Below are 56,586 nucleotides of genomic sequence, written 5' to 3'. Positions count from 1 at the left end.
GCCGAGGACCGCAATGAAAAACCGGCGCGGCACTGGCGAATCGTCAACGAGATCCCCACATTGCTGATGATCGCCATCGTCATCCTGGTTGTCGTCAAGCCGTTCTAGGCCCATTTCGGTCGACAAAACGCAGCTTGCTCTTTCCCCCGACCGACGATAAAAGACGGGTCTTCCTTCCCGTCATGCGCCGCCCTTGATTGCTTTCGGCCGCGCCCGGCATTTATCGCATCCAGCCGATATATTTTCCCCAAAGCAGATTCAGAGTCCGTCTATGCAAGAAATGAAACTCGCAGAGTTCAAGAACAAGAAGCCGCCAGAGCTGATCGCCTATGCCGAATCGCTCGAAGTGGAAAACGCCAGCGTCATGCGCAAGCAGGAACTGATGTTTGCCATCCTGAAGAAACTGGCCGCCCAGGACGTCGAGATCATCGGCGATGGTGTGGTCGAGTTGTTGCAGGACGGTTTCGGCTTCCTGCGCTCAGCCAACGCCAATTATCTCCCGGGTCCCGACGATATCTACATCTCGCCCTCGCAGATCCGCCGCTTCTCCTTGAAGACCGGCGATACCGTCGAAGGGCCGATCCGCAGCCCAAAAGAGGGCGAGCGCTATTTCGCCCTTCTCAAGGTCAACACGATCAATTTCGACGATCCCGAAAAGATCCGTCACAAGATCCATTTCGACAATCTGACGCCGCTCTATCCGACCAAGCGGCTGAAGATGGAGATCGACAATCCGACCGGCAAGGACATCTCGTCGCGGGTGATCGACCTGGTGGCGCCGATCGGCAAGGGACAGCGCGCGCTCATCAACGCGCAGCCGCGTACCGGTAAAACGGTGCTGATGCAGAATATCGCCCACTCGATCACGGCCAATCATCCGGAATGCTATCTGATCGTACTTCTGATCGACGAACGGCCAGAAGAAGTGACCGACATGCAGCGTTCGGTGAAGGGCGAGGTCGTGTCCTCGACCTTTGACGAACCGGCGGTGCGCCACGTCCAGGTCGCCGAAATGGTCATCGAAAAGGCCAAGCGCCTGGTCGAGCATGGCCGCGACGTCGTTATTCTGCTCGATTCGATCACCCGCCTCGGCCGTGCCTACAACACCGTTGTGCCGTCCTCCGGCAAGGTGCTGACCGGCGGTGTCGACGCCAACGCGCTGCAGCGGCCGAAGCGCTTCTTCGGCGCGGCCCGCAACATCGAGGAAGGCGGCTCGCTGACGATCATCGCCACCGCGCTGATCGACACCGGCAGCCGCATGGACGAAGTCATCTTCGAAGAGTTCAAGGGCACCGGCAACTGCGAAATCCAGCTCGACCGCAAGGTCGCCGACAAGCGCATCTACCCGGCCATGGACATCTTGAAGTCAGGCACCCGCAAGGAGGACCTGCTGGTCTCCAAGCAGGATCTGCAGAAGATCTTCGTCCTGCGCCGCATCCTGGCGCCGATGGGAACCACCGACGCGATCGAGTTCCTGATAGACAAGCTGAAGCAGACCAAGACCAACGCCGATTTCTTCGATTCAATGAACACGTAAGCAGTTTCACCGGATCATCGGTCATGCATGAAACCCCGTTCCGGGAAACCGGGACGGGGTTTTTCATTGCGGGGGCAAACAGGTCGCATTTCCGACAGGGCGTGGCCTTGGGCGGCAATTTCCATCGCCGTCGTCATGCGAGTAATCCCGTCTCGAAGATCGGAGGCCGCATGAAGAAAACAATCCCGACCCTGATCGGCTTCTCGGCCATTCTGACATGGTCGTTCCTGGCGCTGCTTTCGACTGCGGCTGGACCGATTCCGCCCTTTCAGCTGGCGGCGATGACGTTTCTGCTTGGCGGGTTGGCCGGCGCGTCGAGCTGGCTTGTCCGTCCGGCGGCGACCAAGTCGCTGCGCCAGCCGTGGCAGGTCTGGGCGCTCGGCACAGCGGGGCTGTGCATCTATCACTGCGCCTATTTCTTCGCCATCCAGTCGGCGCCGCCGGTCGAGGTCAGCCTGATCGCCTATCTCTGGCCGTTGCTGATCGTCGTCTTTGCCGCCTTCCTGCCTGGAGAAAAGCTTAGGGCCCATCACATCGCCGGCGTCGTGCTCGGCCTTGCCGGCGCCATTGTGGTGATCACCAAGGGCGGCACGATCGGACTGGCCAATGGTGTGATGAAGGGGCATGTCATCGCGCTGTTCTGCGCTTTCATCTGGGCCGGCTATTCGGTTTTATCGCGCCGCTTTGGCAAGGTGCCGACCGATGTCGTCGCCGGTTACTGCTTCATCACGGCTGCGGTCGCCTTGGTGCTGCACCTGACGCTTGAGGCTACCGTCTGGCCACAGACGGCGACGCAGTGGAGCGCCATCGTCATCTTGGGCGTAATACCGCTAGGCGCCGGCTTTTACGCCTGGGACTATGGCTGCAAGCACGGCGACATCATGATCCTCGGCGCCCTCTCCTACGCGGCTCCCCTCTTCTCGGTCATCGTGCTTCTGCTGGCAGGCTTTGGTGTGTTTCACTGGTCGGTGGCTGTTGCTTGCATCCTGATCACGGTCGGAGCGGTGGTCGCGGCCAAGGATTTGCTGTTCGCGCCGCGGCCGCTATCCATTGATGTGACGCGGCTTCCTTCGGCCTTGGACGGAAACACGGGTTGAGCTACCGGCGTCGCAGCAGCGGCTCGGTTCCTACGGATCCGGCCCCACGGGCAGGATAGCCGGTACATCCCGCCCAGAACTGCTTGGCGTCGGGATTAGGACCCGCCTGCTCGCACATGGATGACGAGGCGGCTATACAGATTTGGTAATGTCCGGCCGCTCCTCGCGATCGACCTTGATATTGACGAACAGCCGGTTCATGACGGCCGCGACACTGTGGGATTGTCGACCGGACAGCTAGGCGACCGGTGAGAAGGGCAAATGATTTCAGGCGATTCCATTGTAGCACTGTCCAGCGGCCGCCTGCCCGCCGGCATCGCTGTCATCCGCATTTCCGGGCCAAAGACTCGATTCGTTGTCGAAACGATCGCCGGTGGCATGGTTAAGGACCGTGTCGCCGCCTTGCGCAAGCTCCGGGCGGCCGACGGATCGCTGATCGACAACGGCCTGGTGCTGTTTTTTCGGGGGCCGAACAGTTTTACCGGTGAGGACGTGGCGGAATTCCATACCCATGGCGGCCGCGCCGTTGCCGGCAAGATGCTGGAGACGATCGCCGGCTTTGACGGTGTGCGCCATGCCGAGCCGGGCGAATTCACGCGCCGCGCCTTTCTCAACGGCAAGCTCGATCTGGTCGAGACCGAGGCGCTGGCCGATCTGGTCAACGCCGAAACCGAGGCGCAGCGCCGCTTTGCCGTGCAGAATGCCGACGGTGCGCAAAGTGCACTCTATCTCGGCTGGCGCCGGCGATTGATCCATGCGCGCGCCATGATCGAAGCGGAAATCGACTTTGCCGACGAGGACGATGTGCCGGGTTCCGTTTCGGATACGGTCTGGTCCGATGTCAGAGCGATGGTTGGTGAGATCGAGCGGCACGTCGATGGCTTCCGCGCCGCGGAGATCATTCGCGATGGTTTCGAGGTCGTCATCCTCGGTGCGCCGAATGCCGGCAAATCCAGCCTGTTCAATGCACTGGCACGACGCGAGGCGGCGATTGTGACCGACGAACCCGGCACGACGCGCGATTTGCTCGAAGTGGTGCTGGACCTCAACGGAGTGCGGGTCAGGGTCACCGACACTGCGGGGCTGCGCGAGGCACCCGGCAAGGTCGAAGCGATCGGCATCGAGAAGGCGCGCGCCAAGGCGCACACAGCCGATTTGGTGTTGCTGCTGGAAGACATGGTCGATCCTGTCGACGCCGGCGCGGCGCGTTTCGATGCGCCGCTCCTGCGAATTGGAACCAAAGCCGATCTAGTAGCCGGGGAGCCGCTGCCCATGAGCTACGATGCGGTCATCTCGACCGCAGACGGCACCGGGCTGGGCGGGTTGCTAGCCGAGATCGGAGACCGCGCCGCCGCTGCGATTGGCGATGCCGGCGATATCCTGCCGTCGCGGCTGCGTCACGTGGAGCTGCTGAACGAGACGAAGCGGTTCCTGACTTCGGCCTCGGCGGGAGAGGCATGCGGCCAGGAGCTCCGGGCTGAAGAGTTGCGCCTTGCTGCGGACCGGCTTGGCCGGATCGTAGGCGCGGTCGATGTCGAGGATCTGCTCGACGTGATCTTCTCGCAGTTTTGCATCGGGAAGTGACTCACGTGAAACGACAGGACGTGGCCGACCGTGACTCACGTGAAACACGGAGCGACCGTGTAGGCGCGTGTTGTTTCACGTGAAACGAGCAAGTTGGCAGAATGCCGAGCAGGCAGAAGTCAGCGCTGCCCCTCATTGTCCTGCCGGACATTTCTCCCCGTATAGTGACGGGGAGAAAGATGCTGTCATCCGGGATTTCGCCAACCGCCGAGAATGGCGCGCCAGCGCCTGAGCTGCACCTTCTCCCCGTTCACGGGGAGAAGGTGCCGGCAGGCAGATGAGGGGCGGCGCTGCCGGTGAGTGAGTTTTGCTGCCTGCTCCCATGACTCACGTGAAACATCGCCACGGCTTCCACACTTCGTTCCGCGTGAAACGAATCCACCCTCCCATCCTTGACAGCGCCGGCTCCCAGGGACATGTGTCGGCAACTTCTGAATTTGGAAAATGAAATGATCGATCACTATGATGTGGTTGTGGTGGGTGGTGGCCATGCCGGGTGCGAGGCGGCCAGTGCGTCCGCGCGTGCCGGCGCCAGGACGGCGCTGGTGACGCTGCGCTTCGACACGATCGGCGTCATGTCTTGCAATCCGGCAATCGGCGGGCTCGGCAAGGGCCATCTGGTGCGCGAGATCGACGCCATGGACGGGCTGATGGGTCGGGTTGCCGATGCTGCCGGCATTCAGTTCCGCTTGCTCAACCGCCGCAAGGGGCCAGCCGTGCGCGGGCCGCGCACCCAGGCGGACCGCAAACTGTACCGGCTGGCGATGCAGGAAGCGATTCGGCAGCAGAACGATCTCGATGTCGTCGAAGGCGAGGTTCTGGACTTCGAAATCGACGAAGGGCGGATCGCCGCCGTGCTCCTGGCCGACGGCCGGCGGGTGAAGTGCGGCGCCGTCGTTTTGACCACCGGCACCTTTCTGCGTGGCCTTATCCATATCGGCGAGAGGAAGATCGTCGCCGGGCGGATGAACGAGCAGGCAAGCCTTGGCCTGTCGGCAACGATGAACCGCGCCGGCTTTGCGCTTGGACGGCTGAAGACCGGTACGCCGCCACGGCTCGATGGCCGCACCATCGACTGGGCGTCGCTGGAAAGCCAGGCGGCGGACGCGGATCCGGTGCCGTTTTCGCTGATGACCGACGCCATCCAGAACCCGCAGATCCATTGCGGCATCACCCGTACGACAACCGCGACGCACGATCTGATCCGCGCCAATCTCGGGCGCTCGGCGATGTATTCGGGCTCGATCGAGGGCGTCGGGCCACGCTATTGCCCGTCGATCGAGGACAAGATCGTCAAGTTCGGCGATCGCGAGGGCCATCAGATCTTCCTGGAGCCGGAAGGGCTCGACGACGACACGGTCTACCCCAACGGCATTTCGACCTCCCTGCCCGAGGATGTTCAGCTCGATATTCTGAGGACGATACCGGGCCTTGAGCGGGCGACCATGCTGCAGCCGGGCTACGCCATCGAATACGATCATGTCGACCCGCGCGAACTCGAGCCGACGCTTGAGACCAAGCGTATTGCGGGACTTTTCCTCGCTGGGCAGATCAACGGCACCACCGGCTATGAAGAGGCCGGCGCGCAAGGCCTGCTTGCCGGGTTGAACGCGGCGCGCAAGGCAGCTGCTGCGGACCAGATCGTGCTCAGCCGCACGGAAGCTTATATCGGCGTGATGGTGGATGACCTCACCAGCCGCGGCATTGCCGAGCCCTATCGCATGTTCACTTCGCGGGCGGAGTTCCGCCTGTCACTTCGTGCCGACAATGCCGATGAGAGGCTGACGCCGCTGGCAATGCGGTTGAGAATCGCGTCAGCGCAGCGGACGCAGCGGTTCAATCAGGTCACTGAGGACCTTGAGAAGGCGCGCGAATTGGCGCGGGCCACGACGATGACGCCCAATGAAGCGGCGCGGCACGGACTTGAGGTCAACAGGGACGGCGTGCGCCGCTCCGCCTATGAGTTGCTCGCCTATCCCGGCGTTGATATCGCCTGGCTGACCCGTGTCGCGCCGGCCTTTGGCGCCATCGACGCCAAAACCGCCGAGCGGCTCGAAACGGAAGCGAAATATTCGGTTTACCTTGATCGCCAGCAGGCGGATGTCGCACAGATCCGCCACGAGGAAAGCCGGCTGATTCCGGTTTCGGTCGATTTCGCCGATGTCCCCGGCCTGTCCAATGAGCTGAAGCAGAAGATGCTAACGCGCCAGCCGCGCTCGATCGCCGACGCCCAGCGTATGGAAGGCATGACACCGGCGGCGTTGGCGATCATTGTGGCGCATGTCCGCAATGCCGAATCGGCAGCGCAAAGGGCCGTTGCGTGAGCGCTGCCACATGGACGAGCCTGCAGGAGGCCGCGGGACCGGTTTCACGTGAAACATTCGAGCGCCTGATGGTGTTCGAGCAGCTGTTCCTGAAATGGAACCGCAGCATCAATCTGGCCGCGCCGTCGACGCTGGACGATGTCTGGGGCCGCCATATCCTTGACAGTGCGCAGCTGGCGCGAATCGCACCGCAGGCCAAACGCTGGGCCGATCTCGGTTCAGGTGGTGGTTTTCCGGGCCTGGTGCTGGCTTTCCTGCTGGTCGAGCGCGAAGGCGCGTCGATTGATCTGGTGGAGAGCAACCGCAAGAAAGCGTCCTTCTTGCAAGCGGTTATCGGCCAGTTCGGTTTGCCGGCGCGGGTTGTCGCGCGGCGCATCGACGACAGCTATGCACTTGTTTCCACACCGGAAATCGTGACTGCAAGGGCGCTCGCCGCACTTCCGGCGCTGCTCGATCTGTCGGCGCCCTGGCTGACCAAGGGGTCGCGTGCGCTGTTCCACAAAGGCCGGGATTACCGCGCTGAGGTGGAAGAAAGCACTCACCGCTGGGCCTTCGATCTGGTAGAACATCCGAGCATGACCGACGCCCATGGCGTCATCCTCGAAGTGACCGATCTGCGGACTGCGTAAGCTTCTCTCGCAACCGCTTTGATGACCCTTGTGGCGACCCGCAAAATGAATACCTGGCATAGACCCATGAAGACTGGCCCCCGCATCATCACCGTCGCCAACCAGAAGGGCGGCGTCGGCAAGACCACGACGGCCATCAATCTGGCGACGGCGCTGGCCGCCATCGGCGAAAAGGTGCTGATCGTCGATCTCGATCCGCAAGGCAATGCCTCGACCGGTCTCGGCATTGACCGCAAGGACCGCACCGTTTCCTCTTATGACGTGCTGACCGGCGAGTTGGGCCTGGAAGAAGCCGCCATTCCGACGGCAGTTCCGGGCCTGTCAATCGTGCCGTCGACGCTCGACCTGCTCGGCATCGAGATGGAAATCGCCTCGGCGCCGGACCGAGTGCTCAAGCTGCGCAATGCGCTGCGCGCGGCGACCGAGCGCGGTGCGCCGTTCGGCTACGTGCTGATCGACTGCCCGCCATCGCTTAACCTTTTGACTTTGAATTCAATGGCGGCAGCCGATTCTGTTCTTGTGCCGCTGCAATGCGAATTCTTCGCCCTGGAAGGGCTAAGCCAACTCCTGGAGACGGTCGAGCAGGTACGCCGTTCGATCAATCCGGACCTGATCATCCAAGGCATCGTGCTGACCATGTATGACGGCCGCAACAACCTCGCCAACCAGGTAGTGCAGGACGTGCGGGCGCATATGGGCGACAAGGTCTACGAGACCATCATTCCTAGGAATGTGCGGGTGTCCGAGGCGCCATCCTACGGCAAGCCGGCGATCCTTTACGATCTCAAATGCTCGGGCAGCCAGGCCTATCTGCAGCTGGCATCCGAAGTGATCCGCCGCGAGCGCAAATTGCGCGCTGCTTGATTAGGCAGGGTTGATAAATCAAGCCGATTCGATACCGAAACGATTAAGAATCTGGAATTGAAATGAGCGAAGACCTTTCGAGAAAGAGACTGGGGCGCGGATTGGCGGCACTGATCGGCGAGATCGATCGCCCGGCTGTGGCCGAAAAGCCGAGCCTGAATGCCGACGGCAAGGTGCCGATCGAATTCCTGAGCCCCAACCCGAAAAACCCGCGCCGGCATTTTGGCGACGCCGACCTGACCGATCTTGCCCAGTCGATCCGCGAGCATGGCGTGGTGCAGCCGGTGGTGGCGCGGCCGTCGCCGACCCAGGCCGGGCGCTATGAGATCATCGCCGGCGAGCGACGCTGGCGCGCCGCGCAGCGCGCCGGGCTGACCGAGATCCCAATCATTGTGCGCGACGTCAACGACCGCACGGCGCTCGAACTGGCGATCATCGAGAACGTCCAGCGCACCGACCTCAATCCGGTCGAGGAAGCGATGGGCTACCAGCAGTTGATCGATGATCATGGCTACACCCAGGCCGATCTCGGCAATGTCATCGGCAAGAGCCGCAGCCATGTCGCCAACACGCTCAGGCTGCTGAAGCTGCCCGACGTGATCCGCGACATGCTGGTCGACGGCGCGCTGTCGGCCGGCCATGCCCGCACGCTGGTGACAGCGCAGGATCCGGCAGGGCTGGCCAAGCAGATCGTCGAGGAAGGGCTTTCGGTGCGCCAAGCCGAGGCGCTGGCGCAGATGCCGGCGGGCGGCACGCCACCCAAGGCAAAGCCCGCAGGCGGATCGGGCAAGGATGCCGACACGCTGGCGCTGGAAAAGCTGATGACCAACACGATCGGCATGATCGTGACCATCGAACACAAGGGCAAGGGCGGCGCGATCCGCGTGGACTACCGCACCCTGGAGCAGCTGGATGAGTTGTGCCGGCGGTTGAAGGACGAGCGCTAGGCGATTGCGGCGCAAGGTTATTTAGCCGGCGAATGAAGTTCTGGCTTAAGATGAAGAAAAAGGGCTGGCGGCTACCGGCCCTTTTTTGTGGCTGGTGGTTGGCGAAAACACCGAAGCTGCGTATCTCCCCCCTCGAGGGGGAGATGGCCGGCAGGCCAGAAGGGGTCGCCCGATACAATCGCCAACGCCATCTTCATGCGGAGGATGCCAGCGCTCTACGCGCGACGACCCCCTCTGTCGCCTTCGGCGACATCTCTCCCTCGAGGGGGGAGATTACCGCTGCCCTAGCCTCGCGCTCTCCACCGCAATGCCGAGCAGCGCCTGTCGCGCCAGCGCTTCGGACAAATCCGGCCTGCGCCGCGTCTGCAGAACCGCCGCTTGCAGCCGGTTCAGCGCGCGGGTGAGCGCCTCGACGTTCCAGCGCTCCAGCGCCTTTTCCACCAGCTTGCGCCGTGAGAAAAACACCGGGGGACGGGCGCCGGCCACGGCCGAGGCGGCGTTGCGGCCGGCGGTGTCCATCTGGCCGCGCATGATTTGAAGCTGCTGCAGCTGGCGCATTGCCGAGGACAGCACCAGGAAGGGATGGCCGCCGGACAGGCAGTGGCGGGTGAAGGCGATGTCGAAGTCACTGACTTTGCCTTCCAGCACCGCGTCGACGGCATCGTCGAAGGAAGCGCCGGAGACGTCGCCGGACATCGCCCTGACGTCGTCGAGGCCGATGTCCTTCTGGCCATGCGCATAAAGCACCAGCTTTTCGATCTCGCCGCGCGAGGCCAACCGGTCGCCGCCGAGATTGCGGCGCAGCGCCTGGCGCGCATCGAGCGCCATCGACATGCCGGCCTTGCGCAATTCGTCGTCGATGACGCTGTCGATGTCGCGGGCCTCATCGGCGTAGCAAGGCAGCGCCATGGCGGTGTCGGCGGCCTCGACGATTGCGCGCAAGCCGACGCCCTTTTTGAGATCGCCGGCCTCGATCAGGATGATGGCGTCGCGGGCGGGCTCCGCCGTCAGCGCCTTGACGTCCTCGGCCAGCGGCTTCTGGCCGCTGGCATTGCGCACCCATAGCAGCCGCCGGTCGGAAAACATCGGCACGGTGCGGGCTTCGTCGAGCAGCCGGCCCTGGTCGCGATCGACCTCCGCGCCATCGAGGCGGACGACGGAGAAGGGGTCGTCGAGCGGCAGGCCGGTCTTTTCGGCAAAGGCCTTTGCGCGCTCGGCGACCAGGCCGCGATCGGGACCGTAAAGCAGGACGATCGAGATGCGCGCGTCCGGCTTCGCCAGCCACGAATCGACCTCGTATCCCTTTTTCTGTGCCATGAGGGGGTGGTTAGCATGGGGAGAGGGCGGAGTGAACGGGATAGGCAAAGGCGCCGACCGTTCTTCCCTTCTCCCCCTGTGGGAGAAGGTGTCGCCGAAGGCGACGGATGAGGGGTGTTCCAGCGGAGTGAGACGTTGGTGTTCCCTGGAACACCCCTCATCCGTCTCGGCGCTAACGCGCCGATCCACCTTCTCCCACAAGGGGAGAAGGGAGCACGCGCTCGTATCTGGCGGCGATCCCCTCGCAAGCTTGCGCCAAATTGCGTTCCGCCCCCCAACATCGACAAGAAATTTCGCCGACATATCTGCATCTTGCGGTCGCTTGCCGGCCGAGACGTCCGGTCAGGTTCGGCGCCCGATGAATTCGCACTGCGCCCGCCGCGCGGATGTGCAAATATCACCGCGGCAAATGGGAGGACCATGGTCATGACCGATGCTGGGATGTTGCGGTTTCATGTGCCGGAGCCGGAGGTGCGGCCGGGCGGAACGCCCGACTTTTCCAACGTGCCGATCCCCAATGCGGGCTCGGTGCCGCGGCCGGAAATCGATGTCGATCCGCGCACCATCCGCGACATGGCGTTTTCGATCATCCGGGTGCTCAACCGCGACGGCGAAGCGGTCGGACCGTGGGCCGGGCTGCTCACCGACGACGAGCTGCTCGAAGGCCTGCGCCACATGATGACGCTGCGCAGTTTCGACGCCCGCATGCAGATGGCGCAGCGCCAGGGCAAGACCTCGTTCTACATGCAGCATCTCGGTGAAGAGGCGGTGAGCTGCGCCTTCCGCAAGGCGCTGGCGCCGGGCGACATGAATTTCCCGACCTACCGGCAAGCTGGCCTGCTCATCGCCGACGGCTACCCGATGGTGACGATGATGAACCAGATCTATTCCAACGAAGCCGACCCGCTCAAAGGGCGGCAGCTGCCGATCATGTACTCGTCGAAGGAGCACGGCTTCTTCTCGATCTCCGGCAATCTGGCGACGCAGTACATCCAGGCGGTCGGCTGGGCGATGGCCTCGGCAATCTCCAACGATTCGAAAATCGCGGCGGCGTGGATCGGCGACGGCTCGACGGCCGAATCCGATTTCCATTCGGCACTGGTGTTCGCCTCGACCTACAAGGCGCCGGTCATCCTCAACGTCGTCAACAACCAGTGGGCGATCTCGACGTTTCAGGGCATCGCCCGCGGCGGCTCCGGCACGTTTGCCGCGCGGGGGTTGGGCTTTGGCATTCCGGCGCTGCGCGTCGACGGCAACGACTATCTCGCCGTGCATGCGGTGGCCAAATGGGCGGCGGACAGGGCGCGGAATAATCTCGGGCCGACGCTGATCGAATATGTCACCTACCGCGCCGGCGCGCATTCGAGCTCGGACGATCCGTCGGCCTACCGGCCGAAGACCGAATCCGACGCCTGGCCGCTCGGCGATCCGGTCATGCGGCTGAAGAACCACCTGATCCAGCGCGGCGTCTGGTCGGACGAGCGCCACGCCCAGGCGGAAGCGGAGATCCTGGAGACGGTGATCGCGGCGCAGAAGGAGGCCGAAAGCAACGGCACGCTGCATGCCGGCGGCAAGCCGTCGACGCGCGAAATGTTCGAGGGCGTGTTTGCCGAGATGCCGCCGCATCTCAGACGCCAGCGCCAGCAGGCGGGAGTCTGAACCATGCCGAGACGGACCATGATCGAGGCGATCCGCGACGCTATGGATGTGTCGATGGCGCGCGACGAACGCGTCATCGTCTATGGCGAGGATGTCGGCTTCTTCGGCGGCGTTTTTCGTGTCACCCATGGCCTGCAGGCCAAATACGGCAAGAGCCGCTGCTTCGACGCGCCGATCAACGAATCCGGCATTGTCGGTTCGGCCATCGGCATGGCGGCCTACGGGCTGAAGCCGTGCGTGGAAATTCAGTTTGCCGACTACATGTATCCGGCCTACGACCAGCTGACGCAGGAAGCAGCAAGGCTGCGCTACCGCTCGAATGGCGATTTTACCTGCCCGATCGTTGTCCGCATGCCGACCGGCGGCGGCATCTTTGGCGGCCAAACGCACAGCCAGAGCCCGGAAGCGCTGTTCACCCATGTATCGGGCTTGAAGACGGTGGTGCCGTCCAACCCGCATGATGCCAAGGGCCTGCTGATCGCGGCGATCGAGGACCCCGATCCGGTGATCTTCCTCGAACCGAAGCGGCTCTATAACGGCCCGTTCGACGGCCATCACGACCGGCCGGTGACGCCATGGTCGAAGCATGAACTCGGCGAAGTCGCCGATGGCCATTACACCGTGCCGCTCGGCAAGGCGGCGATCCGCCGGCAGGGCTCCGCCGTCACCGTGCTTGCCTACGGCACCATGGTCTATGTCGCGCAGGCCGCCGTGGAAGAAACCGGTATCGACGCCGAGATCATCGATCTCAGGACGTTGCTGCCGCTCGACCTCGACACAATAGTCGCTTCGGTGAAGAAGACCGGACGCTGCGTCGTCGTGCATGAAGCGACGCTGACCTCCGGCTTCGGCGCCGAGCTGTCGGCGCTGGTGCAGGAGAATTGTTTCTACCATCTGGAAGCGCCGGTGGCGCGCGTCACCGGTTGGGACACGCCCTATCCGCATGCGCAGGAATGGGAGTATTTTCCGGGGCCGGCGCGGGTCGGCCGCGCCTTGATCGAAACCATGGGAGCCTAGGGATGGGCGAACACATCATCAAGCTGCCCGATGTCGGCGAAGGTGTCGCCGAGGCTGAATTGGTCGAATGGCATGTCAAGGTCGGCGATCTCGTGCGCGAGGACAGCGTGCTTGCTGCCGTGATGACCGACAAGGCGACGGTGGAAATCCCTTCACCGGTCGATGGCGAAATTCTGTGGTTGGGCGCGGAGATCGGCGACACGGTGGCGATCGGTTCGCCGATCGTGCGGCTGAAAGTGGCGGGGGAGGGCAATGTCGCCGAAGGCTCGAAATCGTCAGAGGTCACGGCGGCACCGACCCCCACCCCTGCCGGGGCGAGCCACGGGTTTCGCCCGTCCTCCGGACCCCCACAAGAGGGAGGCGTCTCGGCCACGAAATCCGACGCCAAGTCGCCACCACCTGCACCAGCAGCCAAAAGCGCACGGGCAGCTGAGACAGAATCCCCCTCCCCCTTGTGGGGAGGGGCTAAGGGTGGGGGTGCTGCGCCGACATCTAAAGGTGCGGCACCCTCCGGCGCGCCGCGCCCGGAGGGCGAAAAGCCCCTGGCGTCGCCCGCCATCCGGCTCAGGGCGAAGGAGGCGGGGATCGATCTGCGCCAGGTGTCGGGTACCGGCCCTGCCGGCCGCATCAGCCACGAAGATATCGAGGCATTCCTGGCACGCGGACCGCAGGTAGCGAAGGCGTCGGGTCTGGCGCGCAATGACAGCGTCGAGGATATCAAGGTCATCGGACTGCGGCGCAAGATCGCCGAAAAAATGTCGCTGGCGAAGTCACGCATCCCGCACATCACCTATGTCGAGGAGATCGACGTCACAGCACTTGAGGAGTTGCGCGCGGCGCTCAACAAGGAAAAGCGCAAGGGTGTGGAGAGGCCGAAGCTGACGCTGCTGCCGTTCCTGATGCGGGCGATGGTCAAGGCGATTGCCGACCAGCCCAACATCAACGCGCTGTTCGACGACGAGGCCGGCATCATCCATCAGCATGGCGGCGTCCATATCGGCATTGCCGCGCAGACGCCGTCGGGCCTGGTGGTGCCGGTGGTCAAGCACGCCGAGGCGCGCGACCTCTGGGATTGCGCGGCCGAGCTCAACCGCCTGGCCGAAGCGGCGAAGTCCGGCACGGCCAGCCGCGACGAGCTGTCGGGATCGACCATCACCATCACCTCGCTCGGCGCCATGGGCGGCGTGGCGACGACGCCGGTCATCAATCATCCTGAGGTGGCGATCGTCGGCGTCAACAAGATGATGGTGCGGCCGGTCTGGGACGGCACCCAGTTCATCCCGCGCAAGATGATGAACCTGTCATCGAGCTTCGATCACCGGGTGGTCGACGGCTGGGATGCGGCGGTGTTTGTGCAGCGGATCAAGGCGCTGATTGAGACGCCGGCGCTGATATTTGTGGATTGAGGGTGATGAGCGAGATGCGCGAGGCGTTGGGATCCAGGCTCCACCTTCTCCCCTTGTGGGAGAAGGTGTCGCCGAAGGCGACGGATGAGGGGTGTTCCAGGGAACGCCAACGTCTCACTTCGCTGGAACACCCCTCATCCGTCTCGGCGCTATCGCGCCGATCCACCTTCTCCCACAAGGGGAGAAGGAAAGGCGCGCGGCGGCCTTCGCCGAAAGGACAGCCAAGATGAAAGAAATCTCCTGCAAGCTGCTGGTCATCGGCGCCGGGCCTGGCGGTTATGTCTGCGCCATTCGCGCCGGACAGCTTGGCATCGATACGGTGATCGTCGAAGCCGGCAAACCGGGCGGCACCTGCCTCAATGTTGGCTGCATCCCGTCCAAGGCAATGATCCATGCGGCGGAAGAGTTCGAGAAGGTCGCGCAAATGGCCGGCGGCAGCAGCCCCCTCGGCATTTCGGCTACGGCTCCTTTGCTCGATCTCGGCAAGACGGTAGCCTGGAAGGACGGGATTGTTAGCCGGCTGACCAGTGGCGTTGCCGGGCTGCTGAAGAAGGCGAAGGTCAAGACCGTCTATGGCTGGGCGACTTTTCGCGACGGCAAGACCGTCGCGGTCGAGACCGAGACCGGCACGCAGATCATCCGCGCCGAGACCGTGGTGATCGCCACCGGCTCGGCGGCGGTCGAACTGCCGTTCCTGCCGTTCGGCGGGCCGGTGATCTCGTCGACGGAGGCTCTGGCTCTCAGCGAAGTGCCGAAGAGGCTCGCGGTGGTCGGCGGTGGCTATATCGGGCTGGAACTCGGCATGGCGTTCGCCAAAATGGGCGCCGCGGTGACCGTGGTCGAGGCGCTGCCGCGCGTGCTGGCGCAGTATGATGCGGAACTGACCCGGCCGGTGGTGAAACGGCTGGCCCAGCTCGGCGTCGAGGTGATGCTTGGCGCCAAGGCCAAGGGGGACAAGGGCGACGCGCTGCTGGTCGAGACCGCGGACGGCAAGAGCACCAAAATCGCGGCAGACAAGATCCTGGTCACGGTCGGCCGCAAGCCGGTGACGGAGGGCTGGGGCCTCGATCAGATCGATCTCGACATGGCCGGCAAGTTCATCAAGATCGACGACCAGTGCCGCACCTCGATGCGCGGCGTCTATGCCATTGGCGACGTCACCGGCGAGCCGATGCTGGCGCACCGGGCGATGGCGCAAGGCGAAATGGTGGCCGAGATCGTCGCCGGCCACAAGCGCAGCTGGGACAAGCGCTCGATCCCGGCCGTCTGCTTCACCGATCCGGAGCTGGTGACGGCAGGGCTAACGCCGGAGGAGGCGAAGGCTTCAGGCGAAATCAAGATCGGCCAGTTCCCCTTCGCCGCCAACGGCCGGGCGATGACGAAACTCGGCGAGGACGGGTTTGTTCGTGTTGTCGCCCGCGCGGACAACCATCTGGTGCTGGGCATCCAGGCGGTCGGGCAAGGCGTGTCGGAACTGGCGGCGGCGTTCGGCCTGGCGCTGGAAATGGGCGCGCGGCTGGAGGATATCGCCGGGACCATCCATGCGCATCCGACGCAAGGCGAAGGCTTCCAGGAAGCGGCGCTGAAGGCGCTGGGCCACGCGCTGCATATTTGAAGTGCGCTTACCCTCCCCCTTGTGGGGAGGGTCGATCCGCGTAGCGGAGCGGGGTGGGGGTCCTCGCCGACCGTCAGCGCTCACCCCCACCCCGTCTCGCCATCTCCGCTTCGCTCCGACCGCGAGCCGACCCTCCCCACAAGGGGGAGGGTGGCCGCTCAGCCGTTGGTTGTCGCAGATCAGCGGAATGTACTAAGTGTCGGTCCATGGACACCGGCCTGAAGAAATACATCGCCATACGCTACAACATCGCCGCTGGCTTCAAGCCAAGCCAGTGGGACGGAAAGGGCCGCGCCAATCTCGACCCGGTCTGGCTGGTCGAGCGCCTGGCGTTGTTCGACACCTATTGCGCGTCGTCGCTCGAAGGCCAGTCGCTGAAGGATTTTACCGTCCTTCTGGCGTTCGATGCCGATACGCACGAGAACTATATTCGCACCGTGTGCAGCTGCGTGGCCGGTGTCGACGTCAGGCCGATCCTTGTCGAGGCGGGCGAGGATTACAATGATCGCTTCAATGCCTTCGTCCAGGCCGATACCGATGCCGACTATGTTTCGCTCACGCGGCTCGACAGCGACGACGCGCTGGCGCCGACCTTCATGGAGCGCGTCGAGCACTACGCGCGCCGGGAGATCGAAAAGCGTGTGGTGGACCTGCAGCCGCTCTACATTGCCTTTCCGGACGGCCAGAATTTCGACACGGCAAGCGGACGCTACACGCACCACGACTATGTCACGTCGGCGTTCGGCACGCTGGTCGAAAGGAGATCGCCGGCGATGAGCGGCGTCTACAGCGAGCACCACGCAAAAATGGCGACGCGCTTCAACACCGTCGTGGCGGCATCGAAGGGCGCGCAATGGTGCATCGTCATCCATGACAACAACGCCGCCAACGTGTTGAGGGGGAAGCCGGTCTCGGGGCCCTCCTTCACGGTGGGCCGACCGGGTGTCGAACCCAAGGTGCCAGCGCGAAGGCAAAGCGCGCCACGACAGGCGACGCAGCCCCGCATGGCGCCGCGGACCGCAGGCAACTTCATCCGGTTTCTGCTCGGACGACCGATGGCTCTGCGGAAGTAGCGGGCGCTTCACCCTCCCCCTTGTGGGGAGGGTCGATCGCGAAGCGGGGCGGGGTGGGGGTCCTCGCGCCGACCGTTGGCGCTCACCCCCACCCCGTCTCGCAATCTCCGCTTCGCTTCGACCGCGAGCCGACCCTCCCCACAAGGGGGAGGGTGAAGTAGCTCAGCTTGCCAGCCGGCTTACCATCTCGTGCTGCGCATAAGCGCGCCCAAAACGATTGGCGAGAAACGCATCCAGCGCGATGTTTTCCTGCTTGACGAAGCCGGTCGCCGGCAAGGTGCCGTCGGCCAGCATGTCGAGCACGGCGCAGATGCCGGAGGCGGTGGTGATCTGGATTGCGCTGCGCACCTGGTTGCCGATGCGCTGCGAATAGATCTTGTTGGCGTAGGTTTCCTGCAGCAGGCGGCCATTGCGGCGGCCCGAGACGGTGACGAAGACGATGACCACATCCTGCAGCGTTGCCGGCAGGGCGCTCTCGAAGATATCCTTCAGCACGTCGCGGCGGTGGCGCAGGCCGAGGTCGTTGAGCAGCGCCTTCATGATCGCCGCGTGGCCGGGATAGCGGATGGTGCGGTAGTTCAGCGTGCGCACCTTGCCCTTCAGCGTCTCGGCCAGCGTGCCGAGCCCACCGGAGGTGTTGAAGGCCTCATAGGTGACGCCGTCGAGCGAGAACTCTTCGCGCTCCTCCAGCGGCGGCACTTCGATCAGCTCGCCCTCGACGATCGCCTCGCAGGGTTCGCAATATTCGTTGATGACGCCGTCGGTGCTCCATGTCAGATTGTAGTTCAGCGCATTGGACGGGTATTGCGGCAGCGCGCCGACGCGCATGCGAACGCTTTCCAGCGTGTCGAAGCGGCTGGCGAGATCATTGGCGACGATCGAGATGAAGCCCGGCGCAAGGCCGCATTGCGGAATGAACGCGCCCTTGCCCGAACGCGCCAGTTCCTTGACGCGGCGGGTGGAGATGACGTCCTCGGTCAAATCGAGATAGTGGACGCCGGTTGCGGCGGCCGCTTCGGCGATGCGTGTGGTCAAATGGAAGGGCGCGGCGCTCAGCACGGCGAAGGCGCCGGCAAGGGTGGCCTCGAGTGCGCCGGGAGTAGCGATGTCTAGCTCCAGCGACTCGACGCCGGTGGGGAGTTCGGCTGCTGCCAGCTGGGCGGCGGCGCGGTCGACGACAGTGACGTGGTAATCGGCGGTGTCGGCGAGCATGCCTGCAATGGTCGAGCCGATCTTGCCGGCGCCGACGACGATGATTTTCTTCATGACCTTGCCCCTCGTGAAAACTCTTTGGCCCAGACCGCGCGCGGTGGACGCGATGCCTTCAAGAATCGCAGCTTGCCTGCCGAAAGGAAGCGTGAAACTGTTCGAAACGAACCCCACAATTGATCAATACGCCGATAAAGTTCGTCGAAATGCTCACTGACGCCGAACAAAAACTGCTTTCCTTGCTGCGCGCCAATGCCCGCGCATCGACCACTGAGCTGGCGCGCCAGCTCGGCGTTTCGCGCACGACGGTGCAGAGCCGGATCGAGCGGCTGGAACAGCGCGGCATCATCACCGGCTATGGCGTGCGGATGGCGCCGGACTACGAGCAGGGGCTGGTGCGGGCGCATGTGCTGCTCACCGTCACGCCCAAGCTCGCCGACAAGGTGGTGCGGGCGCTGCAGGCGCTGCCGCCGGTACGGACGCTGCACTCGGTGAGCGGCAATTTCGACATGATCGTCATCGTCGACGCGCCGTCGATCAGGGATCTGGATGCGTTGCTGGACGAGATCGGGGCGATGGACGGGGTCGAGCGGACGTCGTCGTCGATTATTTTGTCGACACGGATCGATCGGTAGGTGGAACGCATGAGCCGCTAATCTCCCCCGTGCGGGGGAGATGGCCGGCAGGCCAGAGGGGGTCAGTTCGACTGGGCTCGGCCTACCTGCCGCTGCAGAAGGAGGTTAGCGCTCCACGCGAGGCGACCCCCTCTGTCGCCTTCGGCGACATCTCCCCCTCAAGGGGGGAGATTAGCTGCTAAGCCCGCCGCCTTTCCGGCCCGCTATCCAGCCACGCCACATCCTCCGCCGACAGCTTGATATCCAGCGCCTTCAAGCTGTCCTCCAACTCGTCCAGCGTGCGCGGGCCGATCAACGGCACCGACGGAAAAGGCTGCGCCAGCACATAGGCGAGCGCGATGTGGATCGGACTTTTGCCCAGGCGCTGCGCCAGCTCGATGGCGCGGTCGCGGCGGCCGAAATTTTTCTCGGAATACCAGACCCGCACCAGCTCCTCATTGTCCTGCTTGTCGCGGCCGGCGCGGTCGGTGAAGAAGCCGCGGCCCTGGCTCGACCAGGCGAAGTTGGGCATCTGCCTTTTCGTCAACCAGGATTTCCAGTCGTCGGTGGACGAGGTGATGCAGCCGGCCCAGATCGGTTCCAGCATCTCGGCCAGCGAGAAATTGTTGGAGAGCACGCCGGGCTTCTGCTTGCCGGTGCGCTCGGCATAGGCAATCGCCTCGTCCATGCGCGCCATCGTCCAGTTCGAGCCGCCGAACGGGCCACGGATGCGGCCGGCCTTGACCTCGGCGTCCATCGCATCGACGAATTCGCCGACCGGCACATCCGGGTTGTCGCGGTGCATGAAATAGAGGTCGACATGGTCGGTCTGCAGCCGGTCCAACGACTGGGCGAGCTGCTTGCCGATGACATCGGGATAGCAGAGCGGCGAGTGGGCGCCCTTGGCGATGATCACCGACTGCTCGCGCACGCCGCGATTCCTGAGCCACTGGCCAAGCAGCGTTTCGGTGTAGCCGGCGCCGTAGACATAGCCGGTATCGAACAGATTGCCGCCGGTCTCGAAGAAGGCGTCGAGCAGGATTGCGCCCGACGAGAAGGTGCGGAAATCCTCGAAGCCGAGCGCCACCACGGAGGCCGGCTTCGACAGGCCCGGAATCTTGCGCTTGCCAATGGCCGTGCCGCCGGTGCGCAGCGGCCGGCCCGAAATGGTGTTGGTTCGCTTAGCCGGCTTTTCGATCTCATATTCGAGCCCGACGGCGGCGCGCCATCTGTCGAGGACGCGCAGCGTGCTGAGGCTGTCGGCCCAGCTCATGCCCGGCCAGGCGAACTCCTGTTTGCCGGCCAGGATCGCCTCGCCGGCGGCGTCGACCTCGAAGGAATAGAGATGGCGGGTTTCGTTGACGCTGATGGTATCGCGCGTGTCGTCGGCGAGAATTACATCGATCCGGCCAGGGCCGCCATCGCGGTTGCCGCCGCCGGCGAACCAGAAATCCGGCACCTCGATGCGGCCCTTGGTGCCGAGGATGCGCAGGACATTGTCCTGTTTCAGCGAGATGCTGCAGGACACCTCGGCGACGACGCCACCGGGGAAATGCAGCAGCGCCGAGGCCCATTCGTCGACGCCGGACTTGCCGAGATGGGCGGTGCCGACAACCTTGTCCGGCTCGGCGAAGGGTTTTCCAGTCGCAGCCCCGGCAATCAGCCGCACCATCGAGACGGGATAGCCGCCGACATCGAGGATGCCGCCGCCGGCGAGATCGTTGGCGTAGAGCCGGTGCTCGGGCATGAAGCCCGGCATGGCGAAGCCGAAGCTCGACTTCATCAGCCTGACATCGCCGATGACGCCCGACTTGATGAGTTCCACCAGCTTCGCCGTCTGCGGGTGCAGCCGGTACATGAACGCTTCGCCGAGGAAGGTGCCGGCCTTGCGCGCAGCATGGATCATGGCGTCGGCCTCGAAGGCGGTCAGCGCCAGCGGCTTTTCGCACAGCACATGCTTGCCGGCTTCCGCCGCCTTGATTGCCCATTCGGCATGGCCGGGATGCGGGATGGCGATATAGACGGCGTCGACCTCGGGGTCAGCGAGCAGCGCGTCGTAACCGTCGAGGATGCGGGCGCCGGGAAACGTCTCGGCCAGGCCTGCCTTGCCGGGATTGCGGGCGCCGAGCGCCACGATCGTGCCGGTGCGCGAGCCTGCCACGCCGCGGGCGAACGCTTTGGCGATGTCGCCGGGCCCGAGTACCCCCCAGCGGATGGGCGCGGTTGCAGTCATGGTCATTCTCCTTGCATAGCTGGAAGGTCAGCGCAGCCGCTGGCCGTTTTCATCGAACAGATAGGATTTGCGGATGGACACGGTGATCGCCTGGGTGTCGGGGACCTTTGCCGCGTCGCGCTGGATCACCAGGTCTTCGCCATGGGCGGTCCTGGCATAGATGAAGCTGGTGCCGCCGAGATGCTCGACCACGTCGATGCCGACGGTGAGGTCGGCGTCGCCTTCGCCGCCATTGCCGAAATGTTCGGGCCGCACGCCGACAATGACCTTGGCTCCTGTTTGCGGCACGGCGCCGGTCAACGGTTGCATAATGCGGGTCATTTCCTCGCCCACCAGCTCGACGGTGACGCTGCTCATGTTGCGCCCGACGACGCGGCCCTTGATGAAATTCATCTTCGGCGAGCCTACAAAGCCGGCGACGAACTGGTTGTCGGGATTGTCGTAGAGATCGAGCGGCCTGCCGATCTGCTCGACATGGCCACCGCGCAGCACGACGATCCGGTCGGCCAGCGTCATCGCCTCGGTCTGGTCGTGGGTGACATAGATCATCGTTGTGCCGAGTTCCTTGTGCAGGCGCGAGATCTCGACCCGCATCTGGACGCGCAGCTCGGCGTCGAGATTGCTCAACGGCTCGTCGAACAGGAAGACTTGCGGTTCGCGCACGATGGCGCGGCCAATGGCGACGCGTTGGCGCTGGCCGCCGGACAATTGCCTCGGCCGCCGCGCCATCAACTCTGTGATGCGCAGGATTTCGGAGGCCCGCTTCACCCGCCGCTCGGTGTCCTCCTTGGGGTTGCCGGTCATCCTGAGACCAAAGCTCAGATTCTGCTCCACGCTCATGTGCGGGTAGAGCGCGTAGGACTGGAACACCATGGCGATGCCGCGCTCGGCCGGCTCGACATCGTTCATCACCTTGCCGCCAATGGCGATCTCGCCGCCGCTGATATCCTCCAGCCCGGCGATCATCCTGAGCAGCGTCGATTTTCCACAACCCGACGGGCCGACAAAGACGACGAACTCGCCATCGGCGATATCGATGTTGGCGCCATGGATGATCTCATAGACGCCGAAGCGTTTTACGACATTGGTGAGGGTGACTGCCGCCATATCGCTGTTGTCCCTACTTGACGGCACCGGCGGCGATGCCGGCGATGAAATGGCGCTGCAGCAGCACGAAGACGACCAGCATCGGTACGGTCAGCATGACGGCGCCGGCCATGATGCCGCCCCATGAGACCTTGGTCAGGCCGATCAGCGTGCCGAGCGCCACAGGGGCCGTCATCGCGCCGGGCTGGCTGTTGATCAAAAGCGGCCAGAGATAATTGTTCCACGAGGCGAGGAACAGGATGATGGCGAGCGCCGCCAGCATCGGCCGCGCCAGCGGCAAAGCGACGAACAGGAAGATACGCCATTCCTTGACGCCCTCGACACGTGCCGCGTCGAAAAGGTCGGCCGGCATCATCGAGAAAGCCTGGCGCATGAACAGCACGCCCAGCGAATTGAACAAGGGTGGCACGATCAGCGCAATCCAGGTGTTGGCGAGCTGGAAGTCGCGCGCCACCATGATGAATTGCGGGATCAGCACCACCGCATAGGGCAGCGTGATGGTGCCGAGGATGATCGCCACCACCGCGCCCTTGCCGAAGAACTGATAGCGGGCGAGCGCCCAGCCGGCCATCGAGGTCAGCAGCACCGAGAAGAAGGTGTAGGTCACCGCCACCGCCACCGAAATACCGATAGCGCCGACGAAATTGGTGTCGCGCTGCAGGTTGTTGAAATTGTCGACGAAATTGCCGTGCGGCAGAAGCTCGATGCCGGGGCTGAAAATGCCGTTGTCGGGCATGGTCGAAAACACCACCATCATCCACAGCGGAAACAGCCAGATCACCGCCAGCGGTGTCAGGACCAGATGCAGCAGGACGCTGCGGCCGAGCCGGCGTTGCGACAGCGAACTCATTTCGGCTCCCCTCTCATTTCGGCTCTCGTGTCAGCCACAGCTGCACCAGCGTGATGGCGATTGCCAGCCCCGCCATGGTGTAGGCGACGGCCGAGGCGTAGCCGAAATTGAGCGAGCGAAAACCCTGGCGGTAGAGCAGCAGGCCAAGCGTCTCGGTGCCGCCGCCGGGGCCGCCGCGCTCCGTGATCAGGAACGGCTCGGTGAACAGCTGCATCGTGCCGATGATCGACAGCACGGCGCAAAACACGATGACCGGCTTGAGCAGCGGCAGCGTTATGTAGAAGAACTGCTTGAGCTTGCTGACGCGGTCGAGCGTCGCTGCTTCATAGACGTCCTCGGGGATCGACTGCAGGCCGGCGAGCAGGATGATGGCGTTGTAGCCGGCCCAGCGCCAGGTTACCGCGATCATGATCAGCGCCATGGCCGGTGTGACGTTGGAGAACCAGTCGATCTTGGCCAGGCCGACGCCGGCGAGGAGCTTGTTGATGATGCCGAAATCCAGGTTGAACATCAGCCGGAACACGGCGGAATAGGCGACCTCGCCGACCACCACCGGAGCGAAGAAGGCAAAGCGGTAGAGGCCACGTGCTTTCAGCAGCGGCGAGTTCAGCAGCACCGCCATGATGATCGCCAGCGAGATCATCACCGGCACCTGGATGACGAGGATGAGCAGCGTGTTCTTCAGCGCGTTGAAGAAAGCGGGGTCGCCGATCAGGCGGCCCCAGTTGAACGTCGGCGCAAAGCGCCAGGGCACCGTGCGCGTCGCCTGGAAGGAAATCATGAACGAGGAGATGATCGGCCACACCCAGAAGATGGCAAAGATCAGAAGGTAGGGCGTAAGGAAGCGATAGGCCGTGGCGTTCTGGTAGCGCATGGTTTCCTCCTCCTTCCTCTTTCCCGGTTGATATCCGGCGTGTTGTTAGCCGGCGGACGCCGCCGGCAATTGGCGAACTGTTGGGCGAGAGCGTCCCTTTCCCCGCCACTATACGGGGAGAGGATGCCGGCAGGCAGGTGAGGGGCAGCGCCAACAGTCCGGCAAATTGCCCTATATCTGGCCCGCCAGCATCACCGCCTTGGTCACTTGATCGGCAGTCCCGTCGCCGAAGCGATCTGGCTGGCGGCGTCGTCGAGGGCGGCCTTGGCATCGGGATAGCCGCCGCCGAGATATTTGGTCTGCACGGCGCGCATGATGATTTCGGCGTCGCTCTGGAACGGCGTGCCGCGGCTCGGCACCACCTTGGGCAGCGTGGCGAGAATGTCCTTCCACACTGCCTGGCCGCCCCAATAGGGCAGGCCCTGCGAGACGTAGGGGTCGTCGAGGGCCGAGATCAGTGACGGCACCAGGCCGAAATCCCTGAGCATGGTGATCTGGCCTTCATTGGTCTCGAGCGTGTATTTCAGATAGGCGTAGGCGGCCTCCTTGTTCTTCGAGGCTGAGGTGATGGCGAGCGACGAGCCTCCGAGATTGGCGGCGCGCGGGCCGTCGGCGGTCAGGCTCGGCATCAGATAGACACCCCATTTGCCGTTTTCGCCGGCGGATTCGGTGCGGATGGTGCCCTCATACCAGCCGCCATAGACCTGGGTGGCGACGGTGCCGGCGGTGTTGTTGGTGATCTTGGTGCCCCAGTCGGCCGACGAGATGATGCCGGCGTCCTTCATGTCCTTGATCTTGGCCAGCGTGTCGACGCATTTCGGCTGGTTGACGGTGATCGACTGCCCATCGGCGGCGAAATAGCCGCAGCCCTGTTCGTTGGAAATCATGCGGAAGAATTCGGTGTCGCCGTTGAAATCGGCATTGGTCATGGTGACGCCGGGATTGGCGGCCTGGACCTTCTTGCCGGCGGCGATGAAATCGTCCCAGGTCTTGATCGAGGCCGGATCGACGCCGGCCTTCTCGTAGAAGTCGCGGCGGTAGAAGGCGGCTACCGGGCCGGAATCCCACGGCATGGCATAGGCCTTGTCGCCGACCTCCAGTTCGGTGCGCTTGAAGTCCGGGAATTTCTTCTGGTCGTCGGCGGTGTAGCCCAGCGTGTGCAAATCGACGAAGCAATCGGGGAACTGGCTCCAGTAGTTCTCGGCCTCGCCGTTTTCGATCGAGACGATATCGGGCAGGCCGACGCCGCCGGCCGCACAGCCGGCGATCGACTTGTCATAGGTCGGCTGGTTGCCGAGATCCTGAACGGTGACCTTGACGTCGGGATACTGTTTGTTGAAGCCGGCCACCGTAGCCTTCAGCGACGAAGCGGCGATATTCCAGCTCCAGATCGTAATTTCGCCGGACTGCGCCAAAGCCGGGGCTGAGCCCAGGCCAAGCGCCAGCGCGGCACAGATCAGTGTCGTGCGCATTGAAATCCTCCCATTTCATTTGCTCTCTCTTCGCGAGCATGGCTAGACTAGGCGGCGCGGAAGGCTTGTCCCTGACAACGGGAATAAAAGATGGGCGGAAAGTAAGATGCCGGAACGGCCGTTTTACCAGCCTGGCGCCAGCAGCGTCGAAGGCCTGCCGATGGCTTTGCAGATGTTTCACAACCATCCGCTGGTGATGCTGAAGCCGCATTGGCATGCCCAGGTCGAGGTCAATTTCATCGTCCGCGGCAGCGTGCACTACCGCATGAACGAGCACGAGATCGCGCTCACGGCGGGCGACATGTGCCTGTTCTGGGGCGGGCTGCCGCACCAGATGGACGATCTCTCCGACGACGCCATCTATGCCGGCGCGCATCTGCCGCTGGTGCATTTCTTCCGCCTGCACCTGCCGACGGATGTCCGCCACCGGCTGATGACGGGCGCCACGCTGGTGACATCGGCGACCGACCAGGCCGATCATCACAATTTCGAACGCTGGAACCGCTATTTCCGCTCGGGCGATCCGGCGATAACCGAGCACGCCGTGAACGAGCTGCTGCTGCGGTTGGAGCGGGTGCGCTTCGAGCCCTACCGGCTGGTGCCGGAAACCGCCATCGGCCAGGAACCCGGCGGCCCGTTCGACCAGCAATCGCTGCGCAATGTCGGTCGCATGTGCGACTTCATCGCCGAGAATTTCCTCTACGACATAGACTGCGTCGACATCGCGGCGGCGGCCGACATCCATCCCAAATACGCCATGAGCATTTTCAAGAAGTCGACCGGCATGACGCTCAACGAATATATGAACCTGCTGCGGCTGAGCTATGCGCAGGCGCTTTTGATGCATGAAGACGCCAATGTGCTGCGCGTCGCCATGGATTCAGGCTTCGGCTCGCTCAGCGCCTTCAACAAATCCTTCCGCAAGCTGGCGGGGATGTCGCCCTCGGATTTTCGCCGGGGTGCGGTGGGCCGGTAGGTTCAACGGTCGTCTTGATCAACCCGCAGCCGTTCGGGTGGAAACATGTGCAAGGCTAATCGCGACCACCTTTGTCGACTGCGATCATCAACTTGGAGAATTGTCAGCGACTTCGCGTTTCATGAGCGCCTTCCCCCACTCCGTCGCTGCTTCGCTCGACGGAGTGGGGTCGACCTGGCTCTGGCGTTGTCATTTCAAGCCGGGACCGGTGCCCTCCGCCCGAGGAAACCCGACAATTACCGCCAGCCCAGGCCGGCGATCCTCCAGCGCAATCGTTGCACCATGCAGGTCGGCGATTGCCCGCACCAGGCTGAGGCCAAGGCCGCTGCCGGGCGTGGTGCGGCTGGAGTCGAGCCGGTAGAGCCGCTGGAACACTTTTTCGCGCTCCTGCGCCGGGATGCCGGGGCCATTGTCGGCGACCTCAGCCAGAATGCGGTCGCCTTGCCGCCGCACCGATAGAAGGATTGCCGTGCCATCGGGGCAATGCCGCAGCGCGTTCTCAACCAGATTGGCAAACAATTGCGTCAGCAGGTCGCGGTCGCCGTGGACCAGGCATGGCGTGCCGTGGACGATCGTGGCCGACAGCGACTTGCCGTCATCCTCGGCGACACCGGCGTAGATTTCGGCAATGGCATCGATGACGCCGGTGAGGTCGAGATCGACAAAGCGCGCCTTGCGGGCGCCGGCCTCGATCTGGGCAATACGCAACAGCGCATCGAAAGTATCGTTGATCTGCAGGCTTTCCCCACGTGCCTCCGCCAGCTCATCGGCAACGGCCTCACCCCGCGCGGTCCTGTCGGCCGCAGCTTCCAAAATCATCTGCAGCCGGTTGAGCGGCGTCTTCAGATCATGCGCGATGTCGGCGCTGACCTGGCGCATGCCGTCCACCAGCGCCGCCAGCCGCTCCAGCGCGGCGTTGACCTGGCGCGAGACGCCGTCAATGTCGTCGCCATTGCCGAGCAGTGGAATGCGGGCGTCGAGCCGGCCGTTGGAGACATCGTCCATGGTGGTGGCAATGCCGTCGAGGCGACGCTGCACACGCGACGCCAGCAAGGCGCCGCCAGCCACCGCCAGCCCTGAAATGATCAGGGTGGCCCAGCCGAAGCTCATCAAAACGATGCGTTCCAGCTCCTCGGTTTCGGAAAGCGAGAAGGCGATTGTCAGGCTGTTGGGCCCGACCGAACCGGTCCAGGCGCGGTACATAGTGTCCGGCGCAACGCCTGGCAGGGAAGCGGCAAAATCCGAAAAGCCATCGGGAAGGTCGGCGGCGGTGAAATTCCCGGCCAGGCGATTGCCGGCGGGATCGGTGAGCGAGAACAGCTGTTCCTTGCTCGGGCTGAGCGCGGCGTGGCTGTCGACTGCCGAAACCAGATCCTCCCGGTCGTTTCCGGCATAGGTCACCGCCACGACCGAATAGGTCTCCTTGACCGACTGGTCGAGCTGCTCGGCAAGATCCGCGCTCATCAGCTGGTAGACGATGGCGCCTGACAGGATGAAGGCGAGCACGAACAGCAAGGCGAAGGTCAGGGCCAGCCGAAACGGCGTGCTGCGCAGCAGGCGAGAGCCTGTCTCAGTCATAGCAAGTTTCTGTCATGCCGCGCCTCAGTCGTGAACACTGTAGCCAGTGTTGCGCACGGTGTGGATCAACGTGGTTTCGAACGGCCTGTCGATCTTGGCGCGCAGCCGGCTGATATGGGTTTCGACGACGCTGGTCTTGGGGTCGAAGTGAAAATCCCAGACCCGTTCCAGAAGCATGGTGCGGGTGATGACGCGGCCCTCGCCGCGCATCAGCACTTCGAGCAGGCTGAATTCGCGCGGCTGCAGGTCGATCGCCTGGCCCTGCCTGGTGACGCGGCGCTGGATCAGGTCCATTTCGAGGTCTGCGATGCGCAGCGTCGTCTTCAGCTCCTGCACCGCAGGGCGACGGCCGAGCGCGTTGATGCGGGCGAGCAGTTCGGAAAAGGCGAATGGCTTGACGAGATAGTCGTCGCCGCCGGCCTCGAGCCCTTCAACCCTGTCGTCGACGCCGCCGACCGAGGTCAGAAAGATCGCCGGCGTGCGCACGCCCGCCGCCCGCACCGCCTTGATCATCGACAGGCCGTCGAGGCCGGGCAGCATGCGGTCGACGACGATCACGTCATAGGCGTCGCGTGTCGCGGCAAACAGCGCGTCATGCCCGTCGCGCAACAGATCGCAGACATGCCCGGCTTCGCTCAGGCCCTTGACGACATAGTCTGCGGTCCTGGGGTCATCCTCAACAAAGAGAAGTCGCATCTCTGTTCCGGTCTGTTGCCGAGGCTTTGCCAGAGCGGCATGCTAGCACCGGCGGCGGTCCGTTCCTAGAATATCCGCCGGCGCCTGGTCGCTCTTGGTCGTTGCACATGTCCATAAGTGTCATCCGACCGGATCGCGCGCAGGGACAAGCATCCTGCGCAGCACGGCGTCTTTCAGAATAAAATGATGGAAGAGTGCCGCACCGGCATGAATGCAGATCAGAACGATGAATACCGGCTTTGCCCAAGTATGGACATCGCCCATCCAGCTCCAAACATAAAAGGCCAGAAGCCCGGAAACAGGAGCGGCAACGAGAAGGCCATAGAACAGCGCATGCGTTGTGCGTGAGGCGAAAGCCATCCATTTCGGCATTGTGGATTGCGGCTTGGGCGCACCGATGAAGAGGCGGACGGCCAGTCGCACGAACACCAGCAACAGGATCGCCAGGCCGACCCAGTAATGGGCGGACCCCATGGTCTGCCCGTAGGACGACAGTTGGCGTCTGTCCGCTGCCGCATCGACATAGATTGTCATGTTTTCGCCGAACAGGAGCTGGAACAGGACAAGCGCCGCTATCATCCAATGCAGGCTAATTTGGAGGCCGCTATAACCGGATTTCCTGGAGTTCATTCTTCCGTCCATGAGGTGAGCGCGATAGCTGCCCAGGGCGACCCACGGCAGGGATCCATTGACGTTTTGGCGCGTTCTCGTCGCGTCAGGCGGGCGTGCAGGTGCTTGCATCTACTCCGATTCAAGCAGGATTTTGTCGGCCTCGCCGGTGCCCTTCTTCAGACTCATATAGAGAACGAGGGCGACGATGCAGCCCAGGAAGATCATGCTGGTGAAGGTGGTGCCGAAGCCGAGGCCGCCATATTCGACCGGCTGCGACAGCAGGTCGCCGAACGAGGCGCCAAGCGGCCGCGTCAGGATGTAGGACAGCCAGAAGGCGAGGATGGCGTCGAGGCCGAAGGCGAAATAGCCGAGGGCGATGAAGACGATGACCGCGCCGAACAAGAAGCCAGTCGTGAGATAGCCAATGTCGAACGTCTCGGCGACAAGGTCGCCGGCCGCGGTGCCGAGCGAAAAGGTGAACAGGATAGCCAGCCAGTAGAAGATCTCGCGCCTGGTGGTGACGATCGTATGGATGGAGAGCGTTCTTTCGCTGGCGTACCAGACCGCGAATGTCGCGGCGAGCAAGACCGTGAAGGCAATCGTGGTGGTTTGCAGACGGACGCCCAAATTGTCGACCAGATTGTCGGTGATCAAGGTGCCGACGACGCTGATCAGCACCACCGCCAGCCAATAGGCCCATGGCACATAACGCCTCTGCGCGAATTGCAGCGCCAGCGCGACGACAAGGATGCCGGTCATGATCAGCGAGGTGACGGTCAGTCCGAAGCCAAGATTGACGGCCAGATAATCGGCCGCCGTCTCGCTGGTGAGTGGCGAGACACCGGCGCTATGAGCCCTGCCGGAGTGCAGGAACTATGATGAGCTACGCTCCCCCCAAGCCGGCAGCGAAGGCGTTCGACCAGCACAAGCGCCTGCTCGTCATACAAGTGGCGGCAGCCCTCGCCGTCATGCTGTTGCTGTTCACCAAGCCCTTTCTCGTCGAAGGCTCGGACGGGCACGGATACATTGAGGCGCTGGGCATCGGCTTCGTGCTGGTCTGCTTCCTTGGCCGTCTGTGGAGCATTCTCTATGTCGGCGGAAGGAAGAACGACGAGCTGGTCACCATCGGCCCGTTCTCGATGAGCCGGAACCCGCTCTACTTCTTTTCCACGGTCGGCGCGGCGGGCGTCGGGTTGATGTACGGCTCGGTGCTGGTGGCGGCGGCGCTGGCTCTGGTGAGCTACCTGGTGTTCCGGGTGACGGTGCGCAAGGAAGCCGAGTTCCTGTTTGGAAAGTTCGGCCCCGCCTACAGCGTCTATGCCGAACGCACGCCGCCTTTCTGGCCGAACCCGCTGCTGTTTCACGATCAAGCCGAACGCCGGTTCTCGACAAAGGCGTTGCGGCGGACATTCACGGACGGGCTCTATTTCCTGGCGCTGTTCCCGGCCATCGAGACGATTGAGCAGTTGCGGATCAGCGGCATGCTGCCGGTGTTTTTCACCCTCTACTGACCGGAGCGCCGTGCCGCGCGGCGCACGCTGTAGAGCAGGATGACGAGGCAGCCGGGCAGAAGCAGGACGCCGCCGGCAAGCGGCGGCAACGCCAGCAGCTTCACTGCCGCGGCAATCGCTACGATCAACAGCAGCGCCAGCGTCGCAAGGCTGCCGTCGTCGATGAACATGCCGACGAGCTCCTTTAGAATGAGGCGAACGACGTTCATCGAGCAACTCCTTGTGCAGCCTGGGGTAGCTGGCGCGCAACCAGCGCACCATGGCGAAGCACGCGACGGCGATGATTGCGAAGATGGCCAGCAGCGCCAGATCGGCGCCCGGCCAGTCGGTGCCCAGGCCTTCGCCGGTCCAGAAAATGCCGAAGCTTGTCAACATCAGGCCGACGGCGAATTTGAGCGCGTTTTCCGGCACCCGCGCCAGCGGCCTGTGCACCGCAAGGCCGATGATCGTTACCAGGACGAAGGCTGCCAACGCGCCAAGGCTGGCATAGAAGGTCTGTGCATGCGCGGCGCCGACGGCAATGACGATGAACACCACCTCGACACCTTCGAGCAGCACCGCCTTGAAGGCCGCGAGCCCGGCCAGATAATCGGCGCGGCGGTCATTGGCCTGCTGCTGCAAAGCGGCGGTTTCCTTTGAAAAGGCCGCGTCCTCGTCATGCAGGGCGATGACGCCGACACTGCGCAAAATGGCCTTTCTCAACCAGCGCATGCCAAACAGGACCAGGAGCACGCCGACGACGAACTGCAGCACCGCAATGGGAATCAGCGCCAGCAGCGGTCCGAAGGCCAGCACCAGAGCCGCCAGCACCGCCAGCGCCAGCGCCGCGCCTGTCAGCGCTGGCCGCCAGCTGCGGGTGACGCCTACCGCCAGCACGATGGTGAAGGCCTCGACCACTTCGACGAAGGAGGCAAGGAACGAGGCGGTCACGGTGGAAAGTATGGGCGTCAGGCCGTTCATGAAGGTTTCCTGTCTGCGGGAATCACTAGCCTGAGAAGGATACAGCGCTCCGGCGGAAGGGAGAACGCGCCGGCATCGTCGCCATGGTCTATCTGTTGCGTCAACATCGGTGGCCCGGTCGCCGGCGTCGCTACGAGCTGCTCGGCGTCGGCGACAATTTCAAGCCGATCGTGCTAGGCCTTGTCATTGTGCTCGCCGTCATTCTGGATGCCTATCGGGAAAAGCTGTTGAGGGTGATCCGATAAAGCGCGTCGCGCTTTTTGGTTTTTGTTTTATGGATGTCATTTTCCCAGATCCGCCGGACACTCCGGGCGACATGCACTAGGGGACAAGAAATGACGACGATTGCCGATGTCGCGCGCCATGCCGGAGTGTCGGTCGCAACCGTCTCGCATGTGATGAACCGCACGCGCCATGTCGAGCCGGAGACGGCCGAGCGCGTGCATTCGGCCATCGCCGCCTTGCGCTACAGTCCGAACACGCTGGCGCGCAGCCTGAGGCGCGGCGAGACCAAGACCATCGGCCTGCTGCTGCCGGACAATTCCAATCCGTTCTTCGCCGGCGTGGCACGCCAGATCGAGGATGCCGGCTTCCTTGCCGGCTATACGGTGATCCTGTGCAACTCCGACGGCAGCGCCGAGAAGGAGGAGCGCTACCTCCAGGTGCTGATGGCCAAGCAGATCGACGGGCTGATCTTTGCCGGCTCGTCCGATCATGCGCGGGTGTTCTCCAGCCTTCTGCCCGGCGTCCCGGCGGTGCTGATCGACCGCGAGATCCATTCGGTCAATGTCGATTCCGTGCTGGTCGATCACGATTATGGCGGCTATCTCGCCGGCCGCTATCTGGCCGGGCTCGGTCACGAGAAGATCGGCGTCATCGGCGGCCCGCGCGATTCCAGCTCCAGCCCCGCCCGCCTGCGCGGCTTCGCCAGGGCGCTGCAGGAAGCCGGCCTCGACCTGCCGCCGGCCTCGGTGGTGGATTCCGACTACCACTTCGCCGGCGGCCGCATGGCGATGGAGCGGCTGATGGCGCAGGCGCCGGGGATCACGGCGCTGTTTGCCTGTAACGATCTGATGGCCATGGGCGCGCTGACAGTGCTGCGCGGGCGCGGATTGCGGGTCCCCGGCGACATGTCGATGATCGGCTTCGACGACATACCCTATGCCGTCACCACCTGGCCGCCACTGACGACGATCGCACAGCCGGTCGAGAAGATCGGCACGCGGGCGGTCAGCCTGCTGCTCGAGCGGGTTGCCGAGCCGGCGGCGCATTCGCGCCGCGAAGTGCTCACCCCGGTGCTCGTCGAACGGGAGAGCTGCGCGCCGTTGCGCGGCTGAAGCCCCTCAGGCGGCTGCCGGCTGCAGCGCTGCCCTGAGCAGCATGCCGAAGAGGTCGCGCGGCTCGTCGGGATCGGCGAGCAGGTCGAGCTCCTCGTAGAGGCCGGTGGCCTGAAGCTGGTCTCTGATATAGCGCAGTGCGGAAAAATCCTCGGTGGCGAAGCCGACGGAATCGAACAAGGTGATCTGTTCCGCCGTCTTGCGGCCTTCCGCCTTGCCGGTCATCACCTGCCACAACTCGGTCACCGGATGGTCGGCGTGGAGCTGCTGGATTTCCCCCTCGATGCGCGTCTGCGGCGAGAACTCGACGAAGATGTCGGAGCGCAAAAGGATGTCGCGGTGCAGTTCCGTCTTGCCGGGGCAGTCGCCGCCGACCGCGTTGATGTGCACGCCGGAACCGACCATGTTGTCGGTCAGAATGGTGGCGGACAGCTTGTCGGCGGTCACCGTGGTGATGATGTCGACTCCTTCCACAGCATCCTGGCCGGTGGCGCAGATGGTGATGTCAAAGCCTTTGCCGGCGAGGTTGCGGGCGCATTTTTCCGAAGCCGAGCGGTCGATGTCGTAGAGCCGCAGCCGGTCGATGCCGAGCAGCGCTTTGAAGGCGACAGCCTGGAATTCGGACTGGGCGCCATTGCCGATGATGGCCATCGAGCGCGCGCCTTTCGGCGCCAGATATTTGGCCGCGACAGCGGAGGTCGCCGCGGTGCGCAGCGCCGTCAGGATCGTCATTTCGGTGAGCAGCATCGGATAGCCGGAGCCGACATCGGCGAGCACGCCGAAGGCGGTGACGGTCTGGCGCCCCTCGCGCATGTTCTTGGGATGGCCGTTGACATATTTGAAGCCGTATAGCCGGCCGTCGCTGGTCGGCATCAGTTCGATGACGCCGTCATGGCTGTGCGAGGCGATGCGCGGCGTCTTGTCGAACAGCTCCCAGCGGCGAAAATCCTCCTCGATATAGGCGGCGAGTTCGGTGAGGAACCGCTCGACGCCGATGGTCAGCACCAGCTTCATCATGCGGTCGACGCTGACGAAGGGGACGATGGCAAGGCGGGAAGGCTGGGTCATGCAATGCTTCCGGAATGGCTGCGGGTCGGGCGGTCCATGATCCGGCGGCCCATCAGGCTGGCGGCGAGGTCGACCATCAGCGTGGCGGTGCGGCCGCGCTCGTCGAGGAACGGGTTGAGCTCGACCAGATCGAGGCTGGAGACCAGGCCGCTGTCGGACAGCATCTCCATCACCAGATGCGCCTCGCGGAAGGTGGCGCCGCCGGGCACGGTGGTGCCGACGGCCGGCGCGATGGAGGGGTCGAGGAAGTCGACGTCGAGGCTGACATGCAGCAGGCCGTTTTCCTTTTCGACGATGGCCAGGAAGGCGCGCAGCAAAGGTGCAACGCCGTGCTCGTCAATGGTGCGCATGTCGTGCACGGTAACCCCCGCTTCGCTCAGCGCCCGGCGCTCCGCCGGATCGACGCTGCGCAGGCCCATGACGCAGATGTGGGCAGGGTCGACGGCGACAGGCAGGTCCGGGAAATAACCGTTGAAGCCCGGCCGGCCGCTGGCATAGGCGAGCGGCACGCCGTGCAGATTGCCGCTGACGGTGGTATCGAGCGTGTGGAAATCGGGATGTGCGTCGAGCCACAGCACGAAGAGCGGCCGGCCGCGTTCGGCGGCGCGGCGGGCTATGCCCGACACCGTGCCGGCCGATATCGCGTGGTCGCCGCCAAGGAAGATCGGCATGGCGTCTCGCGAAGCCGCATAGGCGGTCTCGGCAATTGCCGCCGTCCAGGCGGAAATCTCCGGCAGGGCCTTCAGCGCGAGATTGCCGTGGACGATTGCGCGCACGGCGGCCGGTTGCACCGCGCCCCAGTCCTCGACCTCGTGGCCAAGTTCCGACAGCACCGAGACAAGCCCGGCCGTGCGCAGCGCGCTTGGCCCCATCTCGCATCCCATCCTGCCGGCGCCGTCCTGCACCGGCGCGCCAACGATCCTGCAGCGCATGGTTTTTGGTGTCCTTGCAAATTGATTGGGCAATTGATGCGTGGAATGAACCATCCCGGCCCGGCAGAATGAACAGGCGAAATTGGCATTTCGAGAAGAATGATTTATCAATCCGATAAGTCAGCTTGGTCAAAGTGGATAGAATCATGGACTTGCTCGACGAAAGGCTGGTCACGCTGCTCAGGCATGATGCCCGGCGCAGCATCTCCGATCTCGCGGTCGATCTCGGGGTGTCGCGCGCCACGGTCAGGGCGCGCATGGAGCGGCTGGAAAAAACGGGCGAGATCATCGGTTACACGGTGGTGCTGCGCGCCGACGCGGTCGACCAGCGGATACGCGGCGTGATGATGATCGAGATCGAAGGCCATGCCGCGGATCGCGTGGTCCGGGCGCTCGGCGGCCTCGCCGAGGTTTCGACCATTCACACCACCAATGGCCGCTGGGACCTAGTGGTCGAACTCGGCACTGCATCGCTCACCGATTTCGACGCCGTGCTTAGGCGGATACGGCTCATCCCCGGGATAACCGGCAGCGAGACAAGTCTGCTGCTGGCAACGCCGAGGACGACAAGGGCGCGGCTGGCTTAGCCGCCGTTCCGGCCGGCGTGTTCACGCAAAGCTTTGGGCGGAACTGGCGAATGGGTCGCCTGGCTGACGAATCTCATTGGGGCCGCAGCTATCCTCCACATGACGGACGAAGCCGGCATGACGCGAGATTGCACCAGCTTCAACGGTGCAAGGACCGGACGCTTGCCACAGGCCAAGGCTGATGGCAGGATAAAAGGCCGCAACGTGCGGCCTCTGGCGGCCGTTGTGTTTCGATGGATTATGAAGCATTTTCCCAAGGTGCGGGTTCTCCTCACAATGTGCGGCAGCCTCGTTTCGCCTTGGTCGCCCTTGATTTTTCGCAATGTGCGCTTTGCCTGCCTCAGGCCGCAGGGCATTTAATTCCACGGGGTCAAGCCTCATGACAGAGATTTGTGCTCGGGCCGTCTATCGTCGGCGAAGACAAGGCATGGCGCCACAATCAGCGCCCCTGGCATTCGTGACCTGGTGAAGAATGCCGTTGCGTACCTCTCGCCCCCATGTTTCAAAACAGGTCGATAGACCCGCGAGAATGGTTTCGAAGCCTGCGGGGTTGCCCACGGTCCGGCGAGAATTCTAAAAGACGTTCACAATGACACAGCACGCAAAAGACGCACGAATTCTCATGTACAGCCACGACACGTTCGGGCTCGGCCATCTGCAGCGCTGCCGAACGATCGCGCATTCGCTGGTCGGGGATTTCCGCGGACTTCAGGTGCTAATCATTTCGGGCGCCACCATCGCCGGCGCCTTCGACTACCGCGCCCGCGTCGACTTCGTGAAGATCCCCAGCGTCATCAAGCTGCGAAACGGCGAATACACCTCGCTGGAAAAGGACATCGATCTGCACGAGACGCTAAGGATGCGGCAGTCGATTATCCGCCACACGGCCGAGAGCTTCCGGCCGGATATCTTCATCGTCGACAAGGAACCGCTGGGGCTGCGCGGAGAGATTGAGGATACGCTGTCCTACCTCAAGACGCGGGGCACCACGCTCGTGCTTGGCCTGCGCGAGGTGATGGACGCGCCGCATTTGCTCGAAGCGGAGTGGGCACGCAGGGATGTGATGCGCAAGATCGGCCTGTTCTACGACAAGGTCTGGGTCTATGGCCCGCCGGATTTCTACGATCCGCTGACCGGCCTGGAGGTGCCGCCGGCGGTCAGGGCAAAGATGAAGTTCGTCGGTTTCCTGCAACGGAGCCTGCAGCAGAACCAGTTGCCCGGCCACCGGCCCGAGGGCGACTATATCCTGGTTACCACCGGTGGCGGCGGTGACGGCGCCGACCTGATCCACAACGTCATCGAGGCCTATCAGCAGGATCCGCGATTGCAGCACCGGGCGCTGATCGTGCTTGGGCCCTACATGCCGGCGCGCAAGCGCAACAAGCTGGTCCGGAAGGGGGCCAAGATCCCCTATGTCAAGATCATCGAATTCGACAACCGGATGGAAGAGCTGATTGCCGGCGCCAAGGCGGTGGTGGCGATGGGCGGTTACAACACCTATTGCGAGATACTGTCTTTCGACAAGCCGGCGCTGATCGTGCCGCGCGTCACGCCGCGCGAGGAACAGCTGATCCGGGCACGGCGCGCAGCCGAACTCGGCCTCATCGAGATGCTTTTGCCCGAGGAGGCCGAGGATGCCCAACGGTTTGCCGATGCGCTGCAGGTTTTGCCGGGCCGGCCCCGCCCATCGCAGAGCAACGCGCATCTGACGCTGGAGGGGCTGCCTCATATTTCCGAAATCGTCGCGGAACTGCTCGACCGCCGGGCCGGCCATCACCTTTCGGTCATTGAAGGCATGAACTGAGTTGCAACACCGCAAGATCGTCGTGGTTCTGAAGGGCTATCCGCGGCTGTCGGAAACCTTCATCGCGCAGGAATTGCTCGGTCTCGAGCGTGCGGGGTTCGACCTGATACTTTTCGCGCTCAGGCGGCCGACCGACGCAAAACGTCATCCCGTGCATGACGAGATCAAGGCCCCCGTCCACTATCTACCCGAATATCTGCACAGAGAGCCGCTGCGCGTGCTTCGGTCGCTGTTTGCCTGTCTGCCGCGGCCTGGCTTCTGGCGCGCGCTCAAATCGCTGGCTGCCGATATCCGCCGCGACTTTACCCGCAATCGCGCGCGCCGCTTCGGGCAAGCGCTCGTGTTGGCCGCCGAATGGCCGCAAGACGCGGGATGGCTGCATGCCCATTTCGCGCACACGCCGGCATCTGTGACGCGCTATGCCAGCCAGCTTCGTGGCTTGCCCTGGAGCTGCTCAGCCCATGCCAAGGACATCTGGACGTCGGCGGACTGGGATCTGGCCGGCAAGCTTTCCTCGGCGCGCTGGACGGTCACGTGCACGAAAACCGGCTTCGACCATCTGAAAAAACTCGCCAACGGCAGTTCGTCCGTGCATCTGAGCTATCATGGGCTCGACCTTGACCGCTTCGGCAGTTTCGGCGAGGCGCGAAAACAGCGTGACGGCTCGGCGCCGGCCGAACCGGTCATGATCTTGAGTGTCGGACGCGCCGTTGAAAAGAAAGGCTATGATACGTTGCTGGAGGCTCTTGCCCTCTTGCCTGGCGATCTGGCGTGGTGTTTCGAGCATATCGGTGGCGGCGAGGAACTGAACCGGCTGAAGGCGCTGGCGCAAAGGCTCGGGCTGGAGGGGCGCGTCTCCTGGAAAGGCGCGCTGGCGCAGGAGGAGGTGCTTGAGCACTACCGCAGCGCCGACATCTTCGCTTTGGCCTGCAGGATCACCGCGGACGGCGACCGGGACGGCCTGCCGAATGTTCTGGTGGAGGCGGCCAGCCAGCGGCTTGCCTGCGTGTCGACCGATATTTCCGGCGTGCCGGAGCTTTTATCGTCGGATGAAACCGGGCTGCTGATTCCCTCGGAAAACCCGACTGCCCTGGCACAGGCGCTGGAGCGCCTGATCCGCGATCCCGTCCTGCGCGCCCGCCTCGGCGACGCCGCGGAGCGGCGCGTGCGAAGCAATTTCGACCATGTGGCAGGCATTGGACAGCTCAAGGAACTGTTCGAGCGGGAGTGGCGGGCCGCCGAATGAAGCGGCTGCGCGCTTTCTTCTATGTTCAGCACCTGCTCGGCATCGGCCATCTCGCGCGCGCCAGCCGCATTGCGGCGGCTCTGGTCGATGACGGGTTCGACGTCACCGTCGTGACCGGCGGAGCGCCGATCGCGGGATTTCCGGGATCGGGTGTAAAATCCGTGACCCTGCCGCCTGTCACCTCCGGTGACGAAGGATTTTCCGGACTTGTCGACCTGCAGGGCAAAGCCATCGACGATGATTTCAAGAGGCGGCGCTCAGAGATGCTGCTGCAGGCTTTCCGGGATTACAGGCCCGACATCGTCATTATCGAGGCGTTTCCCTTTGGACGCCGGCAGATGCGTTTCGAACTCTTGCCACTGATCGAGGCCATCGAAGCGACATCGCCCAGACCGCTGCTGGCGGCGTCCGTCCGCGACATCCTTCAGGAGCGCGTGAAGCCGAGCCGAAACGAAGAAACGGTCGATCTCGTCAACAGGCATTTCGATCTTGTCATGGTCCATGGCGATCCGGCTTTCGCAACCATCGACAAGACATTTCCGCTGGCTGGGGCGATCAGGGCCGAGGTCGCCTACACCGGGCTCGTTGCTGCGCCGCCGGCGCAAGCGGCCTCAGAGCGCTTCGACGTTCTGGTGTCGGTTGGCGGCGGGGCGGCCGGAAAGAGCCTTGTCAGATCCACCGTCGCGGCGGCGCGAAATGCCGACAACGCCTGGACATGGTGTTTGATCACCGGCCCAAACCTGCCGAAGGACGAGTTTGACGCGATTTCACGCGATGCCTCCCCACGCCTGTCCATCTTCCGGTTCCGCGAGGATTTCGCCAGCCTGCTGACCGGCGCCCGCCTGTCGGTCTCGCAGGCGGGTTACAACACGGTCTGCGATGTCATGCGCGCGGGGTGTCGCTCGCTGCTCGTTCCATTTGCAGCCGGCGGGGAAACCGAGCAGACGCGTCGCGCTCTGATGCTCGAAGAGCTCGGTCTTGCAACGGTGCTGACGGAACAGGACCTGACGCCTGAAGGTCTGGCGCATGCGATCGAGCAGGCGCTTGCGGGACCGCCGCCAGCCTCGCATCGTCTCGATCTGGAAGGGGCGCGGCGCTCGGCGCAAATCCTGCGCGAGCGCTTCAAACAGTTCCAATCAGCATGAAGCGTGTATAATTTTTTGTCGGCAATTCGCCGGAGAACCTGATCTGCCGCAGCGCCGCCATTGCTTCGAAGGCTGCAAGTGACGCCACGCAGTTGATGTGCGTCGGCTCGCTGAAATAGTCGTTCGACTGCAGCAGCACGTTCGTACCCCGCGGAAGCAGGGCAAGCCAGGCGCTGAGATCGGCTATGTGTTCGCAGCTCGTATTGACCACCAGGTCGGGTCGGCCGGCGCCATAGTCGAGTGCGTACATATCTGCCGTCAGCGCTTGAAACCGCTCGCCGGCTTGCCGGTTGAGTGTCCGGGCGACCGCGCCGACTTCGGGATCGATGTCGATGCTGTCGATCGCCCCGATGTCGAAGCGGGCGTCATTGAAAAGCATCGCCGGCAATACGCCGTACCATCCACCCAGAACCCATATGCGCTCGAACCGGCCGCCGCAGCTTTCGAACAGCCTGTCGAGCGCCCACATCTTGCAGGCGACCTGCTTGTGGTTGAAGGCATTGGCGATATCGGCCTGCGGATGCTTGGCGATGACGCGCGCCAGCCCGGCCACGAGAGGGTGGTCGACATAGGCGGCAATTCCCCGCGTGAGATCCAGGGCTTGCTCATGCCCACCCATGCCGGCATTGCGTGGTTGCGTGACATCCATCATATTCGTCTTCTATGTTGGGATTTCGGGCGACACAACGCAATCTTGCCTCTTGCAAGCCTGTTCGACTTGCGGACGCGACTGTGCCGCAACCCGTTTCGCCATTGACCGGAGGAGGCCGATTGCATTTGTCCGGACCATCGGCGCCCATCCGCCTGGCGCGCAGCTGCCGCTTTGAGCTCGTCGTTGGCGGCGAAGACATGGCCGATACACCATTTGCCAGCAGGTGCCTTTACATTCCGCATCCTTCAAACTGACAATCGCATATGGAAACCAGCCTAGCCCGCTATATCTGGACGCACACCAGGAAGCAGCAGCTCTGGATATTGATGATCGTCGTGCTTTCGATGGTCCCGTATTTCATGTCGTTCGACCTGCCGAAGCTGATCGTCAACGGCCCGATCCAGGGCAAGGGGTTCGAGCAACCGGGCGCGACCCTGCCATTCATGCGGTTGCACTATAACCTGCCGTTCATCGGCGAGGTCCAGTTCTTCTCCGGTTTTCAACTGGACCGCACCTCGACCCTGCTTGCGCTCAGCCTTGTGTTCCTCTTGCTGGTCGTCATCAACGGCTTGTTCAAGCTCTACATCAACACTTACAAGGGCCGGCTCGGCGAACGCATGCTGCGGCGTATTCGTTTCGATCTGGTCGATCGTGTGCTGCGGTTTCCGCCGGTTTACTTCAAGCGGGTGAAATCCGCCGAAGTGGCGACCATGGTGAAGGACGAGGTGGAGCCGCTGGGCGGCTTCATTGGCGATGCCTTCCTGCAGCCGGTGCTGCTCGGCGGCCAGGCGCTGACGGCCATGCTGTTCATCATGGTCCAGAACGTCTGGCTCGGAATGATAGCGGTCGTGATCGTGGCGATCCAGATCGTGCTTATCCCGCGAATGCGGCGGCGGCTGCTCGTGCTCGGGCGCCAGCGGCAGTTGACGGCGCGCGCGCTTTCAGGCCGGGTTGGCGAAATCGTCGACGGCATCGGCGCGGTTCACGTCCACGATACGTCGAACTACGAGCGCGCCGACATAGCAGCCCGGCTCGGGCTCATCTTTAAAATCCGCTTCGATCTTTACCAATGGAAATTCATGGTAAAGTTCCTCAACAATTTTCTCGCGCAGCTCACGCCCTTTCTGTTTTACATGATCGGTGGCTATCTGGTCATCCAGGGGAGGTTGGATGTCGGCCAGCTCGTGGCCGTGATCGGCGCTTACAAGGACTTGCCCGGACCGATGAAGGAACTGATCGACTGGGATCAGGACCGGCAGGATGTCCAGGTCAAATATCAGCAGGTCGTCGAACAGTTCACCGTCGAGAATATCATCGCGCCGGAAATCGGAGCACTGACGGTCGACGATCCCGATCCGATGACCAAGCCGCTGTCGGCGGTCAGCCTGTCGATAGCAGACGATGGCGGCGCAATGCTCCTCAATCGCATCTCGCTCGAGGTCAAGCCGGGTGAGACGGTGGCTCTGGTCAGCACCGCAACAGGGGGAGCGGAGGCGCTTGCGGAAGCCTTTGCGCGGCTGACCTGGCCGGACAGCGGAAGGATCGTTTCGGGCTCCGATGACTTGCTTGATCTCCCCGAAGCCGTGACCGGCCGGCGCATGTCCTACGCTTCGTCGGATGTTTTCCTGTTCCAGGCAAGCCTGCGCGACAATTTGCTCTACGGTTTGAAGCATGCGCCGCTGACATCGGTGACATATGACGGCGCAGCGGCGGACCAGCACCGTTGGAATATCGACGAGGCGCGCCGGTCGGGCAATCCGGATCTCGATATCCGCAGCGACTGGATCAACTATGCCTCCGCCGGCGCCACCGGCCCGCACGACCTCTTCGAAGCCGTGCGCCGGGTGCTCGACGCGGTTCTTCTGTCGCGCGACATTCTGGATCTTGGCTTGCGCTCTTCGGCCGACCTCAAGCGCCACACGAAGCTTGCCGAGCGGATCGTCGAATTGCGTGCGGCGCTGCGAACCCGGTTGGAGGAAGAAGGCCTGAGCGCGCTGGTGGTTCCTTTTGAACCGGGCGCCTACAACAAGGAAGCGACGATCGGCCAGAACCTGCTCTTCGGCGCCGCGGCCGGCCCCGAACTGGCTCACAAGGCACTGGCGTCCAATCCCTATTTTGCTTCCGTGCTGAAGCAAGCCGGCCTCGACCGCACGCTCTACGAAATGGGCATGGAGATCGCCGAACAGGCGATCGAGCTGTTTGCCGACCTGCCGCCCGAACACCAGTTCTTCCAGCAGCTCGCCTTCATGAGCGCCGAGGAGATACCCGCCTACGAAACCTTGCTGCAACGGCTCAAGAATCGCCCCTACGATGCGGTTTCGGAGAACGACCGCGCCATGATGGTCACGTTGAGCTTTGCCTATATCGAGCCCCGGCATCGCTTCGGCCTCTTGACCGACGAGCTGATGAGCAAGATCATCGCTGCACGCAACCAGTTCTATGGAAACCTGCCGGCCGAGCTGGAGAAAGCTGTCGAACGGTTTGACCCTGACAAATACATCGCCGCGGCCACCGTCATGGACAACGTCCTGTTCGGGCGTGTCGGCAACAACCATCCCGACGCGCCGGACCGCATTCGCTCCATCGTCTATGATATTCTTGACGAACTGGGGCTTTATGCCGAGCTTCTGGATGTCGGCCTGGACTTCAACGTCGGCGCCGCCGGCAGGCGGCTGACCGGCGGACAGCGACAGAAGCTCGATGTTGCCCGCGCCTTGCTCAAGCGTCCCGATTTCCTCATTCTCAATCGGCCGCTGTCGGCGCTCGACCAGCGCGTGCAGGACAAGGTGTTGCGGAATGTGCTCGACGAAGCCAGACGCGACGGCCATTCGCCGGCAATTGTGTGGGTGGTGACGAATCCGGCAATGGCGGCGATGTTCGATCGGGTTGTGGTCTTTGACTCAGGCCAATTGGTGGAAGACGGAACACACGAGACACTCTTGGCGGGAAACGGTATCTTCAAGGAACTTGTGTCATAGTCTGGCAAACGCGAATTCAGGAAGGTTTGCGACAATGCTGCTCAAGGATGAAGTTGGAATGCTGCAACGCGTTCCCTTGTTCTCTGGCATCGAGCCGACAAAGCTCAAGCTGCTCGCGTTCACGTCCGATCGCGTGAACTACAGTGCCGGCCAGATTCTTTTCCGGCAGGGCGACGAGGCAGACGCCGCCTATGTCATCCTTTCGGGCAGCGCGGATATTCTGGTCGATTCCGACAATGGGCCGATCAAAGTTGCTGAATTGCTGCCAAATTCGATCGTTGGCGAGATTGCCATATTGTGCAACAGCTCCCGTACTGCCACCGTCAAAGCGGCAAGTGAGCTGGAGGCCTTGAGAATCCGCAAGGACCATTTCCTGAGGCTTATGAAGGAGTTTCCCGAAATGACCATCGAGATATTGCGGGTTCTTGCCGATAGGCTAAGCAGTACGACCGCGGACCTGATCGACGCACGAACGGCCGAGAGCGATTCACAGTTGCACTGAAGCGGCGAGCCGCTCTGTTTCTTTGTTTTGATGCAGTTTCCGGAACCGTGTCACACCTTTCCTGGAACGACTCTGGCAGCAGTTGGTTGGCTACGATGGGCGAAAGGGTGCATGGACGACGATTTCTTCCTTGTCAGGTTTTGGGGCGTGCGCGGCAGCATTGCGGTGTCGGGGCCAGAATTTGCTCGCTATGGCGGCAACACGATCTGCATCGAGATGCAATGCGGCAAGCATACGCTTCTGTTCGACGCGGGCTCCGGCTTGCGGCCTGCCGGCAGGACGCTTCGGGCGGCGGGCGTCACCGATTTCGACCTGTTTTTCACCCATTGCCATTACGATCACATCATCGGGCTGCCGGCTTTCAAGCCTATTTATGAACGAGGCATCAAAGTTACGCTTTGGTCCGGGCATCTGGCTGGACGCATGACGACGCGGCAGATGGTCGATGAATTCATTCGGCCGCCATGGTTTCCGGTGACACTCGGTGTCTGCAAGGCGAGCCTCGACTGCCGCGATTTCGCATCCGGAGACCTGCTTCGGCCACGCGAAGGAGTTGTTGTACGAACCGGTAGTCTTACCCATCCGGGCGGCTGCATCGGCTACCGGGTCGAATGGGGGGGCCGCGTCGTGGCGGTCATCACAGACACCGAGCACGAGCCGGGCAAACTCGACCAGGCGGTGCTCGGCCTGATCAGAGATGCCGACCTCGTCATTTACGACTGCACCTACACCGAGGAGGAAATGGAGCGCTACCGCGGCAACGGGCACTCGACATGGCAACAGGGCGTCAAGCTCTGCGAGGCGGCCGGCGCGCGCGGGCTTGCGCTGTTTCACCACGATCCGGCACGCACCGACGATGAGCTGGACGAGATGGAGAAACTGGCCAAGGACAGGTTTGCCGGCGCTTTTGCGGCGCGGGATGGCCAGACGCTCACATTCCCAACTTCAGTGAACAAAAAGCGCTGAGCTATTTTCCGGCGCTGCGTTCGGTCAATGTGCTGATCGGAAGCCATGCGCAGGCTTCGGTCCGCGCGGTGATCGTGAACAGCCGTTCGAGGAAAAGCCATGCCGATTCATCATGGACGAGATGGTGGGTGAGCAGGCCGACCGGTTCGCCGCCGTCGAATGCACGCTGCAATTGCGCGACGATGGCCTGAACCAACAGACCATGATCGCGGCAGCCGCGCGTGCCATGCCAATCCATGATGTCGACATTGCTGTTGATGACCGCCAAGGAAGCCGGCCTTGGCGGCCCGAACACCGACAATGCCGCAAATCCTATCGATCCGAGGTCGGGTACCAGGCCGGCGTCGATCCGGTTCCAGGGCGGCACCAGCATCGGAACCGCACGTGCGCCGTGCAGGCCGGTTACACGCGACAGCCCGCCGGCCAGCTCATCCAGCACCACCTCGCGTGGCCGATGCGCGCCGAGCTCCTGCTTTTTTTGACCCTCGGGCGCATGATTTCGGTGCGCCCAGCCATGAATGGCGACCGTGGCATGCGGCGCGGCGTCAAGCCGGACGACAAGCTTCCCGTCGGTCTGGGCCGGAATGACGGCCAGAGTGACCGGAACCGCGAAGTCACCGGTGAGGTCGAGCAACCGATCGAGCGCCGGCGTCGGATCCACGGCGTCGTCGTCGCGCAGCCAGAACTCTGCCTTGCGGCCCCACCGTTGCCGATGCGCCAGCTCGTCCACCAGAGGCTGCCAAATCGGGTCGGACGTCATGACAACGGGATCATCTTGAGAAGTTCCGCCAGACGGGCCTTTGCAGCACCGAGAGAGCGTTCTTCGAGAACGAAACGTCTGGCCTCTGCAGCCATGATGGTTCTTTCGTCATTATTGGCCAGAAGCCTTGCGATGGCCGAAGCGAACGCCCCCACATCGCCCGGCGGGGTGAGAAACCCGGTCTGGCCATGCCGCACGACCTCCGGCACGCCGGCAATGTCCTGAGCCACCACCGGAAGGCCGGCGGCCTGTGCTTCAAGATAGGCAATGCCATAGGCCTCGCCGTAACCCGGCCAGACGTAGATTCCCCCGCGATAAAGGACATCCGGCACGGCGGCAGGCTCGATGGCGCCAAGCCATTCGATACGGTCGGCGGGCAAGCCGGCGAATTGCGCCTTTACCTCGTCACGGGCAGGTCCGTCCCCGACGACCGATAGCGTCCAGGGGAGATGGCCGATCAACCCGAGCGCCTGCGCCAGCATGCGATAGCTCAAGACCTTGTCGCCCGGGCGCATCATGGCGACGGTCACGAGGCGCGTCGGATAATCCAGTACCGGCATTTCGTGGAATGCCGATGTGTCGATGAAGGGTGAAAGCATACCGAGAGCGGCGTGGGGAACAGCATCCGCCAGCCCCTGGCGATCCCTTTGCGTGAAGCAGATGTTCAGCGCCGCCTGTTCGATGGCTCGCGCGACCAATGCTTGGCTATCGGCCCACGAACCGGCGTTGCGCCGTTCGGAATAGGAGGCTTCGGCCGTCACATAGGGGACGGCAAAGGCCAACGCCAGCTCGGGCCCGATCAGGTCGGGCGCCTTGTAGTAGGGATGATAGGAGAACCAGAGATCGGGCTTGCCGTCACGGTCCCAAAGCCTTGTCAGTCGCGCGGCTTCGTCCCGGGCCTCGATCATGAGCGCATCGAAACTTTTCGGTTCCGGCTGGCGTAGATAGAAGCGCAACTCCGATGCCAGTTCGACGCTATGCCCGCCATGCTGCAGCGCCTGGACCAGCATCCGTGCCATCTGGCGGTCGCCGGAGACAACGGGATGATTGGGCGACTTCAGCGGGGCGTAGAAGGCAATTCGCATCGCGCGATCCTATCATCGCAAAGCCTGCCCAAGTCAATTTCGAGGCATGATCGACTTCACCTTCAAGCGCTGGAATGTGCTATCTGATGCTTATGGAAACAGCTGTCGCGTCCGACCCGTTCGTCGCTTCTTTGCCGGTCTTCGCAAAGTTCGAAAGCGTTGCCGATATCGACAACTATCGGCCTCTCCCCGATGGCTGGGCGCTGGCCACCGCCGACATCGTCGGCTCGACCAAGGCGATCGAAGCCGGGCGCTACAAAACCGTCAATATGGCCGGCGCCAGCGTCATTTCGGCGCTGCTCAATGCACTGGGCCGGCAAGATCTTCCCTTCGTCTTCGGCGGCGACGGCGCGCTCGTGGCGTTTCCCGGCTCGGCGCTGGAGATCGCCCGTAACGCGCTGGCTTCTGTCCAGAGATGGGTGGCGGACGAACTGGACCTGACCTTGCGTGCCGCAATCGTGCCGATAAAGGACATAAGAGCGCAAGGCCTCGACGTTCGCGTGGCGAGGTTCCAGGCCTCTGAAGCAGCCTTCTATGCCATGTTCGCCGGCGGCGGCGGCAGTTGGGCGGAAGCCGAAATGAAAGCCGGGCGCTACCGCGTCGACCCCGCCCCGGCCGGCGCGCGGCCGGATCTGACCGGCCTCTCCTGCCGCTGGAACCCGATCGAAGCCCGGCATGGCGAAATTGTCTCGATCATAGCCGTGCCCGGGGCATCGCGCGACTTGCGTGGTTTCCAGTTTCTGGCTTCCGACATCATCACCCTTGCCGGCAGGCAGGAGCGCGATGGCCACCCGGTGCCGGTGGACGGTCCGGCCTATAGTCTCTTGCCCGCCGGTCTCGATGTCGAGGCACGGGCCACGGCGCCGCCGGGGCGGCGGTGGCTGGCCAAGCTGTGGGTGATCTTCCTGATGACGCTTACGGCCGTCACCGACAAATTGGGCTGGACGATCGGCGGTTTCGATCCGAAGGTCTACAAGCGCGAGGTGGCCAGCAATTCGGATTTCCGCAAGTTCGACGACGGCTTGAAGATGACCATCGACGTCGACGCGGATGTGTTGCAGCGGATCGAGAACCGGCTGAAACAAGCGGAAGAGGCCGGCATCTGCAACTATGGCCTGCACCGCCAGAAGTCGGCCTTGATGACATGCCTCGTCATCTCGCCGCTGCAGCGCGATCATGTTCACTTCATCGATGGCGCCGCCGGCGGCTATGCAATGGCTGCCGCAAGCCTGAAGGCGAAGGCGCCGGTCTGATGACGGCTTGGGGAATCGATTTTCCGCAATGCGCCGCGGCCATGGTTCTTGGGACCCGGCGAGCCCAACGGTGCCTGAGCCGACCAATTATTTGCGCGATGTCAGGATCGGGATTGCACTTCGCCGGCAGCCTCGCCACATAGTGTTGCAGGTGATTTGTGCGGTCGACGTCTGCTTGCTTCCTGCAAGGACAGTCATTCGGGATATTCTTCGCCGGCTTCTGCCCCCGAAGCCGGCTTCATTGACTTCGAGAATTTTGCGGATCAAAGGAGATGGCTCGTCTTCGACGGGTTTCGAGATAGCATGAGCACAGCGCAAGCAGAAATTTCCAACATTCTCATGGATAAGGTTGCCGATTGGCTGACCCAATCGGCGCTGGCGGGCGACGACCTGGAAACATTGGTCAAGGGTTTTTGTGAACGGCTGGCTGCTGCCGGCCTGCCGCTGAAGCGGGTGCATTTGAGCTTTTCGATGCTGCATCCGCTTTATGACGCGCTCGGTTTCACCTGGATTCGCGGCCAAGGCCTGGAAGTGGAAGGCTTCCGGAGTGAGAACGGCGTCCATTCCGACAGATTCCTAACCAGCCCATACTACCATCTGCTCAGCAACAAGCTCGACCATCTGCGGCGCCGGCTCGACCCGTCGGTGCGGTCGGAGTTTCCTGTTTTCGATGAGCTCAGGCTTATGGGCGTCACCGATTACATGGCTTTCGTCCATCCCTTCAATGGCGATACAAGTCAGGGCATGTTGGGGTCCTGGTCCACCGACAGTGCTTCAGGCTTCAGCGACAGCATGATTTCGGCGCTGCTGCGGATCCAGAACCATCTCGCCATAGCAAGCAAGATGGCGGTGCTCACCAAGCTCGCCGACAACATGATGACCACGTATCTCGGCGGTGACGCCGGCAGGCGCGTGCTGGACGGCCAGATCAAGCGCGGCGAGGGCGACACAATCCGGGCCGCGCTGGTGATGGGCGATATGCGCGGGTCGACAAGGCTCGCCGAAACCTCCGGCCGCGAAGTCTATATCGATACGCTGAACCAGTTTTTCGATGCCATCGCAGCACCATTCAATCGCAAAGGCGGGCAGATCATGAGTTTCCTGGGGGATGGATTCATTGCCGTCTACCCCTGCGAAAGGCACCGCGCGCAGTCAGAGATCGCCTGCCAGGCTGCTCTTGCGGCTGCGCACAAGGCCAGCATGCGCATGATGGAGCTCAATCTGCGCAGAAAAGAGCAAGGACTGGGCGACATAAAATTTGGTATCGGCCTGCATGTCGGCAATGTGATGTTCGGCAATGTCGGGCTTACCGACCGACTCACATTCTCGGTCTTCGGCTCGGCTGTAAACGAGGTCCAGCGTCTCCAGACCCTGACCAAGAAATATCCGCACAGCGTTCTCGCCAGCAAGGACTTCGCCGGCTATTGCGGGGCCAACAGTTGGCTGACGCTCGGCGAGGAGGAACTGGCGGGCAGCAAGCAGAAGCTGACGGTGCTTTCACCCGATCTGTCGGGTGCTCTCGCACTCGATGAAGACGCTGCGCTGCAGCCGTTTCACGATCGGATATCGGACGCCGAGCAGGTCATGCTGCTTCATCGCGATGCCGCGCGGCTGTCGGCGGGCGACCGGAGGAAGCTCCAGTAGTCACCACCATCCGATCTGGACGCCCTGGTATGCTGTCCGGCCGCCGGTCGCCGGGGAATTCGTTTCGAATCCAAGTTGCTCTGCGCTGACAATGCGCTAGTCTTGCTTTTTTGGGGCCGGTCGGGAGGCGCCAGATTGGGGCTGGTGTGGGAATGGATGCAGGCGTTGATCTGCTGCGGATCGAGGATGTTGGCATCTCTTTTGCCATTGTCGGGGGACCGTTGCATGCCGTCAGGCGGGCAAATCTTCGCGTCCTGCCCGGCAAGGTCACCGCACTTGTCGGTGAGTCCGGTTCCGGAAAATCGGTTCTCAGCCAGGCCGTGATGGGCATCTTGCCGAACACGGCCCATGTTCGCGGCCGTATCCTGTTTTCCGATCCCAAAAAGCCCGGCACGACGCAGGATATCCTGCAGATGCCGCGCGACGGACCCGAAATCCGGGCGTTGAGAGGCAGCCGCATCGGCAAGATCTTTCAGGAGCCGATGACATCGCTGTCGCCGCTGCACACGATCGGCAACCAGGTCAGCGAATCCCTGCAGATTCATACGCACATGGATCGGACGGAGCGCAAGGCACGGACCGAGGAAATGCTCGGCCTCGTCGGGTTCCCCAATCCCAAGCGCGCCTACGACATGTATCCGTTCGAACTTTCGGGAGGATTGCGGCAACGCGCCATGATCGCCATGGCGCTTATCTGCCGGCCCGCTCTGTTGATCGCCGATGAGCCGACGACGGCGTTGGACGTCACCATCCAGGCGCAAATCCTGCAATTGCTGCGCGGGCTTCAGACCAAGCTCAACATGGCAATGCTGCTGATCACGCACGACCTCGGGGTGGTTGCCAATGTCGCCGACGAGGTGGTGGTCATGTACCATGGCGAGATCATGGAAGCGGGCCCTGTGGAGGCAATATTCCGCCGGCCAGGCCACCCTTACCTGAAGGGCCTCATGGCAGCCGTCCCGCATTTCGACCTGAAGCCTGGCGAAAGGCTGAAGGCGCTCCGCGAGGTGCCGGTGAATGTCGGGACCCTGCTGGGCAAGCAGACGGCGCCGGAAGCGAAGGGGCCGGACGACATTCTGCTGTCGGTCAGGGATCTGAAAAAGGTCTACACCATCCGCAACTCCGGATGGTTCAGCGGGAGCCATCAGATCTCTGTTCGCGCCGTGGACGGCGTCAGCTTCGACATCAGGCGAGGTGAGTGCCTGGGCCTGGTTGGCGAAAGCGGCTGCGGCAAAACCACCGTCAGCAAGATCCTGATGCGGGCCGTCACCCCTACCGGCGGCTCCGTGATCTTCAACGGCCGCGACGGACCGATCGACGTCCTGGAAGCCGAGGGAGACGCCCTGCGCTTGCTGCGGGCGAAACTCCAGATGGTTTTCCAGGATCCGGTCTCGTCGCTTTCGCCTCGCATGACCGTGGAAAACATCTTGAGCGAGCCGCTGGAAATCCATCAACGTGGCAATGCCGCGTCCCGGCTAGCCACGGTCAAGAGCCTGATGCAGGCAATCGGGCTCGATCCGCGCTTCATCCAGCGTTATCCCCACAGCTTCTCCGGCGGGCAGCGTCAGCGTATCGGCATCGCGCGCGCGTTGGCGCTGGGGCCTGAACTGCTGATCTGCGACGAGCCGGTTTCGGCGCTCGATGTCTCCGTGCAGGCGCAGATCCTGAACCTTCTGAAGGACCTGCAGAAGGAACTGGGCCTGACCTACCTGTTCATATCCCACAATCTGGCGGTGGTGGACTACATGGCGGACCGCATCGCGGTGATGTGCGGCGGGCGTATCGTCGAGCTTGCACCGCGCGAAATTCTGCTCAGGAAACCGATCCACCCCTACACGCGCTCACTGCTCGCCGCAGTCCCCTTCCCCGATCTCGACCGGCCGATGGATTTCAAGACGCTGAAGCTCGGCGGCGCTTCCGACACCAGCGCATGGGGCCCGCAATTCCGCGACGAGGGCGAAGAGGATATGCTGTCGCCGCTCGATCTCGGCGGCGGCCATCTCGTGCTGGCCCGACGTTCGGCCGATGTCAGCGAGTTACGCCATTGATCAGCCGCCGCACTGTCCTTGGTCTCATGGCTTCGGCATTTCTGCCGGGCACGGCGCGCGCCGGCGATCTGGAGCCGGATTTTCTTCAGCCGCAGCTGAAAGCCAGGGCTCTGCCGCCACTCGCGGAGCGCCTGCCCAAAAGCCCGCGCGCGTTGAACCTCGCCGCGATGGGCCGGCAGCCCGGCCAGTATGGCGGCACGCTGCGTACGATCATCGGCAGCCAGAAAGATATCCGGATGATGACGATCTACGGGTATTCCCGGCTGGTCGGCTATGACGAAAAGCTTAACTTTCAAGCCGACATTCTCGAAAGCTTCGACGTAAAGGATGATCGCGTCTTCACGTTCAAGATTCGGGAAGGCCATAAATGGTCAGACGGCAGCCTGCTGACGCCGGAGGATTTTCGTTATTGCTGGGAAGATGTGTGGCTGAACGAGGAGCTTTCGCAGGGCGGGCTCGCCCCTGCCCTGCTGGCGGACGGCAAGCCGCCACGTTTCGAGATCGTCGATCCGTTGACGGTGCGCTACAGTTGGGATGCGCCCAATCCCGACTTCCTGCCCAAGCTTGCCGCTGCTTCGCCGACACCGCTTGTTTTGCCGGCCGCCTATCTCAAGCAGTTCCACAAGAAATATCAGGATCCATTCCGGCTCGCCGGCCTGATGAAGGAGAACCGGACCGCAAAATGGACGCTCCTGCACATCCGCATGTCGCGGCAGTATCGCCCGGAGAACCCGGATCTGCCGACACTCGACCCCTGGCAGAACCGGACCAAGCCGCCGGCCGAGCAGTTCATCTTCGAGCGCAACCCGTTCTTTCATCGAACAGACGAGAACGGCCGGCAACTGCCCTATGTCGACCGGATCATCATGAATGTCAGCTCGTCGGCGATCATCTCCGCCAAGACCGGTGCGGGCGAGAGCGACCTGCAATGCATGGGAATCGACTTCAGCGATTACTCCTTCCTGAAGGACGCGGAGAAGCGCTACCCGGTGAAGATGCATCTGTGGAAACGCACACAGGGTTCGCGCCTGGCGCTGATGCCCAATCTGAATTGTGCCGACCCGGTGTGGCGTGGCCTTTTGCGTGACGTGCGCGTGCGCCGCGCCCTTTCGCTCGCTGTGGACCGGCGCGAGATCAACATGGCCGTGTTCTACGGATTGGCGCAGGAAAGCGCCGACACGGTCTTGCCGGAGAGCCCGCTCTACCGGCCGGAATTCGCGAAAGCCTGGGTCGCCCACGATCCCGACCAGGCCAATGCCCTGCTTGACGAGGTCGGCCTTCAGGCCCGTGACGATGACGGCCTGCGGCTACTTCCCGATGGACGCCCGGCGCAGATCATCGTGGAAACGGCCGGCGAAAGCACGCTGGAAACTGATGCGCTCGAACTCATCACTGATCACTGGCGCAAGATCGGCATCGCTTTGTTCATCCGGACTTCGCAGCGCGACATCTTCCGCAGCCGCGCGCTGGGCGGCCAGATCCTGATGTCGATGTCGTCGGGCATCGACAATGGCGTGCCGACCGCCGACATGAATCCATACCAGTTGGCCCCCACCATCGACGACCAGCTGCAATGGCCGCTCTGGGGCGCTTACTATCTGTCGCATGGCAAGATGGGTGAGGCGCCCGATGTTCCTGAAGTGGTCGAGTTGATGGCTTTGCTCAAGCGCTGGAACGGATCGACCCAATCCAGCGAGCGCGCCGAAATCTGGAACTCGATGCTGTCGATCTACACCGATCAGGTGTTCTCTATCGGTACGGTGAACGAAACACTTCAGCCGATTCTGGTATCCTCGCGGCTGCGCAACCTGCCTGACAAAGCACTCTACGGCTACGACCCGACCTCCTATTTCGGTGTCTACATGCCGGACACATTCTGGCTTGGAGGCTCCTGAGCGTGCTTCGATATCTTGTCTGGCGCATCGCCGTGATGGTTCCAACGCTGCTGGTCATATCGGCGCTGGTGTTCACCATCATCGAACTTCCACCGGGCGACTATTTCGACAGCTATGTCGCCGAGCTTCGGGCCCAGGGCGAAGCGGTGGATTCCGACCGCATCCAGATGATGCGCAAGGAATATGGTTTCGACCAGCCGCCGGTCATTCGCTACTTCTACTGGGTGGGCGGGATGCTGCACGGCGATTTCGGCTATTCCTTCGAATATGAGCTGCCGGTTCGCGACGTCGTCGGCGACCGAATGTGGCTGACCGTGCTGGTTTCCTTCGTCACGATCATCTTCACCTGGCTCATCGCCTTTCCGATCGGCATGTACTCCGCCACGCATCAATACAGCTGGGGCGACTACGGCCTGACTTTCTTCGGCCTTCTCGGCCTTGCCATTCCGAATTTCATGCTGGCGCTGATCCTGATGTATTTCGCCAACATCTGGTTCGGCACCTCCATCGGCCATCTCATGGACCAGCAATATCTCGGCGAGCCGATGAGCTGGGCCAAGGCGAAGTCGATCCTCGCCCATCTCTGGATCCCGGTCCTGATCATCGGCACCGGCGGCACGGCGAGCATGATCCGGCGGCTGCGCGCCAATCTGCTCGACGAACTGCACAAGCAATATGTCGTGACGGCGCGCGCCAAAGGCCTTCATCCGTTCAAGGCGCTGGTCAAATATCCGCTGCGCATGGCACTCAACTTCTTCATTTCCGACATCGGCTCGATCCTGCCGGCCATCATCTCCGGCGCTGAGATCACGGCTATCGTTCTGTCTTTGGAAACGACCGGGCCGATGCTGATCAAGGCGCTGCAAAGCCAGGATATGTATCTGGCAGGGTCATTCCTGATGTTCCTCGCCTTCCTGACGGTTATCGGCGTGCTGATTTCCGACCTGGCGCTGGCGCTGCTTGATCCACGAATTCGTTTGCAGGGTGGCAGCACCAAATGAAGCAGGACTCGCCGCTGCCCGCTCCGGGTGCTCCACTGCAACACTACATTTCCGGCGCGCCCTTCGACCTGCAGTCGGTCGAGGCGATGACGCCGGAGCAATCGAAGGTCTTTCAGGCATCGCAGTTGCGGCTGATGTGGTGGAAATTCCGCAAACACCGGCTTGCGCTTATATCCGGCATATTCCTGGCAGTGCTGTATTCCGGGATACTGATCTGCGAGTTCCTGGCGCCCTACAATCTGCACTCGCGCAACATGGACTACATCTATGCGCCCCCGCAGCACGTGCATCTGTTCCACAATGGCGAGTTCGTCGGGCCGTTCGTCTATGGCCGCCAGATGACGCTGGATATGGACACGCTCAAGCGGAACTACATCGAGAACCACGACGAAGTTCAGCGGCTCCGTTTCTTCTGCCAGGGCGACACTTATCGGTTCTGGGGCCTGATCGAAGGTGACAGGCATTTTGTCTGTCCTGCCGAGAACGGCCAACTCTTTCTGGCCGGCACCGACAGGCTGGGGCGCGACGTGCTCTCACGCATGATCTATGGCGCACGCATTTCACTGACTATCGGCCTCGTCGGCATCAGTTTCAGCTTCCTGCTCGGCATCGTCATCGGCGGGCTGGCCGGCTATCACGGCGGTATCTTCGACCTGATCGTCCAACGGATAATCGAAGTCCTGCAATCGATTCCCAGCATTCCGCTATGGCTGGCCCTGGCGGCGATCATGCCGATAACCTGGAGTCCGATCCTGATCTATTTCGGCATCACCGTCATCCTCGGGCTGCTCGACTGGACCGGACTGGCGCGGGCCGTGCGTTCAAAGCTTCTGGCCTTGCGCGAGGAGGATTACGTTCTGGCGGCGCAGTTGATGGGCGCCGGAAGCAGCCGCATCATCAGGCGGCATCTCATTCCCGGCTTCATGTCGCATCTGATCGCGACGGCGACGCTCTCCATCCCTGGCATGATCCTGGGCGAAACGGCGCTGAGCTTCCTCGGGCTCGGCCTGAGGGCGCCGATAACCAGCTGGGGCATCCTGCTCACCGAGGCGCGCAGCGTCAGCGTGATCGCGTTCTATCCATGGCTGCTTTTGCCGATGCTGCCGGTCATCCTCGTTATCATGGCGTTCAACTTCCTCGGCGACGGCTTGCGGGACGCCGCAGACCCCTACAAGTGATATCGCTGTTCCACCGCGAGGCCTGCCGAACACTCCACCCGGTATGACGCTTGTCGGCGGCCGGTTGCGTTATTGCAGGGTTCGTCGTTCGCCTTTATATGCAGCAAGCCTCGATCGGGGCTGCTGGTTCAGGACACACAATCGCATATGAGTCGCCTCGATAATTTCATCAGCAGGATGACCGCGCAGCGCGACATTCTCAATCGAATCTGCCCCGATGTGGCGAAGATGGAGGGGCTTGTGCTTGAGCTCGGCCTCGGCAATGGCCGGACATTCCACCATCTGCGCGAGCTTCTGCCCGGGCGCCGGATCGTGGTGTTCGACCGCGAAGTTGGCGCGCACACTAGCTCAATTCCCGAAGCTGAAAACCTCGTGCTCGGCGAAATACGCGAGACGGGCCGCAAGTTCATTGGCATCGAAGCCGCCCTTGTTCATGCCGACATTGGCACCGGCTATGACGATCGCGATGCAGTGACCGCTACCTGGCTTCCCGATCTGATTGCGAGCCTGCTTCGCGTCGGCGGCTTCGCGGTCAGTGGCACGCCGCTCGATCACCCGCTGCTGCAACACCTCCCGGCGCCCACTTCGGAGCCCGCCGACCGTTATTTCCTCTGCAAGCGCGTGTAAGCGGCAGAGAACTCTTCAGGGGATCGTATAGACCGCAATCTCCCGCTCGATGCCGCGCAGCGAGACCTCGTGCGGCACGGGCGTCAGCGCGTTCCTGTGCAACAAATCGGCAGTGAG

Annotated in this window: 50 protein-coding genes and 3 pseudogenes (2 of these 53 cut by a window edge); 33 read left to right on the top strand and 20 right to left on the bottom strand. The window is 62.9% G+C overall.

All coding sequences use genetic code 11. The features are described 5' to 3' along the window. From hemJ to yddG, 3 genes are all read left to right on the top strand, one after another. Positions 1–108, top strand: partial view of a protoporphyrinogen oxidase HemJ gene (gene hemJ / locus NLY36_RS15315; protein ID WP_023685042.1) — the 3' portion only. The gene continues 435 nt to the left of window position 1, outside the view; 108 of the gene's 543 nt are visible here — the last part of the coding sequence; its start codon lies beyond the left edge, outside the window; the stop codon is at positions 106–108. A gap of 163 nt (positions 109–271) precedes the next feature. Then, positions 272–1,537, top strand: coding sequence for a transcription termination factor Rho (gene rho, locus NLY36_RS15310; RefSeq protein ID WP_023672113.1), 1,266 nt, complete (start codon positions 272–274; stop codon positions 1,535–1,537). Between the two features lie 170 nt (positions 1,538–1,707). Next, a complete protein-coding gene (gene yddG / locus NLY36_RS15305; protein ID WP_023687596.1) occupies positions 1,708–2,634 on the top strand; it encodes an aromatic amino acid exporter YddG in 927 nt (308 codons plus the stop codon). Positions 2,635–2,766: 132 nt separating this feature from the next. Here the strand turns inward: yddG and NLY36_RS31545 are convergent, their stop codons facing one another. Then, positions 2,767–2,835 carry a DUF255 domain-containing protein gene (locus NLY36_RS31545; RefSeq protein ID WP_084026271.1) on the bottom strand — a complete coding sequence of 23 codons (69 nt, stop codon included), beginning with the start codon at positions 2,833–2,835 and terminating at the stop codon, positions 2,767–2,769. A 60-nt stretch (positions 2,836–2,895) separates the two neighbouring features. Here NLY36_RS31545 and mnmE point away from each other — a divergent pair, with 60 nt between their 5' ends. The 5 genes from mnmE to NLY36_RS15280 all read left to right on the top strand — a co-directional run bounded on the left by mnmE (position 2,896) and on the right by NLY36_RS15280 (position 8,982). After that, the gene (gene mnmE / locus NLY36_RS15300; RefSeq protein WP_023736711.1) at positions 2,896–4,218 is read left to right on the top strand and encodes a tRNA uridine-5-carboxymethylaminomethyl(34) synthesis GTPase MnmE; all 1,323 of its coding nucleotides are present in this window, start codon (positions 2,896–2,898) and stop codon (positions 4,216–4,218) included. 449 nt (positions 4,219–4,667) lie between these two features. After that, entirely contained in the window at positions 4,668–6,542 is a 1,875-nt protein-coding gene (mnmG, locus tag NLY36_RS15295) for a tRNA uridine-5-carboxymethylaminomethyl(34) synthesis enzyme MnmG (RefSeq protein WP_023736712.1), read from the top strand. 68 nt (positions 6,543–6,610) lie between these two features. After that, positions 6,611–7,171 (top strand): 16S rRNA (guanine(527)-N(7))-methyltransferase RsmG, encoded by a 561-nt coding sequence (gene rsmG, locus NLY36_RS15290; RefSeq protein WP_502882032.1) that lies wholly within the window; start codon positions 6,611–6,613, stop codon positions 7,169–7,171. A 66-nt stretch (positions 7,172–7,237) separates the two neighbouring features. Further along, a complete protein-coding gene (locus tag NLY36_RS15285) occupies positions 7,238–8,035 on the top strand; it encodes a ParA family protein (protein WP_023672118.1) in 798 nt (265 codons plus the stop codon). Positions 8,036–8,097: 62 nt separating this feature from the next. Further along, positions 8,098–8,982, top strand: a complete 885-nt coding sequence (locus NLY36_RS15280) for a ParB/RepB/Spo0J family partition protein (protein ID WP_023736714.1) — start codon at positions 8,098–8,100, stop codon at positions 8,980–8,982. A 273-nt stretch (positions 8,983–9,255) separates the two neighbouring features. Here the strand turns inward: NLY36_RS15280 and holA are convergent, their stop codons facing one another. Next, positions 9,256–10,299: a DNA polymerase III subunit delta gene (gene holA / locus NLY36_RS15275; protein WP_023736715.1), complete on the bottom strand. Its 1,044-nt coding sequence runs from the start codon at positions 10,297–10,299 to the stop codon at positions 9,256–9,258. 426 nt (positions 10,300–10,725) lie between these two features. Here holA and NLY36_RS15270 point away from each other — a divergent pair, with 426 nt between their 5' ends. The 5 genes from NLY36_RS15270 to NLY36_RS15250 all read left to right on the top strand — a co-directional run bounded on the left by NLY36_RS15270 (position 10,726) and on the right by NLY36_RS15250 (position 17,069). Further along, positions 10,726–11,958 (top strand): 3-methyl-2-oxobutanoate dehydrogenase (2-methylpropanoyl-transferring) subunit alpha, encoded by a 1,233-nt coding sequence (locus NLY36_RS15270; protein WP_023736716.1) that lies wholly within the window; start codon positions 10,726–10,728, stop codon positions 11,956–11,958. A gap of 3 nt (positions 11,959–11,961) precedes the next feature. Further along, a complete protein-coding gene (locus NLY36_RS15265) occupies positions 11,962–12,975 on the top strand; it encodes an alpha-ketoacid dehydrogenase subunit beta (protein ID WP_023736717.1) in 1,014 nt (337 codons plus the stop codon). A 2-nt stretch (positions 12,976–12,977) separates the two neighbouring features. Then, positions 12,978–14,381, top strand: coding sequence for a dihydrolipoamide acetyltransferase family protein (locus NLY36_RS15260; protein ID WP_023698106.1), 1,404 nt, complete (start codon positions 12,978–12,980; stop codon positions 14,379–14,381). Between the two features lie 226 nt (positions 14,382–14,607). Further along, on the top strand, positions 14,608–15,996 hold the full coding sequence (gene lpdA / locus NLY36_RS15255) for a dihydrolipoyl dehydrogenase (protein WP_023736718.1): 1,389 nt from the start codon (positions 14,608–14,610) through the stop codon (positions 15,994–15,996). A 206-nt stretch (positions 15,997–16,202) separates the two neighbouring features. Continuing rightward, on the top strand, positions 16,203–17,069 hold the full coding sequence (locus NLY36_RS15250; protein ID WP_023707473.1) for a glycosyltransferase: 867 nt from the start codon (positions 16,203–16,205) through the stop codon (positions 17,067–17,069). Between the two features lie 162 nt (positions 17,070–17,231). On the opposite strand, the gene NLY36_RS15245 is transcribed toward NLY36_RS15250, so the two are convergent. After that, the gene (locus tag NLY36_RS15245; RefSeq protein WP_023736719.1) at positions 17,232–18,335 is read right to left on the bottom strand and encodes a saccharopine dehydrogenase family protein; all 1,104 of its coding nucleotides are present in this window, start codon (positions 18,333–18,335) and stop codon (positions 17,232–17,234) included. Positions 18,336–18,484: 149 nt separating this feature from the next. Between NLY36_RS15245 and NLY36_RS15240 the strand changes: the two genes are divergently transcribed. Further along, entirely contained in the window at positions 18,485–18,913 is a 429-nt protein-coding gene (locus NLY36_RS15240) for an Lrp/AsnC family transcriptional regulator (RefSeq protein ID WP_023685052.1), read from the top strand. 178 nt (positions 18,914–19,091) lie between these two features. Here NLY36_RS15240 and NLY36_RS15235 read toward each other — a convergent pair whose 3' ends face one another. The 5 genes from NLY36_RS15235 to NLY36_RS15215 form a co-directional block, all read right to left on the bottom strand. Then, positions 19,092–21,125, bottom strand: a complete 2,034-nt coding sequence (locus tag NLY36_RS15235; protein ID WP_023685053.1) for an aldo/keto reductase — start codon at positions 21,123–21,125, stop codon at positions 19,092–19,094. A gap of 27 nt (positions 21,126–21,152) precedes the next feature. Beyond that, the gene (locus tag NLY36_RS15230) at positions 21,153–22,232 is read right to left on the bottom strand and encodes an ABC transporter ATP-binding protein (protein WP_023685054.1); all 1,080 of its coding nucleotides are present in this window, start codon (positions 22,230–22,232) and stop codon (positions 21,153–21,155) included. Positions 22,233–22,245: 13 nt separating this feature from the next. Then, positions 22,246–23,082: a carbohydrate ABC transporter permease gene (locus NLY36_RS15225; protein ID WP_023672164.1), complete on the bottom strand. Its 837-nt coding sequence runs from the start codon at positions 23,080–23,082 to the stop codon at positions 22,246–22,248. 13 nt (positions 23,083–23,095) lie between these two features. After that, positions 23,096–23,956, bottom strand: coding sequence for a carbohydrate ABC transporter permease (locus NLY36_RS15220; RefSeq protein ID WP_023672163.1), 861 nt, complete (start codon positions 23,954–23,956; stop codon positions 23,096–23,098). Between the two features lie 203 nt (positions 23,957–24,159). Continuing rightward, positions 24,160–25,428, bottom strand: coding sequence for an ABC transporter substrate-binding protein (locus NLY36_RS15215; RefSeq protein WP_023726709.1), 1,269 nt, complete (start codon positions 25,426–25,428; stop codon positions 24,160–24,162). Positions 25,429–25,534: 106 nt separating this feature from the next. Here NLY36_RS15215 and NLY36_RS15210 point away from each other — a divergent pair, with 106 nt between their 5' ends. Then, the gene (locus NLY36_RS15210) at positions 25,535–26,404 is read left to right on the top strand and encodes a helix-turn-helix domain-containing protein (RefSeq protein WP_023706782.1); all 870 of its coding nucleotides are present in this window, start codon (positions 25,535–25,537) and stop codon (positions 26,402–26,404) included. Between the two features lie 189 nt (positions 26,405–26,593). Here NLY36_RS15210 and NLY36_RS15205 read toward each other — a convergent pair whose 3' ends face one another. From NLY36_RS15205 to NLY36_RS15190, 4 genes and pseudogenes are all read right to left on the bottom strand, one after another. Next, positions 26,594–27,982 (bottom strand): HAMP domain-containing sensor histidine kinase, encoded by a 1,389-nt coding sequence (locus NLY36_RS15205; protein WP_023736720.1) that lies wholly within the window; start codon positions 27,980–27,982, stop codon positions 26,594–26,596. Positions 27,983–28,006: 24 nt separating this feature from the next. Then, positions 28,007–28,678, bottom strand: coding sequence for a winged helix-turn-helix domain-containing protein (locus tag NLY36_RS15200; RefSeq protein WP_023736721.1), 672 nt, complete (start codon positions 28,676–28,678; stop codon positions 28,007–28,009). Positions 28,679–28,798: 120 nt separating this feature from the next. Next, entirely contained in the window at positions 28,799–29,419 is a 621-nt protein-coding gene (locus NLY36_RS15195) for a cytochrome b (protein ID WP_245260308.1), read from the bottom strand. Then, positions 29,420–30,112 (bottom strand): annotated as a pseudogene (locus NLY36_RS15190) (COG4705 family protein); the annotation flags it as partial. A 56-nt stretch (positions 30,113–30,168) separates the two neighbouring features. Between NLY36_RS15190 and NLY36_RS15185 the strand changes: the two are divergent. Further along, positions 30,169–30,801, top strand: coding sequence for a methyltransferase family protein (locus tag NLY36_RS15185; RefSeq protein WP_023687613.1), 633 nt, complete (start codon positions 30,169–30,171; stop codon positions 30,799–30,801). Here NLY36_RS15185 and NLY36_RS15180 read toward each other — a convergent pair. Next, positions 30,795–31,010: a hypothetical protein gene (locus NLY36_RS15180; protein ID WP_023672157.1), complete on the bottom strand. Its 216-nt coding sequence runs from the start codon at positions 31,008–31,010 to the stop codon at positions 30,795–30,797. The two genes, NLY36_RS15185 and NLY36_RS15180, sit on opposite strands and share 7 nt — an antisense overlap. Positions 31,011–31,038: 28 nt before the next feature. Further along, positions 31,039–31,761 (bottom strand): annotated as a pseudogene (locus NLY36_RS15175) (COG4280 domain-containing protein); the annotation flags it as partial. Positions 31,762–31,820: 59 nt separating this feature from the next. On the opposite strand from NLY36_RS15175, the pseudogene NLY36_RS31735 reads away from it, so the two are divergent. Further along, a pseudogene (locus tag NLY36_RS31735) lies at positions 31,821–32,006 on the top strand (ABC transporter permease); the annotation flags it as partial. A 90-nt stretch (positions 32,007–32,096) separates the two neighbouring features. Then, positions 32,097–33,098: a LacI family DNA-binding transcriptional regulator gene (locus NLY36_RS15165; protein WP_023692902.1), complete on the top strand. Its 1,002-nt coding sequence runs from the start codon at positions 32,097–32,099 to the stop codon at positions 33,096–33,098. A gap of 6 nt (positions 33,099–33,104) precedes the next feature. Here the strand turns inward: NLY36_RS15165 and ocd are convergent, their stop codons facing one another. Beyond that, complete coding sequence (gene ocd / locus NLY36_RS15160) at positions 33,105–34,166, bottom strand: ornithine cyclodeaminase (RefSeq protein WP_023692901.1); 1,062 nt, start codon at positions 34,164–34,166, stop codon at positions 33,105–33,107. Continuing rightward, a complete protein-coding gene (gene rocF, locus NLY36_RS15155; protein WP_023692900.1) occupies positions 34,163–35,098 on the bottom strand; it encodes an arginase in 936 nt (311 codons plus the stop codon). Before rocF ends, ocd begins: the two co-directional genes overlap by 4 nt. A gap of 146 nt (positions 35,099–35,244) precedes the next feature. On the opposite strand from rocF, the gene NLY36_RS15150 reads away from it, so the two are divergent. The 5 genes from NLY36_RS15150 (at position 35,245) to NLY36_RS15130 (ending at position 39,880) form a co-directional block, all read left to right on the top strand. Continuing rightward, positions 35,245–35,685 carry an Lrp/AsnC family transcriptional regulator gene (locus NLY36_RS15150; protein ID WP_023685065.1) on the top strand — a complete coding sequence of 147 codons (441 nt, stop codon included), beginning with the start codon at positions 35,245–35,247 and terminating at the stop codon, positions 35,683–35,685. 99 nt (positions 35,686–35,784) lie between these two features. After that, entirely contained in the window at positions 35,785–36,045 is a 261-nt protein-coding gene (locus NLY36_RS15145; RefSeq protein WP_023672151.1) for a hypothetical protein, read from the top strand. Positions 36,046–36,274: 229 nt separating this feature from the next. Continuing rightward, positions 36,275–37,489, top strand: a complete 1,215-nt coding sequence (locus tag NLY36_RS15140) for a glycosyltransferase family protein (RefSeq protein WP_023672150.1) — start codon at positions 36,275–36,277, stop codon at positions 37,487–37,489. A gap of 1 nt (position 37,490) precedes the next feature. Next, positions 37,491–38,735 (top strand): glycosyltransferase, encoded by a 1,245-nt coding sequence (locus tag NLY36_RS15135; RefSeq protein WP_023736726.1) that lies wholly within the window; start codon positions 37,491–37,493, stop codon positions 38,733–38,735. Beyond that, positions 38,732–39,880, top strand: a complete 1,149-nt coding sequence (locus NLY36_RS15130; RefSeq protein WP_023706791.1) for a glycosyltransferase family protein — start codon at positions 38,732–38,734, stop codon at positions 39,878–39,880. The genes NLY36_RS15135 and NLY36_RS15130 overlap by 4 nt, the downstream gene beginning before the upstream one ends. On the opposite strand, the gene NLY36_RS15125 is transcribed toward NLY36_RS15130, so the two are convergent. Further along, complete coding sequence (locus NLY36_RS15125) at positions 39,858–40,529, bottom strand: class I SAM-dependent methyltransferase (protein ID WP_081727413.1); 672 nt, start codon at positions 40,527–40,529, stop codon at positions 39,858–39,860. The two genes, NLY36_RS15130 and NLY36_RS15125, sit on opposite strands and share 23 nt — an antisense overlap. Positions 40,530–40,795: 266 nt before the next feature. On the opposite strand from NLY36_RS15125, the gene NLY36_RS15120 reads away from it, so the two are divergent. From NLY36_RS15120 to NLY36_RS15110, 3 genes are all read left to right on the top strand, one after another. Next, on the top strand, positions 40,796–43,510 hold the full coding sequence (locus NLY36_RS15120) for an ABC transporter transmembrane domain-containing protein (protein WP_023698117.1): 2,715 nt from the start codon (positions 40,796–40,798) through the stop codon (positions 43,508–43,510). Between the two features lie 34 nt (positions 43,511–43,544). After that, complete coding sequence (locus tag NLY36_RS15115; RefSeq protein ID WP_023672144.1) at positions 43,545–44,012, top strand: cyclic nucleotide-binding domain-containing protein; 468 nt, start codon at positions 43,545–43,547, stop codon at positions 44,010–44,012. A 111-nt stretch (positions 44,013–44,123) separates the two neighbouring features. Further along, on the top strand, positions 44,124–44,978 hold the full coding sequence (locus NLY36_RS15110; protein ID WP_023692895.1) for an MBL fold metallo-hydrolase: 855 nt from the start codon (positions 44,124–44,126) through the stop codon (positions 44,976–44,978). Between the two features lies 1 nt (position 44,979). Here NLY36_RS15110 and NLY36_RS15105 read toward each other — a convergent pair whose 3' ends face one another. Both NLY36_RS15105 and NLY36_RS15100 read right to left on the bottom strand, forming a co-directional pair. Beyond that, complete coding sequence (locus NLY36_RS15105; protein WP_023685073.1) at positions 44,980–45,738, bottom strand: polysaccharide deacetylase family protein; 759 nt, start codon at positions 45,736–45,738, stop codon at positions 44,980–44,982. Then, positions 45,735–46,823, bottom strand: coding sequence for a glycosyltransferase family 4 protein (locus NLY36_RS15100; protein ID WP_023685074.1), 1,089 nt, complete (start codon positions 46,821–46,823; stop codon positions 45,735–45,737). The genes NLY36_RS15105 and NLY36_RS15100 overlap by 4 nt, the downstream gene beginning before the upstream one ends. Before the next feature lie 74 nt (positions 46,824–46,897). Here NLY36_RS15100 and NLY36_RS15095 point away from each other — a divergent pair, with 74 nt between their 5' ends. From NLY36_RS15095 to NLY36_RS15065, 7 genes are all read left to right on the top strand, one after another. Further along, a complete protein-coding gene (locus tag NLY36_RS15095; RefSeq protein ID WP_027050460.1) occupies positions 46,898–48,076 on the top strand; it encodes a DUF3095 domain-containing protein in 1,179 nt (392 codons plus the stop codon). 303 nt (positions 48,077–48,379) lie between these two features. Next, a complete protein-coding gene (locus tag NLY36_RS15090; RefSeq protein WP_023672139.1) occupies positions 48,380–49,720 on the top strand; it encodes an adenylate/guanylate cyclase domain-containing protein in 1,341 nt (446 codons plus the stop codon). Positions 49,721–49,872: 152 nt separating this feature from the next. Next, on the top strand, positions 49,873–51,768 hold the full coding sequence (locus tag NLY36_RS15085; RefSeq protein WP_023736727.1) for an ABC transporter ATP-binding protein: 1,896 nt from the start codon (positions 49,873–49,875) through the stop codon (positions 51,766–51,768). Further along, positions 51,765–53,663 (top strand): ABC transporter substrate-binding protein, encoded by a 1,899-nt coding sequence (locus NLY36_RS15080; protein WP_023736728.1) that lies wholly within the window; start codon positions 51,765–51,767, stop codon positions 53,661–53,663. The genes NLY36_RS15085 and NLY36_RS15080 overlap by 4 nt, the downstream gene beginning before the upstream one ends. A gap of 2 nt (positions 53,664–53,665) precedes the next feature. Further along, positions 53,666–54,664 carry an ABC transporter permease gene (locus tag NLY36_RS15075; RefSeq protein ID WP_023672136.1) on the top strand — a complete coding sequence of 333 codons (999 nt, stop codon included), beginning with the start codon at positions 53,666–53,668 and terminating at the stop codon, positions 54,662–54,664. Then, entirely contained in the window at positions 54,661–55,842 is a 1,182-nt protein-coding gene (locus tag NLY36_RS15070; protein WP_031249370.1) for an ABC transporter permease, read from the top strand. The genes NLY36_RS15075 and NLY36_RS15070 overlap by 4 nt, the downstream gene beginning before the upstream one ends. 147 nt (positions 55,843–55,989) lie before the next feature. Further along, positions 55,990–56,469 (top strand): class I SAM-dependent methyltransferase, encoded by a 480-nt coding sequence (locus NLY36_RS15065; protein WP_023736729.1) that lies wholly within the window; start codon positions 55,990–55,992, stop codon positions 56,467–56,469. Positions 56,470–56,484: 15 nt separating this feature from the next. On the opposite strand, the gene NLY36_RS15060 is transcribed toward NLY36_RS15065, so the two are convergent. Then, positions 56,485–56,586: the 3' portion of an adenylate/guanylate cyclase domain-containing protein gene (locus NLY36_RS15060; RefSeq protein WP_023685078.1), read on the bottom strand. 1,314 nt of this gene lie beyond the right edge of the window; the window shows 102 of its 1,416 coding nt (coding positions 1,315–1,416); its start codon lies off the right edge, out of view; the stop codon is at positions 56,485–56,487.

It is taken from the genome of Mesorhizobium sp. C399B, from assembly GCF_030323185.1.
Lineage (GTDB): Bacteria > Pseudomonadota > Alphaproteobacteria > Rhizobiales > Rhizobiaceae > Mesorhizobium.
The sequence above is the reverse complement of the archived record's forward strand: the minus strand, read 5'-3'. Positions and strand labels throughout refer to the sequence as shown.

Bases quoted from the DNA above. Each gene is read 5' to 3' on its own strand.
- NLY36_RS15220 (WP_023672163.1), bottom strand. From the start codon at position 23,956: ATGCGCTACCAGAACGCCACGGCCTATCGCTTCCTTACGCCCTACCTT.
- NLY36_RS15225 (WP_023672164.1), bottom strand. From the start codon at position 23,082: ATGAGTTCGCTGTCGCAACGCCGGCTCGGCCGCAGCGTCCTGCTGCAT.
- mnmG (WP_023736712.1), top strand. From the start codon at position 4,668: ATGATCGATCACTATGATGTGGTTGTGGTGGGTGGTGGCCATGCCGGG.
- NLY36_RS15215 (WP_023726709.1), bottom strand. From the start codon at position 25,428: ATGCGCACGACACTGATCTGTGCCGCGCTGGCGCTTGGCCTGGGCTCA.
- NLY36_RS15195 (WP_245260308.1), bottom strand. From the start codon at position 29,419: ATGCAAGCACCTGCACGCCCGCCTGACGCGACGAGAACGCGCCAAAAC.
- NLY36_RS15280 (WP_023736714.1), top strand. From the start codon at position 8,098: ATGAGCGAAGACCTTTCGAGAAAGAGACTGGGGCGCGGATTGGCGGCA.
- rocF (WP_023692900.1), bottom strand. From the start codon at position 35,098: ATGCGCTGCAGGATCGTTGGCGCGCCGGTGCAGGACGGCGCCGGCAGG.
- NLY36_RS15150 (WP_023685065.1), top strand. From the start codon at position 35,245: ATGGACTTGCTCGACGAAAGGCTGGTCACGCTGCTCAGGCATGATGCC.
- NLY36_RS15285 (WP_023672118.1), top strand. From the start codon at position 7,238: ATGAAGACTGGCCCCCGCATCATCACCGTCGCCAACCAGAAGGGCGGC.
- NLY36_RS15185 (WP_023687613.1), top strand. From the start codon at position 30,169: ATGAGCTACGCTCCCCCCAAGCCGGCAGCGAAGGCGTTCGACCAGCAC.
- NLY36_RS15095 (WP_027050460.1), top strand. From the start codon at position 46,898: ATGTGCTATCTGATGCTTATGGAAACAGCTGTCGCGTCCGACCCGTTC.
- rsmG (WP_502882032.1), top strand. From the start codon at position 6,611: ATGGTGTTCGAGCAGCTGTTCCTGAAATGGAACCGCAGCATCAATCTG.
- NLY36_RS15100 (WP_023685074.1), bottom strand. From the start codon at position 46,823: ATGCGAATTGCCTTCTACGCCCCGCTGAAGTCGCCCAATCATCCCGTT.
- NLY36_RS15070 (WP_031249370.1), top strand. From the start codon at position 54,661: ATGAAGCAGGACTCGCCGCTGCCCGCTCCGGGTGCTCCACTGCAACAC.
- rho (WP_023672113.1), top strand. From the start codon at position 272: ATGCAAGAAATGAAACTCGCAGAGTTCAAGAACAAGAAGCCGCCAGAG.
- NLY36_RS15085 (WP_023736727.1), top strand. From the start codon at position 49,873: ATGGATGCAGGCGTTGATCTGCTGCGGATCGAGGATGTTGGCATCTCT.
- NLY36_RS15250 (WP_023707473.1), top strand. From the start codon at position 16,203: ATGGACACCGGCCTGAAGAAATACATCGCCATACGCTACAACATCGCC.
- ocd (WP_023692901.1), bottom strand. From the start codon at position 34,166: ATGACCCAGCCTTCCCGCCTTGCCATCGTCCCCTTCGTCAGCGTCGAC.
- NLY36_RS15180 (WP_023672157.1), bottom strand. From the start codon at position 31,010: ATGAACGTCGTTCGCCTCATTCTAAAGGAGCTCGTCGGCATGTTCATC.
- NLY36_RS15120 (WP_023698117.1), top strand. From the start codon at position 40,796: ATGGAAACCAGCCTAGCCCGCTATATCTGGACGCACACCAGGAAGCAG.
- NLY36_RS15240 (WP_023685052.1), top strand. From the start codon at position 18,485: ATGCTCACTGACGCCGAACAAAAACTGCTTTCCTTGCTGCGCGCCAAT.
- lpdA (WP_023736718.1), top strand. From the start codon at position 14,608: ATGAAAGAAATCTCCTGCAAGCTGCTGGTCATCGGCGCCGGGCCTGGC.
- NLY36_RS15270 (WP_023736716.1), top strand. From the start codon at position 10,726: ATGACCGATGCTGGGATGTTGCGGTTTCATGTGCCGGAGCCGGAGGTG.
- NLY36_RS15115 (WP_023672144.1), top strand. From the start codon at position 43,545: ATGCTGCTCAAGGATGAAGTTGGAATGCTGCAACGCGTTCCCTTGTTC.
- NLY36_RS15110 (WP_023692895.1), top strand. From the start codon at position 44,124: ATGGACGACGATTTCTTCCTTGTCAGGTTTTGGGGCGTGCGCGGCAGC.
- NLY36_RS15230 (WP_023685054.1), bottom strand. From the start codon at position 22,232: ATGGCGGCAGTCACCCTCACCAATGTCGTAAAACGCTTCGGCGTCTAT.
- NLY36_RS15265 (WP_023736717.1), top strand. From the start codon at position 11,962: ATGCCGAGACGGACCATGATCGAGGCGATCCGCGACGCTATGGATGTG.
- NLY36_RS15130 (WP_023706791.1), top strand. From the start codon at position 38,732: ATGAAGCGGCTGCGCGCTTTCTTCTATGTTCAGCACCTGCTCGGCATC.
- NLY36_RS15145 (WP_023672151.1), top strand. From the start codon at position 35,785: ATGACGGACGAAGCCGGCATGACGCGAGATTGCACCAGCTTCAACGGT.
- NLY36_RS15210 (WP_023706782.1), top strand. From the start codon at position 25,535: ATGCCGGAACGGCCGTTTTACCAGCCTGGCGCCAGCAGCGTCGAAGGC.
- NLY36_RS15200 (WP_023736721.1), bottom strand. From the start codon at position 28,678: ATGCGACTTCTCTTTGTTGAGGATGACCCCAGGACCGCAGACTATGTC.
- NLY36_RS15065 (WP_023736729.1), top strand. From the start codon at position 55,990: ATGAGTCGCCTCGATAATTTCATCAGCAGGATGACCGCGCAGCGCGAC.
- NLY36_RS15125 (WP_081727413.1), bottom strand. From the start codon at position 40,529: ATGGATGTCACGCAACCACGCAATGCCGGCATGGGTGGGCATGAGCAA.
- yddG (WP_023687596.1), top strand. From the start codon at position 1,708: ATGAAGAAAACAATCCCGACCCTGATCGGCTTCTCGGCCATTCTGACA.
- NLY36_RS15260 (WP_023698106.1), top strand. From the start codon at position 12,978: ATGGGCGAACACATCATCAAGCTGCCCGATGTCGGCGAAGGTGTCGCC.
- NLY36_RS15235 (WP_023685053.1), bottom strand. From the start codon at position 21,125: ATGACTGCAACCGCGCCCATCCGCTGGGGGGTACTCGGGCCCGGCGAC.
- NLY36_RS15205 (WP_023736720.1), bottom strand. From the start codon at position 27,982: ATGACTGAGACAGGCTCTCGCCTGCTGCGCAGCACGCCGTTTCGGCTG.
- mnmE (WP_023736711.1), top strand. From the start codon at position 2,896: ATGATTTCAGGCGATTCCATTGTAGCACTGTCCAGCGGCCGCCTGCCC.
- NLY36_RS15090 (WP_023672139.1), top strand. From the start codon at position 48,380: ATGAGCACAGCGCAAGCAGAAATTTCCAACATTCTCATGGATAAGGTT.
- holA (WP_023736715.1), bottom strand. From the start codon at position 10,299: ATGGCACAGAAAAAGGGATACGAGGTCGATTCGTGGCTGGCGAAGCCG.
- NLY36_RS15165 (WP_023692902.1), top strand. From the start codon at position 32,097: ATGACGACGATTGCCGATGTCGCGCGCCATGCCGGAGTGTCGGTCGCA.
- NLY36_RS15245 (WP_023736719.1), bottom strand. From the start codon at position 18,335: ATGAAGAAAATCATCGTCGTCGGCGCCGGCAAGATCGGCTCGACCATT.
- NLY36_RS15140 (WP_023672150.1), top strand. From the start codon at position 36,275: ATGACACAGCACGCAAAAGACGCACGAATTCTCATGTACAGCCACGAC.
- NLY36_RS15105 (WP_023685073.1), bottom strand. From the start codon at position 45,738: ATGACGTCCGACCCGATTTGGCAGCCTCTGGTGGACGAGCTGGCGCAT.